53 protein-coding genes (1 of these 53 running past the window's edge) are annotated in these 57,671 nt (G+C 39.3%); 29 read left to right on the top strand and 24 right to left on the bottom strand.

Features of this window, described 5'->3' with window-relative positions:
* The 8 genes from H4J61_RS05760 to H4J61_RS05725 form a co-directional block, all read left to right on the top strand.
* Positions 1–494 carry the 3' end of an amidohydrolase family protein gene (locus H4J61_RS05760; protein WP_182184315.1) on the top strand. The gene continues 2,797 nt to the left of window position 1, outside the view, so only the last 494 of its 3,291 coding nucleotides appear in the window; the start codon falls outside the window, past its left edge; the stop codon is at positions 492–494.
* A gap of 423 nt (positions 495–917) precedes the next feature.
* Positions 918–1,862, top strand: a complete 945-nt coding sequence (locus H4J61_RS05755) for a DUF523 and DUF1722 domain-containing protein (protein ID WP_182184314.1) — start codon at positions 918–920, stop codon at positions 1,860–1,862.
* Positions 1,863–1,926: 64 nt separating this feature from the next.
* Positions 1,927–2,346 carry a GNAT family N-acetyltransferase gene (locus H4J61_RS05750; RefSeq protein WP_182135945.1) on the top strand — a complete coding sequence of 140 codons (420 nt, stop codon included), beginning with the start codon at positions 1,927–1,929 and terminating at the stop codon, positions 2,344–2,346.
* Positions 2,347–2,460: 114 nt separating this feature from the next.
* Positions 2,461–3,261 (top strand): formyl transferase, encoded by an 801-nt coding sequence (locus H4J61_RS05745; protein ID WP_182184313.1) that lies wholly within the window; start codon positions 2,461–2,463, stop codon positions 3,259–3,261.
* Between the two features lie 116 nt (positions 3,262–3,377).
* Positions 3,378–3,659, top strand: coding sequence for a putative quinol monooxygenase (locus H4J61_RS05740; protein WP_182184312.1), 282 nt, complete (start codon positions 3,378–3,380; stop codon positions 3,657–3,659).
* 58 nt (positions 3,660–3,717) lie between these two features.
* Entirely contained in the window at positions 3,718–4,428 is a 711-nt protein-coding gene (locus tag H4J61_RS05735) for a DUF6445 family protein (RefSeq protein WP_182135968.1), read from the top strand.
* Between the two features lie 65 nt (positions 4,429–4,493).
* A complete protein-coding gene (locus H4J61_RS05730) occupies positions 4,494–5,105 on the top strand; it encodes a DUF2238 domain-containing protein (protein WP_182184311.1) in 612 nt (203 codons plus the stop codon).
* Between the two features lie 10 nt (positions 5,106–5,115).
* A complete protein-coding gene (locus H4J61_RS05725; RefSeq protein ID WP_182184310.1) occupies positions 5,116–5,283 on the top strand; it encodes a hypothetical protein in 168 nt (55 codons plus the stop codon).
* Positions 5,284–5,318: 35 nt separating this feature from the next.
* On the opposite strand, the gene H4J61_RS05720 is transcribed toward H4J61_RS05725, so the two are convergent.
* Positions 5,319–5,858, bottom strand: coding sequence for an NADPH-dependent FMN reductase (locus tag H4J61_RS05720; protein WP_182184309.1), 540 nt, complete (start codon positions 5,856–5,858; stop codon positions 5,319–5,321).
* A 134-nt stretch (positions 5,859–5,992) separates the two neighbouring features.
* Between H4J61_RS05720 and rluF the strand changes: the two genes are divergently transcribed.
* The gene (gene rluF, locus H4J61_RS05715; protein ID WP_182184308.1) at positions 5,993–6,979 is read left to right on the top strand and encodes a 23S rRNA pseudouridine(2604) synthase RluF; all 987 of its coding nucleotides are present in this window, start codon (positions 5,993–5,995) and stop codon (positions 6,977–6,979) included.
* 154 nt (positions 6,980–7,133) lie between these two features.
* Here the strand turns inward: rluF and H4J61_RS05710 are convergent, their stop codons facing one another.
* From H4J61_RS05710 to uvrA, 3 genes are all read right to left on the bottom strand, one after another.
* Positions 7,134–8,054, bottom strand: coding sequence for a fused MFS/spermidine synthase (locus H4J61_RS05710; protein WP_182184307.1), 921 nt, complete (start codon positions 8,052–8,054; stop codon positions 7,134–7,136).
* Complete coding sequence (locus H4J61_RS05705; RefSeq protein ID WP_259363131.1) at positions 8,047–8,724, bottom strand: fused MFS/spermidine synthase; 678 nt, start codon at positions 8,722–8,724, stop codon at positions 8,047–8,049. Before H4J61_RS05705 ends, H4J61_RS05710 begins: the two co-directional genes overlap by 8 nt.
* Before the next feature lie 154 nt (positions 8,725–8,878).
* Complete coding sequence (gene uvrA, locus H4J61_RS05700; RefSeq protein WP_182184306.1) at positions 8,879–11,752, bottom strand: excinuclease ABC subunit UvrA; 2,874 nt, start codon at positions 11,750–11,752, stop codon at positions 8,879–8,881.
* 372 nt (positions 11,753–12,124) lie between these two features.
* Between uvrA and H4J61_RS05695 the strand changes: the two genes are divergently transcribed.
* Positions 12,125–13,489: an MFS transporter gene (locus H4J61_RS05695; RefSeq protein WP_182135937.1), complete on the top strand. Its 1,365-nt coding sequence runs from the start codon at positions 12,125–12,127 to the stop codon at positions 13,487–13,489.
* A gap of 56 nt (positions 13,490–13,545) precedes the next feature.
* Here H4J61_RS05695 and H4J61_RS05690 read toward each other — a convergent pair whose 3' ends face one another.
* On the bottom strand, positions 13,546–13,974 hold the full coding sequence (locus H4J61_RS05690; protein ID WP_310650036.1) for a hypothetical protein: 429 nt from the start codon (positions 13,972–13,974) through the stop codon (positions 13,546–13,548).
* A gap of 486 nt (positions 13,975–14,460) precedes the next feature.
* Here H4J61_RS05690 and H4J61_RS05685 point away from each other — a divergent pair, with 486 nt between their 5' ends.
* Together H4J61_RS05685 and pssA are read left to right on the top strand one after the other, a co-directional pair.
* On the top strand, positions 14,461–16,491 hold the full coding sequence (locus H4J61_RS05685; RefSeq protein ID WP_182184305.1) for an NADPH-dependent 2,4-dienoyl-CoA reductase: 2,031 nt from the start codon (positions 14,461–14,463) through the stop codon (positions 16,489–16,491).
* A 322-nt stretch (positions 16,492–16,813) separates the two neighbouring features.
* A complete protein-coding gene (gene pssA, locus H4J61_RS05680) occupies positions 16,814–18,145 on the top strand; it encodes a CDP-diacylglycerol--serine O-phosphatidyltransferase (RefSeq protein WP_182135935.1) in 1,332 nt (443 codons plus the stop codon).
* 264 nt (positions 18,146–18,409) lie between these two features.
* On the opposite strand, the gene H4J61_RS05675 is transcribed toward pssA, so the two are convergent.
* Entirely contained in the window at positions 18,410–19,108 is a 699-nt protein-coding gene (locus H4J61_RS05675) for a 2OG-Fe(II) oxygenase (protein ID WP_182135934.1), read from the bottom strand.
* A 244-nt stretch (positions 19,109–19,352) separates the two neighbouring features.
* Here H4J61_RS05675 and H4J61_RS05670 point away from each other — a divergent pair, with 244 nt between their 5' ends.
* Together H4J61_RS05670 and ssb are read left to right on the top strand one after the other, a co-directional pair.
* Positions 19,353–19,745, top strand: a complete 393-nt coding sequence (locus H4J61_RS05670) for a thioesterase family protein (RefSeq protein WP_182135933.1) — start codon at positions 19,353–19,355, stop codon at positions 19,743–19,745.
* Positions 19,746–20,132: 387 nt separating this feature from the next.
* The gene (ssb, locus tag H4J61_RS05665; RefSeq protein ID WP_310649790.1) at positions 20,133–20,810 is read left to right on the top strand and encodes a single-stranded DNA-binding protein; all 678 of its coding nucleotides are present in this window, start codon (positions 20,133–20,135) and stop codon (positions 20,808–20,810) included.
* Positions 20,811–21,032: 222 nt separating this feature from the next.
* Here ssb and H4J61_RS05660 read toward each other — a convergent pair whose 3' ends face one another.
* From H4J61_RS05660 to H4J61_RS05640, 5 genes are all read right to left on the bottom strand, one after another.
* Positions 21,033–21,470: a universal stress protein gene (locus H4J61_RS05660; protein ID WP_182184304.1), complete on the bottom strand. Its 438-nt coding sequence runs from the start codon at positions 21,468–21,470 to the stop codon at positions 21,033–21,035.
* 458 nt (positions 21,471–21,928) lie between these two features.
* Positions 21,929–22,870 carry a TIGR01777 family oxidoreductase gene (locus H4J61_RS05655; RefSeq protein ID WP_310650035.1) on the bottom strand — a complete coding sequence of 314 codons (942 nt, stop codon included), beginning with the start codon at positions 22,868–22,870 and terminating at the stop codon, positions 21,929–21,931.
* Between the two features lie 210 nt (positions 22,871–23,080).
* A complete protein-coding gene (locus tag H4J61_RS05650; RefSeq protein ID WP_182135929.1) occupies positions 23,081–23,272 on the bottom strand; it encodes a hypothetical protein in 192 nt (63 codons plus the stop codon).
* 180 nt (positions 23,273–23,452) lie between these two features.
* Positions 23,453–24,592, bottom strand: coding sequence for an anhydro-N-acetylmuramic acid kinase (locus tag H4J61_RS05645; RefSeq protein WP_182184303.1), 1,140 nt, complete (start codon positions 24,590–24,592; stop codon positions 23,453–23,455).
* A gap of 1 nt (position 24,593) precedes the next feature.
* The gene (locus H4J61_RS05640) at positions 24,594–25,991 is read right to left on the bottom strand and encodes an OapA family protein (RefSeq protein ID WP_220460906.1); all 1,398 of its coding nucleotides are present in this window, start codon (positions 25,989–25,991) and stop codon (positions 24,594–24,596) included.
* Between the two features lie 193 nt (positions 25,992–26,184).
* On the opposite strand from H4J61_RS05640, the gene tyrS reads away from it, so the two are divergent.
* From tyrS to H4J61_RS05615, 5 genes are all read left to right on the top strand, one after another.
* Positions 26,185–27,384: a tyrosine--tRNA ligase gene (gene tyrS, locus H4J61_RS05635; protein ID WP_182184302.1), complete on the top strand. Its 1,200-nt coding sequence runs from the start codon at positions 26,185–26,187 to the stop codon at positions 27,382–27,384.
* 320 nt (positions 27,385–27,704) lie between these two features.
* Positions 27,705–28,298 carry a DUF4136 domain-containing protein gene (locus H4J61_RS05630; RefSeq protein ID WP_182184301.1) on the top strand — a complete coding sequence of 198 codons (594 nt, stop codon included), beginning with the start codon at positions 27,705–27,707 and terminating at the stop codon, positions 28,296–28,298.
* Positions 28,295–28,747 carry a hypothetical protein gene (locus H4J61_RS05625; protein ID WP_182184300.1) on the top strand — a complete coding sequence of 151 codons (453 nt, stop codon included), beginning with the start codon at positions 28,295–28,297 and terminating at the stop codon, positions 28,745–28,747. The genes H4J61_RS05630 and H4J61_RS05625 overlap by 4 nt, the downstream gene beginning before the upstream one ends.
* A gap of 194 nt (positions 28,748–28,941) precedes the next feature.
* The gene (locus H4J61_RS05620) at positions 28,942–29,265 is read left to right on the top strand and encodes a ribonuclease E inhibitor RraB (RefSeq protein ID WP_182135924.1); all 324 of its coding nucleotides are present in this window, start codon (positions 28,942–28,944) and stop codon (positions 29,263–29,265) included.
* A 326-nt stretch (positions 29,266–29,591) separates the two neighbouring features.
* On the top strand, positions 29,592–29,873 hold the full coding sequence (locus H4J61_RS05615; RefSeq protein ID WP_182135923.1) for a hypothetical protein: 282 nt from the start codon (positions 29,592–29,594) through the stop codon (positions 29,871–29,873).
* Positions 29,874–30,624: 751 nt separating this feature from the next.
* Here H4J61_RS05615 and H4J61_RS05610 read toward each other — a convergent pair.
* The 3 genes from H4J61_RS05610 to H4J61_RS05600 all read right to left on the bottom strand — a co-directional run bounded on the left by H4J61_RS05610 (position 30,625) and on the right by H4J61_RS05600 (position 34,701).
* The gene (locus H4J61_RS05610; RefSeq protein ID WP_182135922.1) at positions 30,625–30,825 is read right to left on the bottom strand and encodes a hypothetical protein; all 201 of its coding nucleotides are present in this window, start codon (positions 30,823–30,825) and stop codon (positions 30,625–30,627) included.
* An 806-nt stretch (positions 30,826–31,631) separates the two neighbouring features.
* Positions 31,632–33,632 carry a CHASE domain-containing protein gene (locus tag H4J61_RS05605; RefSeq protein ID WP_182184299.1) on the bottom strand — a complete coding sequence of 667 codons (2,001 nt, stop codon included), beginning with the start codon at positions 33,630–33,632 and terminating at the stop codon, positions 31,632–31,634.
* Between the two features lie 397 nt (positions 33,633–34,029).
* On the bottom strand, positions 34,030–34,701 hold the full coding sequence (locus tag H4J61_RS05600) for a tRNA (adenine(22)-N(1))-methyltransferase TrmK (protein ID WP_182184298.1): 672 nt from the start codon (positions 34,699–34,701) through the stop codon (positions 34,030–34,032).
* Positions 34,702–35,234: 533 nt separating this feature from the next.
* Here H4J61_RS05600 and H4J61_RS05595 point away from each other — a divergent pair.
* The 6 genes from H4J61_RS05595 to H4J61_RS05570 all read left to right on the top strand — a co-directional run bounded on the left by H4J61_RS05595 (position 35,235) and on the right by H4J61_RS05570 (position 40,840).
* Complete coding sequence (locus tag H4J61_RS05595; RefSeq protein ID WP_182184297.1) at positions 35,235–35,753, top strand: flavodoxin family protein; 519 nt, start codon at positions 35,235–35,237, stop codon at positions 35,751–35,753.
* Positions 35,754–35,888: 135 nt separating this feature from the next.
* Positions 35,889–36,362 (top strand): Dps family protein, encoded by a 474-nt coding sequence (locus tag H4J61_RS05590; protein WP_182135917.1) that lies wholly within the window; start codon positions 35,889–35,891, stop codon positions 36,360–36,362.
* Between the two features lie 703 nt (positions 36,363–37,065).
* Positions 37,066–37,332, top strand: coding sequence for a hypothetical protein (locus H4J61_RS05585; protein WP_182135916.1), 267 nt, complete (start codon positions 37,066–37,068; stop codon positions 37,330–37,332).
* Positions 37,333–37,388: 56 nt separating this feature from the next.
* Complete coding sequence (gene mscL / locus H4J61_RS05580; RefSeq protein ID WP_182184296.1) at positions 37,389–37,844, top strand: large conductance mechanosensitive channel protein MscL; 456 nt, start codon at positions 37,389–37,391, stop codon at positions 37,842–37,844.
* A 753-nt stretch (positions 37,845–38,597) separates the two neighbouring features.
* On the top strand, positions 38,598–39,347 hold the full coding sequence (locus H4J61_RS05575) for a PRC-barrel domain containing protein (RefSeq protein WP_182184295.1): 750 nt from the start codon (positions 38,598–38,600) through the stop codon (positions 39,345–39,347).
* 122 nt (positions 39,348–39,469) lie between these two features.
* The gene (locus H4J61_RS05570) at positions 39,470–40,840 is read left to right on the top strand and encodes a lyase family protein (protein ID WP_182184294.1); all 1,371 of its coding nucleotides are present in this window, start codon (positions 39,470–39,472) and stop codon (positions 40,838–40,840) included.
* A gap of 231 nt (positions 40,841–41,071) precedes the next feature.
* Here the strand turns inward: H4J61_RS05570 and H4J61_RS05565 are convergent, their stop codons facing one another.
* The 6 genes from H4J61_RS05565 to H4J61_RS05540 all read right to left on the bottom strand — a co-directional run bounded on the left by H4J61_RS05565 (position 41,072) and on the right by H4J61_RS05540 (position 45,767).
* The gene (locus tag H4J61_RS05565) at positions 41,072–41,704 is read right to left on the bottom strand and encodes a trimeric intracellular cation channel family protein (RefSeq protein WP_182135912.1); all 633 of its coding nucleotides are present in this window, start codon (positions 41,702–41,704) and stop codon (positions 41,072–41,074) included.
* 20 nt (positions 41,705–41,724) lie between these two features.
* Positions 41,725–42,117, bottom strand: coding sequence for a rhodanese-like domain-containing protein (locus tag H4J61_RS05560; RefSeq protein ID WP_182184293.1), 393 nt, complete (start codon positions 42,115–42,117; stop codon positions 41,725–41,727).
* Positions 42,118–42,335: 218 nt separating this feature from the next.
* Positions 42,336–43,316: a cobalamin biosynthesis protein gene (locus H4J61_RS05555; RefSeq protein ID WP_182184292.1), complete on the bottom strand. Its 981-nt coding sequence runs from the start codon at positions 43,314–43,316 to the stop codon at positions 42,336–42,338.
* On the bottom strand, positions 43,316–44,026 hold the full coding sequence (gene mtnN, locus H4J61_RS05550; protein ID WP_182184291.1) for a 5'-methylthioadenosine/S-adenosylhomocysteine nucleosidase: 711 nt from the start codon (positions 44,024–44,026) through the stop codon (positions 43,316–43,318). The genes H4J61_RS05555 and mtnN overlap by 1 nt, the downstream gene beginning before the upstream one ends.
* 260 nt (positions 44,027–44,286) lie before the next feature.
* Positions 44,287–44,952, bottom strand: coding sequence for a DUF2726 domain-containing protein (locus tag H4J61_RS05545; RefSeq protein WP_182135908.1), 666 nt, complete (start codon positions 44,950–44,952; stop codon positions 44,287–44,289).
* Positions 44,953–45,134: 182 nt separating this feature from the next.
* Positions 45,135–45,767 carry a dUTP diphosphatase gene (locus tag H4J61_RS05540; protein ID WP_182184290.1) on the bottom strand — a complete coding sequence of 211 codons (633 nt, stop codon included), beginning with the start codon at positions 45,765–45,767 and terminating at the stop codon, positions 45,135–45,137.
* A gap of 165 nt (positions 45,768–45,932) precedes the next feature.
* Here H4J61_RS05540 and H4J61_RS05535 point away from each other — a divergent pair, with 165 nt between their 5' ends.
* Positions 45,933–46,262: a DUF2956 family protein gene (locus H4J61_RS05535; protein WP_182184385.1), complete on the top strand. Its 330-nt coding sequence runs from the start codon at positions 45,933–45,935 to the stop codon at positions 46,260–46,262.
* Positions 46,263–46,325: 63 nt separating this feature from the next.
* On the opposite strand, the gene H4J61_RS05530 is transcribed toward H4J61_RS05535, so the two are convergent.
* From H4J61_RS05530 to H4J61_RS05520, 3 genes are all read right to left on the bottom strand, one after another.
* Positions 46,326–47,621, bottom strand: coding sequence for a hypothetical protein (locus H4J61_RS05530; protein ID WP_182184289.1), 1,296 nt, complete (start codon positions 47,619–47,621; stop codon positions 46,326–46,328).
* A gap of 261 nt (positions 47,622–47,882) precedes the next feature.
* The gene (locus H4J61_RS05525) at positions 47,883–48,758 is read right to left on the bottom strand and encodes an outer membrane lipoprotein-sorting protein (RefSeq protein ID WP_182184288.1); all 876 of its coding nucleotides are present in this window, start codon (positions 48,756–48,758) and stop codon (positions 47,883–47,885) included.
* 10 nt (positions 48,759–48,768) lie between these two features.
* Positions 48,769–51,372 carry an RND family transporter gene (locus tag H4J61_RS05520; protein WP_259363125.1) on the bottom strand — a complete coding sequence of 868 codons (2,604 nt, stop codon included), beginning with the start codon at positions 51,370–51,372 and terminating at the stop codon, positions 48,769–48,771.
* A 159-nt stretch (positions 51,373–51,531) separates the two neighbouring features.
* On the opposite strand from H4J61_RS05520, the gene H4J61_RS05515 reads away from it, so the two are divergent.
* Complete coding sequence (locus H4J61_RS05515; RefSeq protein ID WP_220460996.1) at positions 51,532–51,843, top strand: metalloregulator ArsR/SmtB family transcription factor; 312 nt, start codon at positions 51,532–51,534, stop codon at positions 51,841–51,843.
* Positions 51,844–51,981: 138 nt separating this feature from the next.
* Here the strand turns inward: H4J61_RS05515 and H4J61_RS05510 are convergent, their stop codons facing one another.
* Complete coding sequence (locus tag H4J61_RS05510) at positions 51,982–53,001, bottom strand: GlxA family transcriptional regulator (RefSeq protein WP_182184287.1); 1,020 nt, start codon at positions 52,999–53,001, stop codon at positions 51,982–51,984.
* Positions 53,002–53,137: 136 nt separating this feature from the next.
* Here H4J61_RS05510 and H4J61_RS05505 point away from each other — a divergent pair, with 136 nt between their 5' ends.
* Together H4J61_RS05505 and H4J61_RS05500 are read left to right on the top strand one after the other, a co-directional pair.
* Positions 53,138–55,033, top strand: coding sequence for a beta-ketoacyl synthase (locus H4J61_RS05505; RefSeq protein WP_182184286.1), 1,896 nt, complete (start codon positions 53,138–53,140; stop codon positions 55,031–55,033).
* 245 nt (positions 55,034–55,278) lie between these two features.
* Entirely contained in the window at positions 55,279–57,501 is a 2,223-nt protein-coding gene (locus H4J61_RS05500; RefSeq protein WP_182184285.1) for a diguanylate cyclase, read from the top strand.
* The last annotated feature ends 170 nt before the right edge of the window (positions 57,502–57,671 follow it).

The raw sequence follows: 57,671 nt of genomic DNA, 5'->3' as shown, positions 1-57,671 counted from the left end.
GGTATGACACGACAAACGTATGGCAGCATCCACGTTTGAGCCAGTATGTACCGAGCGAGTTTTTAGACCCGCGTTCAATGCGTCGTACCAAAGCGCCGCTGCATCATTACAACCACATTAATGTTGCCAAAGTAGCAAAAGAGCTGCAAGACTTAGGCGTTGTGGTTAATGCTGGTGGTCATGGTCAGCGTGAAGGTTTAGCCATGCACTGGGAAATGTGGATGATGGCACAAGGTGGCATGTCGCCATTAAATGCTATTCGTACTGCAACCATCGCACCGGCCCATACCTTAGGTTTAGATAGTCAGTTAGGTTCACTTAAAGTTGGCAAACTTGCGGATATTTTAGTCATTGATGGCGATGTCAGTAAAGATATTCGTTTATCTGACAAAGTGATTTACACCATGATTAATGGCCGTTTGTATAATGCCGATACCATGAATGAAGTGGGTAATTACGATAATAAACGCGATAAATTCTATTTTGAAAAATAGCGTATTAGTTTTATTTTATTAGTAGCTGTTGATAAAACCTGGAAATTTCCGGGTTTTTTTATGTTCAGGATGAAGGGTATGTCACGACCATATGGCCGATCTTGGCCATCTCGGTCATTGCCTTTTTAGCGGTTGACGGACTAAAGTTCGACATGATCATCCGTAAGCTCTATCTAGGTTGGACTTCAGTCCATCAAGTTAAATGAAATTTAACTGCTGTAGATAAAAATGCCTAGCGAAAAAAATATCTGGCTACAGATGTTTGTTAACTTTTTAGGCATCAGGCTTCATCACCTAATCATAGTGTTGTCGAACAGAGCCGACTATATAGCTAAAATACTATTTAAATGATTATCTTAATTAGGCTTTTAGTTATACTGAAATTCAGCAAAAGCTAAAAACTTTCAGTCATAGGAAACAAGCATGGATAATAAACTATCAATCGGCATTAGTAGCTGTTTATTAGGTCATAAAGTGCGGTTTGACTCAGGTCATAAAAACAACGCATATATTAATAACACCTTAAGTGAGTACTTTGATTTTATCCCCTTCTGTCCAGAAGTGGATATTGGTTTAGGTATTCCGCGTGAAACCATTAGGTTGGTACTGATCGATGAAAAAGTGCATTGCGTTGGTTCAAGAACGCCAGATTTAGATGTCACTGAACGACTTAAAGATTGTGCTCAACAGCAGCAATCTTGGCAACAAAAGCTTAGCGGTTATATATTGAAAAAAGACTCACCCAGTTGTGGTATGGAGCGTGTGAGACTTTATAAAGGTGATATGCCAGATCGTATTGGCGTGGGTATTTACGCACAAAAATTGATGGAAAATTTTCCAGATTTACCCGTTGAAGAAGAAGGTAGGTTAGGTGATGCCATCTTGCGCGAAAACTTTATTCAACGGGTGTTTATTTATGCTCGTTGGCAAAAACTATCGGCAGAAGTGTTTTCATTGCACAGCCTGAATTGTTTTCATGCTCAACATAAATATATTTTTATGAGTCATAGCCAGGCGTTGGCAAAAGAGCTAGGCCATTTCTTGGCGCAGGCCCATGCTGAGGTACCTAGTGAGGTCATGTCGCAATACTTGAAAAAAATGATGGTGATACTAAAAATAAAAGCCACTCGAAAAGGTCACGTGAATACCTTACAACATCTGCAAGGTTATTTAAAAACCTCTATCAGCGTTGATGACAAAGCTGAACTAGTTGATATTATTGACCAATACCGTAATGGCTTACTGCCATTGATTGTGCCGATAACCTTATTACGCCATCATTTTCGACGCTTCCCACATGACTACATTACCGAGTCATATTATATGAAGCCGCACCCAAAAGAGTTGATGTTATTAAATAGTTTATAAACATTTCACTGACTTTTAGAAAAGTCAGTGAAAAAGCGATTAAGATCATTAATGGGAGTCAAGCGTGAAGATTGAAGTTATTGAAAACCCTGAAGCAGGGTTAATCGCTTTTTTAGATGAAAAAATTGCTGAATTTAACTGGGCGCATTGGGAAGTCAGTGAACGTAAAGCCATTGCGGTGAAGTTAAACGATGACAAAGGTGATGTTGTTGCCGGCGCCGCGGGACGAACCTTTGGTGATTGGTTAATGATCAACACCTTATGGGTATCAGATACACTGCGAGGCCAACAAGTCGGTAGCAAAATATTACATCAAATAGAGCAGGCGGCGCTAGCGAGAGGTTGTAATAAAGCCTTACTCGATACGTTGAATTTTCAAGCTATGCCATTTTATGAAAAACACGGTTATCAAGTGCAATGGACGCAGCAAGGTTATCCTAAAACTGGTTGTCGGTACTATATGATGAAACAGTTAAGCACATAAAATAATAGATTATTTTGGTTATTTTGGCTTTTATGGAAGTTTTAATGCAAGTTTATGGTGTTATCTAATTTTTTAGTTGAGCCACTTTAAATAATAGCTAGAGGAATGATTATCATGAACATTGTTTTATTGCTCAATAATGACATTGCCAGTAATTTGGCGTTAAATTTATTATTGCCAGCATTACAGGTGCATAATATTAAGGTGTTTTTATCCAGTAAAGTCGGTGGTAATAGTACACGCCCACAAGCCTTGCAGGAGTTAGCGCAATTTGAGCAACACGAGGTTTATCGCACGCTTGAGCAAGTGCAGGCAAAGACCGAACTATCGGTGAATTTTAAAACTTATGCAGACATTACTCAGCAATACGCTATTGAGATAGAAACCTTAAATCAAATAAATTCAGTTGATGGTTTGGCAAAAATTCAAGCATTTTCAGCTGATTTAATTATTTCTATTCGTTACGGGGTGATTTTAAAGCCGCCCGTTATTGCGCTGTCAAAACAGGGCGTGATTAATTTACATTCTGGGTTATTGCCAAATTATCGTGGCGTTATGGCAACGTTTTGGGCGCTGTTAAATGGCGATAAGCAGTTGGCGACAAGTTTGCACTTTATTGATGACAGCACGATAGATACGGGTGGTATTATTGCTAATTCAACATTGTCAGTGCAACAGGATAAGTCTTATCTGTGGCATGTGTTGTCTTTGTATATCGGGGGGTGTCAATTGATCGAGCAAGCGATTAAGACGCTTGAACAGGGGGATGAACTCACAACGCTTGTTCAAGCGGGGCAAGGTCATTATTTTACTTTTCCAAGCACTGAACAAATTACGGCCTTTACCCGATGTTTTGGCACCTTGTATGAGCCAAATGAAATAGTAGATTTACTCAGTGTTATCACTGAAAAATAGGGTGTTTAAAAAGTGACTACGGCATTTTAATGACAGTATCCTAGCGAAAAGTCAGACTTATAATAAACTAACCATAAACCCTTCATTATAATGAACAATCAGGTTTAGAGGTTATTATGAGTATAGTACGGGTTAATGAATTCACTGCTGCAGCAAAAAAGTCAGCTGAACTTTATACTTTTTTACAGGCACTTGTGCCCTATATTACAGGAGCTAAAGGGGGGATTTCCTGTGAGCTTTTAAAGCATCATGAGCATGGAGAGCAATTTATGATGATTGAGCGCTGGGATTGTATCGAAAGTCATCAGCTTGCCATTACCCATTATCCACAAGAAGACATGCAAGCGGCAATGAGTCTATTTGGTGTTGCGCCCAAAGGTAATTATTACAGGCTATGAGTTTAGGTTAATATTTTGATATTATTGAATTTAGTTAAGGATATAGAAAGTAATTAGTATGTATGAAAAATATGATGAAAATATGGTGTTACCTTCAATTCCATATAACTCGCCAACACTGCCTTATGAAAAACCAGAATTGGGGGTAAATTATTGGATTCAAGATGATCTTTTCCCAGTAAAGAAGGCCGTTGAGTTAGCGAATAAGTGCTATAACAAAAAGAAGTGGAAGTTAGGCTCACCCTACACTAAAGAACTTTGGCCAGGAATGCGTTCAAAAAACGCTTTAAGTAAAAGTGATTTACAATTTGTTGAAGATTGGGCGAAATCACAAGTTAATAAAGCTAATTTTTGGGTTGCTGAATCAGACAGTGTGGTGGTTGACAGTAATACGGCCATTTTGGTGGGAGCTGAAGAGGGTGAAGCAAGACCACATGTTGATAATCGAAAGTTATGTCGTTATGGCGCGGTATTGTATTTGAGCCAAAATCCGCCAGCGCATTCAGGCACTAGCTTTTATCGATTAAAATATGGCAATGGTGCTGCCGGTGGCAACTTGGTGCAAGCACCTTACTTAAATTTAGTTGATGCCCTTAAAGCCGATAGTTTACCAAAAGATGCTTGGTATGAAGATGTCGCCATAGAGAATAAATTTAATCGGCTAATTTTATTTAAAGGTAATATTGCTCATAGCGCCAGTGGTTATTTTGGCAATGAAAAAAGAACTAAGCGCTTGGCGATAACGTTTTTTTGGTTAGCAGAAGAGTAAGCTGAAATATGGCTACTAAGTTTATTTGGTCTATTAAATATGCCATTCATTAAAGAGTAAGTAAAATGTTAAAGGTTCTCTGGTTAGTGTGTTTTTTTGTTGTCTTGATTTGGTCTGGTATTGGGCCAAAAGATCAATTCACTTGGTTTTTAGAAGTATTGCCGGCGCTAATAGGTTTAGTATTGATAGTGATAAGTTTTCAGCGTTTTGAGTTAACGCGTTTGCTTTATAATTTGATATTACTGCATTGCATAGTGTTAATGGTCGGTGGTCATTATACCTACGCCGAAGTCCCCTTATTTGATACGATCGCACATTGGATGGGGTCTGAGCGAAATAACTACGATAAAGTCGGCCATTTTTTCCAAGGCTTTGTGCCCGCTTTACTTGCCCGTGAGATCCTTATTCGCAAAAGCATTGTTAATGGAAAAGCTTGGTTAAATGTCATTATTGTTGCTATTTGCTTGGCCTTTAGCGCCTTTTATGAATTGATAGAATGGTGGGTTGCTATCGCTTCAGGTGAAAATGCTGAAGCATTTTTGGGTACGCAAGGTTATATTTGGGATACCCAGTCAGATATGGCCTTAGCGTTATTAGGGGCGATTATTTCCATTATTGTCTTAGCTAAATATCATGACCGTCAACTGGCTAAAATTAGCGTAAGAGCAGCCAATTAATGAGTAACATATGACAGTAAATCAGGCGCTGCTATGGCTATCAATCATTATATTCACGGCCTCTGGCTGTAGTTCTTTTTCTGTTGGCAATAGAGGAGGAACAATCAAAGTGGAGACTAAGGCCAAACAACCGAGTGTTATTGTTAATACTCAAGTTAAAGACAGCGTAAAGACCTAAAAATCACAGTGTAATTTTTAGGTCTTTACTGAAAATTATGCCATTAAAAGTTTCACGGCGTTGAGCAATTGCTGATGTAATTCATCATTAGTGAGCTTAGTATTTTCTACGTCAAAGTTATCAAAAAAGTTTGGTACAGATAACGATGCTTTTACTTGGCCGTCGAAGTAAGGCGCTGAACCTGTCGCTAACGCTAACACACTGCCGGCACCACCTGGTCCAGGAGATGTGGCTAATAATAGCATGGCTTTATTTTGATAAACTTTTTTATCAATGCGCGAGGCCCAATCAAATAAGTTTTTATAGGCGGCACTGTAATTGCCGTTATGCTCAGCAAATGAAATAATAATGGCGTCACTTTCACCCAGTTTATTGAAGAAGGCTTTCGCGGCTTCAGGTTGACCTAATGCTATTTCCTTATCTTGGCTGAAAAGCGGTAGTTCAAAGTCGTTTAAATCGAGTATTTCAATGTCAACATTTGCCTGAACTTCAGCGGCTAGGTTAGCGGCATACGTGGCAAGTTTTTTGTTGATTGATTTACTGCTTGAACTTGCACCAAATGCGATTATTTTCATATTTATTCCTTGTTTATAACCTTGTTTATCGAGTTTTTTACAGCTTTTTGTAACATTGCTCTACAGTGTGACAAAATTTAGGTAAAATACCACCAATCAAATTTAGAATTTACTGATCTTATTTAGGATAGCCAGTGTCAAGTTACGAAAAACGTTTAAACAAATATATTAGTGACTCGGGCTATTGTTCGCGTCGATTTGCCGATAAATTGATCGAAAAAAATCGTGTGACCATTAATGGCAAAGTACCAGAGCTTGGCACTAAAGTTGTGTCCGGTGATAGGGTTTGTATTGACGGTAATGAGATTAAAGCCAGCGCGAGTAATCATACCGACCGAGTTTACATTGCTTATAATAAACCCATTGGTATTACCTGTACCACTGAGCGGCAAGTCAAAGGTAATATTATTGATGCTATTGGTCATACTAAGCGCATATTTCCTATCGGTAGATTAGATAAACCCTCAGAAGGGCTGATATTTTTGACCAGTGACGGTGATATTGTTAATAAAATATTACGGGCAGAAAATGCTCACGATAAAGAATATATTGTCAAAGTTGATAAGCCGATCAGTGAGCGCTTTGTTGAGCGTATGTCAAAAGGTGTCCCTATTTTAGGCACTATTACTAAACCCTGTATTGTCAAACATGAGAGTAAATATGTTTTTCGTATTATTCTTACCCAAGGTTTAAATCGACAAATTCGCCGTATGTGTGAATACCTTGATTATGAAGTGACTGAGTTACAACGCTCGCGCATTATGAATGTTGAACTGGGCAATTTACGTTCGGGAGAGTGGCGCGACTTAACTACAAGTGAAATGGCGGAGATAAACACCGCAGTGGCAGGCTCTCGTAAAACCGCACTGGGTGATGACTTTACTGCAGTAGAAATCACTGAAGCAGCAAGTACTGAAGCAGAAATTATTGACGATGACCATGCTGCAGTAGAGGTTAATGCTGAAGTTGAAAAAGTGGCTATAACAGATAGTAAACATGCCAGTAAAACCATAGCGTCGAAATCACCGGCTGCTTCACGGACCTTAACCCGCATCGATGTGAAAAAACCCACAGCAACATCTTCAGGTAAAAAGCGTTTAAGTTTAAAAAAGAAAAGTTAATTCAGGCAGAAAAATTAAGCTGAGTTATTAATTTCAGTGCCTAAAATTGGCTTAGGCTGAAGCTGGATCTGAAGCGAATTTTCTCACGTTTGATTTTGCTGACGCTACTGCCGTATTATTTTAATATGCTGATGATCATCCTAGCGTTTTAGATTTAGTTTTTTAAATTTAATAAGTTTGCCGGCGAATACTGATCGGTCAATAGTGGCGATGCTGGTGGCCAATCTTGCGTTGTTGCTGTTGAGATCATTTTACGGCTAATTTTGGTGATATCGACATTAAATGGCGATAACTTTTCTTTTAACGCTTTAGCGCGCTGGGCGATAATATCAGCTTTAGGTAAAGCCTTAGCACTGGCTAATATAATGCGATTACTGTTGTTGTTATTTTTAACATTGAAAAAGTCGCCAAAAACGGCTTTATAAGTCGCTGATTCATAATTGTATAACTTACTCACCGAGAAGGTATTGGCCGCTACCACACCGTTATCGCTCAGTAAGCTTTTAACTTCTTGTAAGAATTCTTGGGTCATTAAATGTTCGGGTATGTAGTCACCGTTAAAGGCGTCGAGAATTATCCAATCGTATTGCTGTTTTTTTATCGCCGCACGTTTAACAAAAATGCGCCCGTCTTGTGCTACCGCGGTAACGTTTTTATTTTCAAAAAAGCCAAAATAGTTTCGTGCCACTTTAATGACTGCCGGATCTATTTCCACGTTAGTGATGCTCGCCTTCGGATAAATTTGGTGTAAGACATTTGACATGGTGCCGCCGCCTAAACCAATAATTAAAATACGCTCAGGGTTAGGGTTAATTAATAAACTCGAAAATAACATTTTTGTATAGTTAAAAACTAAGCGTTGCGGATCGTCAACTAACATACAACTTTGTTGAGTTTTAGCACTTTTAACATTGAATTTTAAGCAGCGTAACCCGCTATCTTCTTCGACTAATATGTTGCGATATAACGAACGCTCACTGTGAATAGTTTTGCCCATTGCTTGTGTACTTAAGGCTGAACTAATCAGAGCGTTGCTGATGATGGCGATTAGGAGGCTAGTGACTAATTTATTCATCTGCAGATCCTTGCTGATTACTAGTATGGTTATTAAGGCTATTTTTAGACTGATTGATACGATGAAAGATCATGGCGGTAATACCCAACACAATAAGTGCGCTGCTAAACACCATAATAATATCGTTAACCTCAAACAGTAACACCAAGTAAAACGAGGTGATAATGGTGCCCAAAGCACTGCCGAGTGTTGAAACAAAGTAGAGAAAGCCAGCGACTTGGCCGCTTTTGTTTTTATCAGTCACTAACAAGCGCACCGAGTAAGGTGAAATCATACCCAATATCACGGTTGGCACAAAGAACAAGGCCATTGATGCTAATAATGAACCATAACGGGTATCTTCAATGGTAAGAAATATAGCTTCCATTATCCCTTGTGAAGAAAAGGCTACCGGTAAAATAGCGATCCCCGCACAGATGAAAATTAATCCGTAACGGTGTAAAGAAGCCGCTTTGGTCGATAACTTACCACCGGCTAAATAGCCAAAAGATAAACTCAGCATAAATACTGTGATTATGCTGCCCCAAATATGGACACTACTGCCGAAAAATGGCGCTAAAATTCTGCCACCTAATAGTTCAATACCCATAATGCAAAAGCCACTAGAGAAGGCCAGTAAATAAATCATCGGGTTTTGCCAGGCTATAGTATGGTTATTTTCATTTGTCATTTAGCTTACTACTTCAGTTATTAGCGCTGTTTTTGTCAGCATACTCATTTATCTTAAACATAACGGCGTTGAGATACTAGGCACAAAAAAGGCTTGTGATAAAAAACAAGCCTTTAAGAAAAACATCACTATGGATTGATGTTGATGTGATGTTTTATTTAGCGCGTGCTTTTTTAGCTGCTTTCTCTTTAGCTGCTCTTTCTTTAGCAAGTAAAGGTTTTAAGAATCTCGCAGTATGAGAGCCTTTATGTTCAGCCACTTGCTCTGGCGTGCCTGTGACTAATATTTCGCCACCACCTGAACCTCCTTCTGGGCCTAAATCTATCACCCAATCTGCAGTTTTTATGACATCTAAATTATGCTCAATCACTACAATGGTATTGCCATGGTCACGTAAACGATGAATGACCTGCAATAACTGTTTAATATCGTGAAAATGCAAGCCAGTGGTGGGCTCATCTAAAATGTAAAGCGTTTTACCGGTATCGCGTTTTGATAACTCTTTCGACAATTTTACCCGTTGTGCTTCACCGCCCGAAAGTGTGGTGGCTGACTGACCCAGTTTTATATAAGTGAGGCCAACATCCATCAAGGTTTGTAACTTACGTTTTATGGCGGGAATGGGTGAGAAAAACTCACAAGCATCTTCAACGGTCATATCAAGCACTTCATGAATGCTTTTGCCTTTGTATTTTACTTCTAAGGTTTCACGGTTATAACGTTTACATTTACACAGGTCACAGGGCACATAAACATCGGGTAAAAAATGCATTTCAACTTTAATTAAGCCGTCACCCTGACAAGCTTCACAGCGTCCACCTTTAACATTAAAGCTAAAGCGACCGGCTTTATAACCCCGTGATCGCGACTCTTGCGTGGCGGCAAAAATATCACGAATAGCGGTAAACATACCGGTGTAAGTGGCGGCATTAGAACGTGGGGTTCTGCCAATGGGGCTTTGGTCAATATCGATGACTTTATCGAGTAAATGTAAACCCATAATTTCTTTATGGGGTGCGGGTTCTTGTGTGGTTGCACCATTTAATTCAATATGAGCAAGTTTGTACAAGGTATCGTTAATCAGCGTTGATTTTCCTGAGCCTGAAACGCCAGTAACGCAAGTCATTAAGCCATTAGGAATAACTAAATCAACATTTTTTAAGTTATTACCTGTGGCGCCTTTAAGTTCAACAACATTATTTTTGTCAAAAGGCACTCTAACCTTAGGTGTTTCAATGCGCTCCTTACCTGATAAGTATCTACCAGTAAGTGAGTCTTCACATGCTAGAATATCATCCACATTGCCTTCAGCAATAATATGACCGCCATGAACACCAGCGCCAGGACCAATATCAATAACGTAGTCAGCGGCGCGAATCGCATCTTCATCATGCTCTACCACGATAACGGTATTGCCTAAATCACGTAAATGGATCAGGGTTTCTAATAAACGTTCATTATCACGTTGATGCAAACCAATCGATGGCTCATCTAAAACGTACATCACCCCGACTAAACCGGCACCTATTTGGCTCGCTAAACGAATGCGTTGCGCCTCACCACCAGATAAAGTGCCTGCGGCGCGTGACAAGTTAAGGTAATTTAAACCGACATTGACCAAAAAGCCTAAGCGGTCACAGACTTCTTTCAGAATTTTTTCAGCAATTTGTCCTTTTTGCCCCGTTAACTCCAGATTCTGGAAAAACGCCAAGGCATCGGCAATGGCATATTCAGCCACCTCAGTTAATGGGGTATTACCCACAAAAACATTACGCGCTTCTAAGCGTAGTCGACTACCGTTACAGTCTGGGCAACTTTGGCTATTAAGATATTTAGCTAACTCTTCACGTACCGCGTTAGATTCTGTTTCGCGGTAGCGGCGATCCATATTATTTAAAATACCTTCAAACGGATGTTTGCGAATCACAATGTCACCACGGTCATTCATGTATTTAAATTCAATTTTTTGTTTGCCGCTGCCGGTTAAAATCACTTGTTGAGTTTTTTCATCCAACTCATTAAACGCTAAGTCTAAAGGAAATTGATAATGATCAGCTAATGCTTGCAACATTTGATAATAATAGAAATTACGCTTATCCCAACCACGAATAGCGCCACCGGCTAAGCTTAACGCGGGATTGGCAATAACACGACTTTGGTCAAAAAATTGCTGATTACCTAAGCCATCACAGGTTTGACATGCGCCTGCGGGGTTGTTGAAAGAGAACAAACGTGGTTCTAATTCTTGCATGCTATAGCCACATTTTGCGCAGGCAAAATTAGCTGAAAACACTAACTCCTCTCTTTTGGGGTCATCCATAAAGCCAATTTTCACCGTACCTGAGGTCAGTGTAAGCGCGGTTTCAAAAGATTCAGCAAGGCGTAATTGAATATCTTCACGCACTTTAAGACGGTCAACGACCACCTCAATAGTATGTTTTTTCTGTAGCTCTAAGGCCGGTGGATCGGATAAATCACAAATTTCGCCATCTATTCGAGCACGAATATAGCCTTGTGCGGCCAGATTATCGAGTAACTTAACATGCTCACCTTTACGGTCTTGTAGCACAGGTGCTAAGACCATTACCTTAGTGCCTTCTTCAAGCGCTAATACCCGATCAACCATTTGTGAAATGGTTTGTGCCGCTAGCGGTTGGTGATGTGTTGGGCAACGGGGTTCACCAACACGAGCATAAAGCAGGCGTAAATAATCATATATTTCGGTGATAGTGCCGACCGTTGAACGCGGATTGTGCGAAGTCGACTTTTGCTCAATTGAAATGGCCGGAGATAAACCTTCAATGTGATCGACATCAGGCTTTTCCATTAAGGATAAAAATTGGCGCGCATAAGCAGAAAGTGATTCTACATAACGTCTTTGTCCTTCAGCGTACAAGGTATCAAAGGCTAAGGAAGACTTGCCTGAGCCTGAAAGACCGGTGATAACAATTAATTTGTCGCGAGGAATATCTACATTAATATTTTTCAAGTTATGAGTGCGAGCACCCCTGACTTCAATTTTTTTCATAATGATATGGTGACCAGTTTAACGCCCGAGGCTTGTTGTACGAAATACCTGTATGCAAAGATCAGACTGATTGTAAATTACCTTAGGTTCTAGCAAGATTTAAATAATTATTAACAACAAAATACGACCCGAGTAAGGCTGTTTTTACAGTAAATTATCCTAAACCTTGTTTTACCTGAACATAAAGTTAGAATCGCATATTATTGCACAGTTTTTTAATCCAAATTCAGCTAAAATCTCTGTTTTTGTTCATTCAAAACCCGTGTTAAGATGTGTGCGTTTATATATACCCGTTGCACTTCAAGATGCAGATTCGAGCAAGTCGAGAAAGGGTATAGCTATAGCCCCTATAAATTAAGAGTTAACACCTTCATGAGTGCATCTGGTTTAAATAGTATTGAGAAGAAGGCCGCCATATCGTTAGCATCGGTATTCGGCTTACGAATGCTTGGCTTGTTTATGATCTTGCCTGTGTTTGCCATTTATGGTGAAGAACTTATTGGCTATAGCCCTATTTGGCTTGGCTTAGCGATTGGTGCCTATGGATTAACGCAGGCATTGTTACAAATTCCTATGGGGATTTTATCGGATAAATTTGGTCGAAAACCCGTTATTTTAGTAGGATTGTTGATATTTCTTCTCGGTAGTATTGTCGCGGCGATGTCAGAAACTATTTATGGTGTGGTACTAGGTCGTGCATTGCAAGGTATGGGGGCGATAGCCAGTGCGATATTGGCCTTAGCGGCAGACTTAAGTCGTGAAGAACAACGGCCAAAAGTCATGGCGACCATAGGTATGTTTATTGGACTTTCATTTACTATTGCTATGATTATTGGCCCAATAGTCGCGCAAGCGTTTGGTTTGAGTGGCTTGTTCTGGTTTATTGCGATATTAACCCTATTTGCCATGCTAACGATTCAATTTATTGTCCCTAATTCAATTAATACCGCCCCTAAAGGTGACAATGTTGCACTGCCCTCAAAACTTGGCCGCTTGATTCGTGACGGGCAATTGTCACGTTTAAATTGGGGGGTATTCATTTTACATATGGCCTTAACCGCTTGTTTTGTGACCCTACCCAAGCAATTTGTTGAGAATGGTTTGGCGCTTGAACAACATTGGCAGCTTTATTTACCGACCTTAATTGGCTCGTTTTTTCTGATGGTGCCCTTTATGATCATCGGATTGAAAAAACAAAAAGAGACGCAAATGTTTAGCGCCGCAGTGGCCTTGCTAGCGATAGCCTTATTATTACTCTGGTATCTGCCCACTAGTTTGACGACATTAATTGTCTTGGTCATGATGTTTTTTACCGCCTTTAATTACTTAGAAGCGACCATGCCATCAATATTGTCGCGCATTGCACCTGCCGGCGTAAAAGGCAGTGTGATGGGCATTTACTCTAGTAGCCAGTTTTTAGGCGCTTTTGCTGGTGGTATTCTTGGCGGCTTTATTGCTGGCGAATTTGGTGAGCAAACGATATTTTTAGTCACAGGTTTATTTGCGCTGGTTTGGTTGCTATTAAGTTTGGGCATGAAGCCGTTGAAAAAATCTAAGGCTTATAGCTTTGCAACCAATATTATTAGTGATGAAAAAGCGCGTGACATAGCACAACAACTCAGTGAAATGCCGGGCGTAATTGAAATTACTATCATGCATGACGAGGCGGTGGCTTATTTGAAAGTGGATGATAAAACCGCTGATCTTGCTGGTATCAAAGCACTGCTCAATCCATAGTGAGTGTGTACTTTTATCATTAATCTCCAAGGTTATTAAGCCAAACTCAAAGGCTTTTAATTTACCATGGTGATGAAGTCAGCGATATTTTTTCCGGCTATTTGTATACTGATTTCATCATCAAGCACTTTTCCCATCATGGCAGCGCCTATAGGCGACTGTGGCGTAATAACCACGATATTAATGGTATTACTCTGCACAGCTAACTTGCAGCGATAACCACCAGCCGCGGGCGCAAGAAAAAACCACTGTTGTTTATCAATATCTTTTTCCAACTGCACCACTGAGCCAATGTTTATTTCTGGTTTTTTCTGTAATGCGGTCAGAGGAATACTTTGTAAGCGTTTAATGGCATAGCGAATCTCGTCCACACGTCTTGACTGGCCTTCGGCTAGGTAACTTTGCTCTATTGCCAAGGTGTCATATTGTGTTTCTGCGACTGACTGATCGTCGGTCGCCGCCTTATGGGCATTATTTGCTGCCACTAATGCCAAGACTAATTCCTGTTGCAGTTGCTCAGTGATTTGACCAATGATGCTATTTTTGTCGATGTTAATAATACCCCTCCTTATGAGCTACAGCCCAGCATAGCAATGTTTACGGCACAGCATACTCAGTTTATATCGAAAGTAAACGGGCACTTTTTACGACCGTGAATTCAGCCAGTAACAATCCCTATCTGACAGGTGTCAAAATAAAGCTTGAGTTTTGCCTTAGTAGCAGATATTTTAGACACTGGCTGGTTCGAGTAAAAAACATGAACTAGCTTTAAATATAATACCCATCGAAATAAGTCAGTGACAATAGCTAACGTGTGTGATTAAAAGCAGATGTTTATTGTTGCAGACTAAACATAAGTACCTGCATCCATGTAGACAAAGCAGGTATGGATTATTCAGGCCACCTCAGAATGATCGATACTTTATTTCAATGGCTATAAATTAACATGACAACCACAAAAGTGACTTACTATGAATAATAATGCTGCCTTTCCACACTTATTAGCGCCATTAGATTTAGGCTTTACCTCCTTAGCTAACCGAACATTAATGGGCTCAATGCATACTGGCCTTGAAGAAGAAAAGGGCGGTTTTGATAAACTCGCAGCATTTTATCAAGCACGCGCAAAAGGCGGTGTTGGCTTGATTGTTACCGGTGGTATTAGTCCTAACACTCGAGGTCGCTTAACACCTTTTGGTTGTGAGTTAAGTAGATTTTGGCACGTGGGTAAACACAAAAAAATTACCACAGCTGTGCATCAATACCCAACAAAAATTTGTTTGCAGTTATTACATGCCGGCAGATATTCATATCACCCGTTTAGTGTTTCAGCCAGTAAAGTAAAGTCGCCGATTAACCCCTTCACCCCAAAAGCTATGTCAGTACGCCAAATCAAAGGCACGATTAAAGACTTCGCTTATTCGGCAAAACTCGCAAAAAGAGCGGGCTATGACGGTGTTGAAATTATGGGTTCTGAAGGCTACCTGATTAATCAATTTAGCTGTGTAAAAGTCAATAAACGCACCGATGAATGGGGTGGCAGCATTGAAAACAGAATGCGTTTAGCGATTGAAACTATTCGTGCGGTGCGAGCAAGCGCTGGCGATGATTTCATTATTATATTTCGTTTATCTATGCTCGACTTAGTTGATGGCGGCAATAGTTGGCAAGATGTTGTTACTATGGCTAAAGCGGTTGAGGCAGCAGGCGCGACTTTAATTAATACGGGTATTGGTTGGCACGAAGCACGTGTTCCTACTATTACAACCTCAGTGCCACGCGCCGCATTTACTTGGATCACCGAGCGAATGAAAAAAGAGATCAAGGTGCCTTTAATTACCACAAATCGTATTAATACCCCTGAAGTGGCAGAAAAAATATTGTCGACAGGCCAAGCTGATATGGTGTCAATGGCACGACCATTTTTAGCCGACGAAAATTTTGTTGCTAAAGCCGCGGCCAATAAAAGTGATGAAATTAATACCTGCATTGGTTGTAACCAAGCGTGTTTAGACCACGTGTTTAATCAGCAACGTGCGTCATGTCTGGTCAACCCAACAGCCTGTTATGAAACTGAATTGACCTTTGAAAAAACTACCGCCAAGAAAAAAATTGCCGTGGTTGGCTCAGGGCCTGCAGGTTTAGCATTTAGTGTTTATGCCGCTCAACGTGGTCACAGTGTAGAGATATTTGATCGGGGCAGTGAAATTGGTGGCCAGTTTAACTACGCCAAGCAAATACCAGGTAAAGAAGAGTTTTTTGAAACCTTACGTTATTTTAACAAGCAAATTGAGCTGTTAGGCATTGGCTTAAATCTAAATCAAGAACAAAGCGCAGAACAGTTAATTGCGGCCGGCTTTGACGAAATAGTGCTAGCAACAGGCATTGTACCCAGAGCGCTTGACATTAAAGGCATTGAACATGAGAAAGTTAAATCTTATATTCAAGTATTACGCGATAAAGAACCGATAGGTAAGCGTGTTGCCATTATTGGCGCCGGGGGTATTGGGTTTGATGTCGCTGAATTTTTAGTCGAAGAAGAATCGTTGACGACAAACCCTGACAAATGGTTAAAAAGCTGGGGTATCGATAAAGAGTATCAAGAAAATGGTGGCTTATCCGGCAAACCTGTTCAAGAAACCCCTGCTCGTGAAGTTTATTTACTTCAACGTAAAACCAGTAAAGTGGGCGGCGGTTTAGGTAAAACTTCCGGTTGGATCCATCGCTCTACTTTGAAAAAAAATGGCGTGAAAATGTTAGCGGGCGTTACTTATCAAGAGATCAATGATGAAGGTTTAGTTATTTCTGTTGATGGTGAACAGCAAACGCTAACAGTAGACCATATCATTATTTGTGCAGGGCAAGAATCTGAACGTGGTCTTTACCAAGAGTTGCAAGCACAAGGCGTGACGGCACATTTAATTGGTGGTGCTAAGATTGCGGCTGAACTTGATGCAAAACAGGCCATTAGACAAGCAGCAGAATTGGCCGCTAAAATCTAATCAAACGGTTTTTAAAACGGCTGATGACTCTGCTACACAGGCTATCGCTCAGTTTATAAAATAAAATATAGCCTGGCTCTATGTTCACAACCCACTTCTTGTTAGTGTGGTTGTGAACATTAAACCTGCTCGATATTGCTGTAAATATCGACAATTTATCACCATCAAGTCAACGTGTTGCACATACAGGCATTAATATGTTTCAACTCGTAGAGGATCTTGCGGTACAATCAGGCTAGTTTACTTTGAAAATAATACTTAGATTGAATGAATCATAATAAAACACTTAATTTAGCTACTACTCAAGCGGGCAACCGCTAATATGGTTATCGTTAATTCTAACGTTGGGATCGCTAATACCGATATAGATATTGCCCATTGCGCTGCTGATTTTAAGCAAATGCTCTTGGCTGAAATTGTTCAAGCAAAGTCACGTATTTATATTTCTGCGCTTTATATTCAAGACGATGCAGCAGGCAGAGAAGTGCTGGCCGCTTTATATCAAGCAAAACAGCAGACCCCCACATTAGATATTTGTTTGTTTGTTGATTTTCATCGCGCACAACGTGGTTTGATCGGTGAAAAAGAGTCTGGTGGTAATCGTGATCTCTATTTAGCACTTGAACAGCAACATCAAGTATCGATTAATATTTACGGTGTACCGGTTAAACGTAAGGAATTACTTGGCGTTTTACATTTAAAAGGCATGGTGATCGATAACGTGCTGCTTTACACCGGAGCGAGTATTAATGATGTGTACTTACAACAAGCGGGGCGTTATCGTCTCGACCGCTATTATCGCTTAGACAGCCAAGCGCTAGCGGATAATTTTTGCCAGTACCTGCAAGATTACTTTATTGACTCAAGTTTGGCACCACGATTAAACCACGGCGAGTTGCCAGACAGCAAAATAGTAAAACGCAATATTCTTCGTTTAACTCGATTATTAAAGTCATCAACATATCGTCCATTTAGTGCCGATCAACGCGACTATAAAGCTGATGATATTCAAACGTCTATGTTTGTTGGTTGCGGTCGCAGAGGCAATCAACTTAATCGTGTTATTAGAGACTTAGTACGCAGCAGTCGCGATACTTTAGTTATTTTCACCCCTTATTTTAATTTACCTAAACCTTTATTAAGAGATTTAGATGCCGCACTAAAGCGTGGTGTTAAAATCAGCTTTATTGTGGGTGATAAAAAAGCCAATGATTTTTATAATGCCGATGAAGCCACCTTCTCCACGGTTGAGGTTGTGCCTTATATTTATGAACGTTTATTAGCGACTTTCTTGTCACGACGTCAAAAATATTTGGATAATGGCACGTTATCGCTAAGGTTATGGCAGCATGACAATAACAGTTTTCATTTGAAGGGCTTAGTGGTTGATGAACGCTATCACTTGTTAACCGGCAGTAACCTAAACCCAAGAGCCTGGGCGTTAGATTTAGAAAATGCTATTTTGCTTGATGATGAAAAAGGTCAATTATTAGATAAATTTACTGCAGAATTTCAACGTATTAGCCAACACACAAAAAAAATAGATAAACCAAGCGACATCGAGAGTGTACAAAGTTATCCAGATAAACCGCGTAAGCTGCTGAAAAAATTACGTATGACACAAATAGATCGCTTACTCAAACGCTTTCTTTAGTGGTGAATGTTGAGTTTTGTTAACAATTTCACTCAGTAACTAAAAAGCATAATGACCACATTATGCTTTTTTATTATGTGAAGCTAAGTGGCATTGATAATGTTGACTTTAGCGCAAGTGACTAATAAAGGCTGAAATTGAGCAAGCTGATATCATTTATCGTTAAGGGCGTAGAGCTTTAATTGCTGACTTACACTAAGTCCCGCAATGACTTTTTTCTGACAAAGCCGTTAAGATACAAGCCTAATGGCGGGTATTTTTTTGCTAACTTGGGGTATAAATCTGTTTGGCTGGATTAAAACTCACCCAAGAGGTTAAGACGTATTTATTCGATGAAATAGGAATGTTGCCTCGATGAGTATGAGTAAAACCGCATGGCGCAATAACCATACTACCGGCTTTAGGCTTAATGCTTTTATTTTGGTAATAAAAGTCAGTTTCACCACCTTCTTCAACATCATTTAAATAGATTAAAAACAGTAATACCCGATGCAGCGCTTTGTTCTCACCGGGTTGTGGAAATATTTCTGAGTGCCAATAGCCATAATTACCCTTACCTTGTTCATAACGTTGGGCGTTAACCGGGGCTAAGTGAAACAAATACTTTATCAAGTTAAATAAGTTAGGTTTGCCCACTTCTTCAAAGTTATCAACAGTCAATACTACGGCCTGCTTGGTTTTAGGATGCTGTACTGTTAGCGATATACCGCCAATTAAACTAAAAAAATATTTGCCAATATAATCGGTAATTTGTTCGCTACAGGCCTGTAAAATTGTTTGCAATGCCGGTTGAAACTCTGCATGTTGGCCGAGATAAATATCGTGGCTGAGCTTTTTAGTGGTATCAACGCCGTTACCCGTTCTGCCGGGCACTTGGTGTGGGCTATTGTCAAAATCGAGGATGAATTTTTTACAAAACTCGGGACTGAGTGCGTTAGGGTATACTTCAATAAAGTCTGTCATGGCTATTTTCTTATTACTCATCTGGCTTTAGCATACAACAAACTAGCGCTAATTTAATTACCTTGCTGAAAAATCTCTGTAGTATGTGTCGCAATGTTCATTTACTAAGCCTTGTTTTTTCAATTGGTATTAGGCTTAATGAAATGACAATCACCCAATACCGAGCTATCGATCTACTCAAGTGTTGATAGCAGCAATTAAAATAGTTAATTATTTATATAATAAAGCGATGTAGAGAGTCATTATGATTAAAGAATGTATAAGACCAAGATTTTGTGAAACGGATGGGCTAGGTCACATTAATAATACCGTGGTTGCACAATGGTTTGAGGGGGCACGCGATCCAGTTTTTAAATGGTTCTCACCTGATTTAAACCTAACAGATTGGAAATTAATTTTAGCTAAAACGACGGTTGAATTTCATGCTGAGCTGCAATATGGCACTGATGTCGAATTAAAAACCTATATTAGCCGCATTGGCAATAGCTCGTTTGACGTCTATCAAGAAGCTTGGCAGCAAGATAAAAAATGTGCATCAGGTACTGCTGTAATGGTGCATTTTGACCATAAAACTAAAAAATCCCAAAAGATATTAGCACCAACAATTAGTATTATGAATGAGCATTTCATTGAATAATTAGCGTTATCAATTACTTTTATATCGGTCTTTATTTTAATTAACCTCAGTTAGATTTTCATAAAAACACCCTGAGTTAAGAGCAAGCAAAGTAAAATTGCACTCAGTGAGTGCGGTTACATGAATTTTTACGATGAAAATCAAAGTGCTTTAAAAACTTTATCTGAGACCAGTTTACTAGCGAAAAACCGTTATATTCTGGTGGGTCGTTATTAGGGTATTAGCAATAAAGTATTTCACAAAAATAGTGCAAACCTAGCGTAATTTTTTACTCGTAGTGTTAGAATCTAGGTATTGTTATTAAAAATAAATATTCTGAGCGAGTTGACGTTTGGAAAGTACTAAATTAGTAAAGTAATACTTTACTGCAAATATAGGATTTTGTTCATGGCTGGTGTCAATAAAGTAATAATTTTAGGTAACTTAGGGAAAGACCCTGAAGTGCGTCATATGCCTAATGGTGGAGGGGTTGCTAACCTTACTATTGCAACTTCTGAAACTTGGAAAGACAAGCAAACGGGTGAACAAAAAGAAAAAACTGAATGGCACCGTGTGGTGATGTTTGGCAAACTAGCTGAAATTGCCGGTGAATATTTAAAGAAAGGTTCTAAAGTTTATATTGAAGGCGCTTTGCAAACACGTAAGTGGCAAAACCAACAAGGCCAAGACCAATACACGACTGAAATTGTTGTTCAAGGCTTTAACGGTACGCTGCAAATGTTAGATTCTCGTGGCGGTAGCGGAGCCAGTGCAGGCGGTTTTAACCAGCAAGCTCCTCAACAATCAGGTGGTTTTCAACAGCAACAACCACAACAACAAAGTGGTGGTTTTAACCAGCAAGCTGCACCTCAGCAAGCCTATAATAAACCTGCACAGCAAAGTGGTGGCTTTCAACAGCAACCAGCTCAGCAATCATCTTCACAACAGTCCGGTGGCTTCCAACAACAGTCTGCGCCGCAACATTCTGGTGGTTTTCAGCAGCAACAAGGTGGCTCTCAACAGAATGCACCTAAAGTGAATCCACAAGAACCAACTATTGATTTTGATGATGACATCCCGTTTTAGATCATATAGTTAATTAATAACTAGCTTCTGAGAAAACAGTTGTTATAGGGTAAATAATATAAAAAAGGTGAGCATCTGCTCACCTTTTTCCGTTTTAAAACCAAAGTGTTATATAAAAATTACTGTTTAACACCCATTTGACTAATTAAGTGTGCTGCTTTTTTATTTTAAGCATTAAAAATGAGCAGATAATTAATCAACTTGGTATAACTCACTCATTGACTATGGCACTAGCACAATGGGTATGCCGACATGATGAGCTAATTTATTAGCCACACTGCCAAGTAATATGTCAACAATCTGAGATCGTCCTTGGCGGCCGACAAAGAGCATATTCGCGTGTAATGCTTTAATTTGCTCTTTTATCACGGTGGCAGGATCACCCCAAATAAGATCTGTGGTGATCTCTACGTTTACATTGTGGTATTTTTCAACTAATGGCGCTAACACTTTAGCTCTGGTATCGTTTTCTTCAGCTGTTTGATCTACTATGATTGGCGAGGTACCTTCAAGTAGTACAGGTTGTAAATATGACCAATCTTTTACCATTAATAACATTACCTTAGCACCAGTTTTACTGGCTAAATCAATGGCTCGCTCAACGGCTCGTAAACTCCACTGACTGCCATCGACGGCAACAAGGTATAAAGGTTTTTTCATTTTATTCTCCTGAAAGTAATCCCCGCTTATGCCACCACTTTTGATATTTCTGTTTTATACCAAAGGCTATGGGTTAAGCCCGGTTCGATTAAGTTATTGGTTATCACGATAGTAAAAATGTGCTGTTCGTTCAAGTTGAACTCGCAAGCTTTTTGATACAAATCAATATATTGATCAATTAAATAATCTGTTTGGTTGTTAGTGAGTGTCGTTTAAAATCAGGTTAGAAAAGTAGCAAGCATCAGCATAAATAACGCCATACTCAATAGTGACTAAGTACTTGTAGCTATGGTATTACCGTCAACACATTCGCGAGTAAAAATCTCACAAGCGAAAGTGTTTTTAGGGGAAATATTACCAGCGACAATTTTTTCAGGAAAAATTTCACTGGCGACAATATCAAGGCACTTACTGTGTGGAAAAATTTTCTTTTGAGCTACAACCCAGTTTAGGTCGCTTTATGGCTTAACTAAGAGTTGTTTTAGTGCTACCTCTAATGAAGGGTATTGAAACTTAAAGTTATTATTGAGTAGCTTGCTCGGTAAAACGTTTTGGCCATATAGGACTAAATCTGCTGACTCGCCCATTAATGCACGTAATACAAAAGCTGGAACTCTGAACAGACACGGGCGTTTGAGTACGGCACTTAAGGTTTCTGAAAATTCTTGATTACTGACTGGCATAGGCGCTGTAGCATTGATAATACCCGTGAGTGAAGTTTGGTAGACTGCCGCTAACAAAACAGCAACCATGTCATCAATATGTATCCATGACATAAATTGCTCACCGCTAGCAATAGGTCCACCAAGGCCAAATTTGAATGGCAGTAACATTTTTTGCAACGCACCACCGTTTTCAGCCAAGACAATACCGGTTCTTATAATGCAAACGCGGGTTTTATCTGACGCGGCAGTTTGGGCTATTGCTTCCCACTTTTGGCAAACCTTGTGACTAAACTCATCGTGTATCTCTTGGTAGCTCTCATCTATCGCTAATGCGCCTTGGCGGCCATAAAAGCCGATAGCACTGCCGGAAATTAAACTATGTGGCGGATTAGTCGCTGCTTGTATTTTTTCAACTAGCTTTTGGGTTATTTTCCAGCGACTTTGGCAAATAGTATTTTTTTGTGCATTTGACCATCTTTTGTCAACAATGGCTTCACCGGCTAAATTAATAACCACATCAAGTTCATTAAAGTCAATTTCGTCAAGTGTACTAATAAATTCAATATTATCAGGCATTATGTTGGCTGTTTTTTCAGGATTACGGGTTAAAACAATAATGCGTTCGGCATTCAGGTGCTGGATCAGTGCTCGACCTATTAGGCCGCTACCTCCGGTAATAAGAATATTCATCATTGTTCCTTGAGTTAACGCTTGTCTAAATAAGTTATTTTCCATTTAGACATATTAGTTTTATATAATAATTTTATATAATAGTTATACCGCAAAATTTAGTTTATGGATCACTGTATAAGGATATAAGGTAGCAATAAACTATAGCAGCACAGTGTGTTAGCAATGTAACACAGGTAATAAAAAAAGCTCCACAGGAGCTAATTTTTCATTAGGTTTTTCATCAGGTTTTTCATCAGGCAAGTAAAGAAAAATTTAGTAGTAGAGGTCTTCTTTGTTGTGCGCTTGAGGATCTTCAATAATCTCTTCAAAGCCAACGGCAAAACTGTCGTTGTGATCGGTATTTGCCATATAAATAGTACGGGTTGAACCATCAATCCAAGTCACCGTGCCACTACCTTTTTTACTACCGCATTTCATACCAATATGTATGTCTGTAAATTCCACTGTCTTTTCTCCTCGTTTGTTGTCGAACATCGAATCGAACTGTGCATTCGATTAAGCAAACGCTACAATTTAATTAGAACATACATCGCTAAAATAGTTCAAATATTCCGCGATTAACGTGCTTTTTTTCGACAGTATGGAGTTATTATAAAGGGAAAAATATGCATATCTAGTTAATTTTTAAGGCTTAACACTGATACCTAAAACAGCCGGCTTGTTAGCCCCTGTTACCGCGGGAATGTTACCAAAAATATTTTTATCAAATGCTAAGGCTAGCCAAGCAAATGCCATGGCCTCTAATGAATCACTATTGATATTTTTGGTTTGAGTATTTACGACTGAATGGTTATTAAGCTTTTGATTTAATAATGAAACTAAGTAATTATTTTCAATGCCGCCACCACAAATGTATACGTCAGACTTGGTACTTAGTTGGTTGATTTCTTGTGCGATTGTTTCGGCGGTTAAGGCGGTTAATGTTGCTTGAATATCGGCAGGTTTTAATTGGCTTTGGTCGGTAAATTTTGCTAACCATTGGGCGTTAAAATACTCTCGTCCAGTACTTTTAGGGGCAGCTTGTGAGAAGTAGGGTTCACTTAACATCGCTTGCAGTAATTTATCGCAGACTTGACCTGAATTGGCCCACTGGCCTTTAGCGTCATAGCGCCCTGACTGGTGCAGTTCAAACCAATAATCCATTAAGGCATTACCTGGACCGGTATCAAAACCCGTGGTTTTATGGGGGGCATTTTTTGGTAGAAAGGTAATATTAGCAATACCACCAATATTGACCACAAAAACGTCTTTTTCAGTTGAGCCAAAAATAGCTTGGTGAAAAGCAGGTACTAATGGCGCTCCCTGGCCACCTAGAGCAATATCTTTGGTTCTAAAATCACCAACCACACGAATGCCGGTCAATAACGCTAAGGTTTGTAAACAGCCTATTTGCAGGGTAAAAGGCGTTGTTATCTGTGAGTTTTTCACCGGGCGGTGTCGAATGGTTTGCCCATGACAACCGATAGCGGTGATATCTGCTAAAGAGAGTTTTTCTTGCTGTAAAAATTTTATAATGGCTTGAGAAAATTGCTGAGCTAACTCGATATTCAGGCTACCAGCGCGATCAATTTCATTAGCGCTAGCGTTATATAAACTCATTATTTTTTGTTGAGTGTTGTTATCGTAAGCCTGATAATAGCTTGCAACTAAACTTGCGCCATTGGCTTGTTGTGGTTGATCACCATCAAATTCGACTAGCGCGAGATCAATGCCATCGGCGCTAGTGCCTGACATTAGGCCAATATATCGCATTTTGTTGCTCATATTATTCCGCGCTTGACTGCATACTGAGCATTATACGTCGTGAACCCATCAGCTCTGCTAGTCGCTGTTTTGCTATCACGTCAAATGCTTGTCGATATTTACTGCTAATAGGTTCAGCGTCTGGCAGTTTCACCGTTCTAGGATTGCGATGTACACCATTCAGTAAAAATTCATAATGTAAATGTGGCCCTGCTGCTAAGCCGGTAGAGCCGACATAACCAATGACCTGTCCTTGTTTGACGCGTTCGCCTTTTTTAACGGCCCGTTTTGAAAAGTGAATATATTTGGTTTCAATGCCGTTGCCATGCTGTAGAAATACGTGGTGGCCATTATACTTGTCGTAACCCGCTTGTACGACTTTACCATCACCTGCGGCAACAACGGGTGTGCCTGTTTTAGCCGCATAGTCAGTTCCACGGTGAGCTTTCCAACGTTTTTGTACTGGATGGAAACGTTTGAGTTTAAAATTAGAGCTAATATATTTAAAGCTGACCGGCGCCCGCAAAAAGGCTTGGCGCATACTTCTGCCTTCTGCAGAGTAATACTCGCCGTTAGTGTAGCGAATGGCTTGAAAAGTCTCACCTTGATTAATAAATTCTGCTGCGACTATGTTGCCAGTGCCAATAAACTCACCTTCAACATATTGGTTTTCATAAACCACATTAAAGCTATCGCCTGCACGAATATCCAAAGCAAAATCAATATCCCAGCCGAAAACATTTGCTAAGTTGATAATCTGCCCATCATTTAGACCCGCAGAGGCAGCAGCAAGCCAAAAATTTGCTTTAATTACGCCATGGGCAATAGCTTCACGGATCTCAACACTTTTGCTCTCTTTATAAGCGTGATATTGCTGATTTTGTAAATTAACGAATAAGGTCTCATTTTTTGATAACGGATACTCAAGTGAGACTAAGTTACCTTCACCGTCTTTACCTATGCGCATGATGTCGTCAACACTGAGTTTTTTCAGCAATTTACTACCTTCACCTTCGGCGGTGATCACTTTGTAAGTAGTGGTAGCATCTAAGCTATTGCGTTTAAATATTTTTGCTAGCGAGTCGCCATTTTTTACCTTAACCGATTGCCACTGCAATTGTGCCGCGTCTTCTTCAATATTACTCGGCAGATCCCTGATAGGCTCTTGTGTAATTTGTAACGCGTCGATGGGTTGAACGGGTAATTGAATACTAACGGGCGGATCAACATAACCTGTCTGCTCGGGTATAGCGACTTGATAGCGCTGGCCCACTTTAAATTCGACATCGTTACTCAACGTTGCTTGATCACTGCTCTTTAACGGCATGATTAATAAAAATAACACTACAACAGCACATGCAGTAATAATTATTTGATGCTGTTTTGGCAGGGCAAAATATAAATTTTTTATATTTTTCAAAAAGATAAGGCCTATAAATTGAGTTTTAATGCGACAACTGTTTTTTATTATAACAAAATAATATCGTGCTAAACAATGATAGGGTTTTCACCACAGTTAAAATTACAGTAGAATTCGACAATTAATTAATTTATTTGTTATATACCCGCACCTTGAAGTGGAAAGTGTATATACACCCCTGTGGAGCCTAGTCATGTCAGATGTAAGCCAAGCGTTTGCAGAAATAAAACGCGGTGCAGAAGAAATTCTGCTAGAAGATGAATTGTTGGCCAAGTTAAAACTAGGAAAACCGTTAAAAATTAAGGCTGGTTTTGATCCAACAGCACCAGATTTGCATTTGGGTCATACCGTATTGATAAATAAGTTACGGCAGTTTCAACAGTTAGGTCATGAGGTTATTTTCTTAATTGGTGACTTTACTGGCATGATTGGTGATCCCACTGGTAAAAATGTTACGCGCAAGGCCTTAACGAAAGAAGATGTTTTAGCAAACGCTGAAACGTATAAAGAACAAGTATTTAAAATTCTAGACCCAGCGAAAACCACGGTTGCCTTTAACTCAACGTGGATGGAAAAACTTGGCGCCGCAGGTATGTTAAAGCTAGCTTCACGCCAAACTGTTGCGCGTATGATGGAACGCGACGATTTTAAAAAACGTTATAATGGCGGCCAAGCCATTGCGATTCATGAGTTTATGTATCCGTTAGTGCAAGGTTGGGACTCAGTGGCTTTAGAGGCTGATGTTGAATTAGGTGGTACCGACCAGAAATTTAATTTATTAATGGGCCGTGAACTGCAAAAGGCAGAAGGGCAACGTCCACAAACTGTGCTTATGATGCCATTACTTGAAGGCTTAGACGGCGTGCAAAAAATGTCTAAGTCGTTAAATAATTATATTGGTATTACTGACGCACCGAATGATATGTTTGGTAAAATCATGTCGATTTCTGATGATTTAATGTGGCGCTACTATGAGCTACTTAGCTTTAAACCGATTGATGTGATTAATGGTTATAAAGAAAATATTGCCGCAGGCTCTAATCCTCGTGATGTGAAAATTGACTTAGCTAAAGAGCTAATTGAGCGTTTTCATGATAAGGCAGCAGCTGAAGCGGCTCATCAAGAATTTATTAATCGCTTTCAAAAAGGTGCTGTACCTGACGACATATCAGACATAGACGTGATGGCCCAAAATGGTGAAATTGCCATTACTAACTTGTTAAAAGAAGCCGGTTTAGTCGCCAGTACTTCTGAAGCTATGCGGATGATAAAGCAAGGTGCGGCGAAAATTGAAGGCGAGAAAGTTGTCGACAATAAGCTGATGATCAGTGTTGGCTCAACGGCCATATACCAAGTCGGTAAACGTAAATTTGCTAAGGTTACGGTTAAGTAAACCCTATCAAATTAACCTGTTGTTAAGAAGCCAGTAGTTGTTACTGGTTTTTTTATCGACAGTAAGTACCGTCAGTTTTATTTCCAGAAAAAATAAGTACCGACATCTATGTAGGCAATGTTAAGTTCACATGGTTGTTTCTAGCCATCTCGATCATTGCTCTTGCATTGCCCTGACGACTTTATTCTTTTTAAGAACAAGACTTTGCGAGATTAACACCTTGATATATGTCGATGTTAAAGGTGAGCGATATCATAGGAAAAGTTGTAATTTACAACTAGCTTGGTAATCTAGGGGATTATTTATTGTTTGAAGCTAACATGACAAATATTAGATTACTTAGCTGCTTGGCGTTAATAATCAACCTTGTTGCTTGTTCATCTATGAACAGTGCTACCACGTCATTTCGTGATGGCTTTGATTTTTCGGCCGTTGAAAGCTATAGCACTTATGGTCGTAACTCCGCCTTTGGTGATTTACAAAACCTCAACGACACTATCCGAAACACCATTGAACTGGCTATTGAGCAAGGCTTTAACGAAAATGGCTTTCGTTATAAAACTTTTATCAAGGCCGATATACTTATTGCTTATCACGTGCTTGATAACAATTTTGCCGAACTTAAAAAATATGATCAGCAGGTGAAATATTGTGGTTATTGTTTAAGAGCAGGCAAAAACACGCGCCTAGAGTTAGAAAAAAAGCTAGACCCCGGTAGTTTGATTATCGATATTATCGACCCAGAAAATCAACGTTCAGTCTGGCGCAGTATCTATCCGTTAGGTTTTAAACCTCAAGATAATAGCCGCGAAATGCAGGAAAAAATTAGTAAAGCGGTTGATAGCATGTTGCGCGATTATCCTCGTGGCAAAAATATAAGCCAAATTGTTAACTTAAAGGAGCAGCTTACATGACGATTAAGTGGCTAGTTATTACATTATTTACCCTGACCTGTTCCATGGTCATTCTACTCGGCTTGGGCTATTTTCTGTCGGAAAATGAAAAAGCGACCATGCCACCTAAGTACCCATTGGCGCAACAGACTCAGCTACAGCAAAAAAAACCGCTTTTACGTCAAAGTATGACCGATGTTGCTAAACCAGAAACTGACGCTAACATTATGAATAACTTTGAAAACACATTGATCAACAACTTAACTTGCATCACGTTAGCACAGTGCCAAGTCGTTACCGTTAAATTCAAAAATATCGACTGTAAGTTAGCCAGTAATCTTATAGGAGCATCGCAACTTAAAAAAATAGCCACGCAGCGTATTACCATGAACACTTGCCCAACGGTAAATCCGCAAAGCCAACTCGCTTGTCAGCAAAATATTTGCACGCTAGTGAATACGCTCAATTAGTGTTAATGATCATCTCACCCGTCGCTTAAAAGGCTATTTAAGCGGCGTTAATTATTTTTGCTAGCGCAACGTTTATACAACCAGCGCTAAAAATAATTGTCTTGCCTAAATAGCTTTTAATTATCAGCCAAACGAGCATCTTGAATGGCTTTGGGTATATAATAAGGCATTGTTTTTAATAAATTGTATCTGATATGACCTTCCCCGACGATGAAACAGGCCAAGTATTAACTGAAATGCAAGCGGCTGGCATTAACTTAAATGAAATGCACCCAGTAGTATTTTTCCACTTATTTGAAAAAGAAATACAAGCGCAAGCTATGATCGAGCATTTAGCTGAAAAAGCGCCAGACATGGTGGTAACGCTAGAACCCGACGAGTTACCCAATGTGTGGGATTTAAACTGCACAGTAACCATGACACCAAGTTATGATGCTATTGTCGCGCAAGAAGCTGAGTTTGAGCTGCTAGCAACAAAATTTGAAGGCTTCAACGATGGCTGGGGTATTGAGGCTTAATAACTTGATTTGACTTGAGTTAACCTAAGTTGAGTTAATATAGCTTGAGTTAACTTACTTGAGTGAATATAGCTTAGCTCGAGTTAACTTAGTCTGAGTTGAAAATAACGGTTCGCCCAAAGATTTCGTTGATATATCATTGTTGCTAAAAATGTGTCTATTAACGTTTTCTAAATAACTGATACTATGAGATATTAACATTAGCTAAATAAGAAATATTGTGCTGAGTTTACTAAAATTTATCCATAATAGAGTGCTTTAAGCACAAAGAAATATAGTGCCATAGGCACAAGGATACAGCGCTATTTGCGCAGGGAGTTTCAACAATGTTCAATAAATTAATACCATTATCGCTGCTCGTTTTCTTAACAGCATGCGGCACAACTCAACCACCCCCGTACCAAAAAGATAGAAACCCTGAAGACAGAGATCAATACAGCGGCGCTGAAGGGCTAACCCAGCAACAAAAAGATCAAACTTATCTAATGAATAAAGCACTATCTGAGCAATGCACTACAGCTAAAATAGATTTGGCGATCGCAGTAACCGACAACAACGCTAGTGAAATTAAGCAACAAAATGCACTCATTAGCCGTACCTGTATATAAGTAAATTAATAGGCCTGATAAGTGTGTGCTGTGTTAACTGGGTGGCGTAAAATCAACCAAGCTATTGCTGTTATTACAAAATGTTGTAGTGTTTTTTTAAGTTTGGAAGAGGGAGTTTTCATTATTTTTTTAAAACGAAAGCTGCAGTTTAGCTGTAAGTTAGCAATGGTCATCGCTGCAAAGGTTGGGTGTAAATATATAGAATAAATAAGAGGGCTCTTTTTTAGAATAAAAGGGACATCTCCTCTTATTCAGTTGTTAGTCATTTAATTAATGTTGGAAATGTCATGGATGAATGATCAGTAATTGAACTATGAACACAACAGAGAGAAAGTATTCTTGGAATATGGCGTAATTTGCTCATAGTAGCAGCTGATCAAATGTAATCCAGATAGTCTCTTTATTCAATCATTGGTTCCTAGACAAGATACGCAAGATCTCAATTTTGGTTTTCATATAGCGATTGATATTACTGTAGTTATTTCCATATTAGTTTTATCAGGGGTATTAAAAAGCGCTAACAAGAAAATTAGCTAGGTCGCTCAATAGTTAGCTGTTTTATACAGTTCCTAATTATTATCATCTAGCTTACTTATTAATCAGTTTTTTCTACCTAAGTCAAAAAAACAGGCTATTCACCTGTTTTAAAATTTCTCATTCAGTTATCCCATCGCAGATTATTATGCCAGTTCCTTTGCTCTGTATCTGCTGTAATCGCTATACTGCGTGACAGCTTTAACCTGTTAATCGCCTAGTGAACTTCAGTAGGTCCATGACGATTTAGAATATCCATTATTTCCTGTTTTGCACTCTCTGGCATCATTACCTTGATCTGTGAAATTTTTTCATCGATAAAAAAATTCTCCCTGGGGATATCTTTATTCACCAGTTCATCAGCGACATTTGTAAGGGCATCTTTATCTTTATATTTTGCTGTAATAGTTTTGTACATGACAGTTTTCTCCTGTTTGGCCAATATCTTCTATAAGCTAAAGTCGATCTTGTGAGACGTTAAAACTGTTTTGAGATACGTTTTATGCAAGACCCTACAAAAGGAACTGCCTTGATATAAACACCGACTCACACGACCTGAGTAAAAATATCATTCTCCTTTCTCACTTATACTTTAGAACAGAGCATTGAATACTGCCAGTTTGTCGAACATTTCCTGCCAAAATTTATGAGAGAAAATAACTAGCAGATAGATGCCCTAATTATTCCCCACAACTCCTGAAAACAGCGCCTGAAAAGCCGGCGCAACGAGTCGAAAGTACTAGATGTGTTTGACGCCTACTTCATCCATGTAGATGTTCAGATGAGTATCATCCATATTGCTGAACTGTGAGTCCATCTCGGTATAAACAGTGACTTAGATATCGGCCTTGTTGTTAATAACCAAGGTAAAGATCAACAGTAATAATAGAGTAAGCAGGTGAGGATATTGAGTTATTTACGACTAAAAAATAAACTTGAATATCACAAGTTTATTGAAAGTTATTAGCCGCTCTATTAGCATTATTGTACTGGTGACAGCAAATAATTTCTTGATGCTTATAGCCAGAAAACAACTCATCCGTTTAATAGATACGCTTAATAAATACTGTATTTCAGGCGGCGTTCGCCGCACCTTTTTATACAGTGAAGATGAACTCAGTGATAAAATCTTTGAACGCAGGCATACTGGGGTGTGTTCATTATTTTGTCGCGCAGCAAAGAAAAATTTGTTGTTTGGTTTTCAATTGTTTGATTTTTCAAGCTTTAAAAATCTCCAAAAATCATTACTTTATTCCGTCCTCTTTTCTTTGCCTCATACATTGCCTTATCGGCGCACTCCATCAACAGAGCTTGCTCTGTTGCATGCTGAGGATAAATTGCTACACCAATACTTGAGGAAATAGTCAGCAGCTCATCATTATCCATGACAAAATCATTTTCCAAAGTTATTCGTATTTTATTGGCTACGTCCTCGGCGTGCTGATAAATAGTAGGGAGAATCACTACAAACTCATCCCCACCTAAACGTCCAACGGTGTCGGTAGTGCGCAAACAAGCTTGAATACGGTTAGATACTTCGATTAATAACCAATCACCAACATGATGGCCATAGCTATCATTTATTTGTTTAAAGTCGTCTAAATCAATAAAAAGAATAGCCATGTTTTTTTCATTGCGATCAGTAAAAGCTATCGCTTGTTTTAATCTGTCATTGATCAAACGACGATTAGGAAGCTGGGTTAACTGATCATACGAGGCTTGCTTATTAAGACGTATTTGCAGATTTTTTTGCTCAGTAATGTCATAATTTACGCCAACAATTCGAATCGCTCTACCAGCATGGTCAAAAGAGGTTTTTGAGACCGCTTTAATATAATGCACTGAGTTATCTGGCCACAAAACACGAAATTCGAGGCTATATTCTCGCTCATTTCTAAGCGCCGCCTGTATTTCACCGTCAACATACGCTTGGTCGTCTATATGTATTCTGGAAAACCATGCCTGTTGTAAATTTTCAACGTTTGACTTGTCTATATCATATAATCTGTACATGACAGAGTCCCAATTCAAAATGTTATTTTTAACATCCCAATCATAAATCCCGACAATCCCAGCTGAAGCGCCTGCTTTTAATCGGTCGATCAATACTTTTGATTCCGCGCTTGCCTCGCGGGCTTTTGTACTGCTACGGGCAATATTTAGCAGTACAAACAGTAAAAGTACCGATAAAGTTGTGCCAGTAAAACCGATTAATGTAGCTAAGTTGTTTTTAAGAATACTTTCAAAAACGTAGGTGCTGCGAAAGTGTAGAGTCCAATTTCGGCCTGGAAACTCAATGGTTTTAACAACAGAAAAACGCGGTGTAAATGCTTTTATATCAGGATTAGAGACAGAGTCTGGCTTAATTTTGGGGCTGTAAAGGAGATCTTCTATCGCTTGTGAATCTCCGTCATATATTGAAAAATTTATTTGGTAATTTTTAGCACTTAAGAGAATGCCTTCAATCAGATCATCCATGCGAAATGGGCTGTATACATAGCCGATGAGTTCTTTTTGGCGCTGGGCTATGTTTTCAATGGCTGCTCCGTTTTGATATAAAGGGAGATACATGAGAAATCCATTCTGCAAATCATGGTCACTTTCCTGAACCAGCTTAACCTTAGCGGAAAGTGCGACATTACCATTATCACGAGCAATATCCATGGCGATATGACGAGACTTTTCTGAGTACATATCGTATCCAAAGGCGCGCTGATTTCTAGCTGTGAATGGCTCAAGATAGAGAATGCTACTGTATTGTTCACGCAGACCTGCTGGAAAAACATTAAATTCATTAAAGCCCTCTAGCCTCAGTGCATTGACAAATATGTCTTTTTCTTTTGGCTTCAACATAACAGCATAACCAATACCTTGAATGCCAGGCCAACGTTTATCAACTTCCAACTTGCTGACATAATCATGAAATTCTTGACGACTGACATGAGTACTGGCTTTAAATAATCCTATACCGCCGCGCAGGACTTGCTCATATCCTCGCATACGTTGTTCGATCGCTTGAAGGGTTTGGACGACCTCAAAGGTAAATAAATCTTGAGTATGACGTTGATGAGATTTGTTAGTGAGCGACCAAGCAATAAAGGTTACAGACAAACTTAATAAAAATATCAGCCAAGGGGAGTAAGTACCTCGAAAAAAGGCCAACAAATTTTTTCTATTTGGCGGCCTGTCGGCATTATTTTCTGTGTCGGTAAATTTACTTGCCATTAAAGTCTCCCACTAAAAAGTCCTCCACTAATTTTTTCAAAAATGTGTACGATTAACTCTGAACAATCAGTGCATTATAAATTGAAATTGACAGTATTAAAAGACCAAAGCACATATCTGAACTATTCGAGAGCTTTGATTTTGCGGGGTTTAACCTTAAATACCTGACTGTTGGAACAGGTCTTTGACCAAGAAAGGGTGGTTTTTAAAGTGTTAGGTATGAGTTTTATTCTGTATTTATAGACGCTATATCTATAGGGTCTAGCTTTAGGGTAAAAGTGAATGGCTTTTATATAAACAAGCTTATTTCAATGACCATGCCAGTGACGATGCACAGGAGAAATAACCATTCGATTTTCTACTGGGCCCAAGCTGTTAAAGCACTAAAATAGGGGTGTTAGGTTTTGCTATTATAAGCACTAATGATATGAGCAATATCTACTGTGCTTCCTTGTTGAACTCGCTTGTAATGCTTGAGTGTTTTATCTAAATACTGTTTAACGACACTTGCTTGTTCAGCGCTAACTGATTGCCAAATGTCATGACCTACAGGGCTAATTTCTTTATGAGTATCGCTTGTTGATGAAACCAATATCACTTCATAGTAGCGGCGATTATCTTTAACTAACACTTCATTTTTCAAACTGAACTTTAGCGCGATTAATTTTTCACGTAGTGCAAATTGTTGGTTGACCGGACAGAGCAAAAAATCAATCTTCATGTCGGGATGTTTTTGCTGAATAGCATCAATGAATTGGATCATTAAGTCACCGCCAATACCCGCAATGATGACTAAGTGTTTGCCTTGGTATTGTTGCAAGGGTAACTTGGCGACATCAAGACAATGTGTTTTCCACGCTGAAATCGAATATGGGAAAAACTCTTGTAGCTTACTTTCTATTGCTGTTATTAGCTCAGGCACTATATCAACAAAATGTATATTTTGGCCCGCTTGTCGAGACAATAAACTTGCCCCTAAAAAGCCGTGATCACAGCAGCAATCCCAAATGTGGGTATAATCCGCGGTTACCATTTGCTCAATATGCTGTAATCTTTTACTGAGTTTCAATTAAATAGCCTGTATTACGATTGTAAATGATCGCATTGTAATGGTTTTATTGCTTTTTGCGAAGTTGAAAAAACAACTAAACTTAACTCAGGCATCGATAATTAATTGAGCAATATCCAACCCTCTACTGGCTTGAATCAACCAGTAAGATTAGGCGTTTTTTTGATAACTACCGCCAGTAAACAGGTAGTAGATTAATCTTTAGCGCGGACTATTACGGTATTGATTCTGCGCTTGCCAGACCTTTATTTGTAGTGAAAATAAACTCAGTAGCACAATTTTCAACAGCGTTATTATGGGAATAAAAATAAGTGCTAAGCCTTGAAATAACCTGTCGTTATTGATGTCTGCGTTTAATACAAAGGATTGATGCGGTATCTAAAGCAATAAAAACTATGTTATCGTTATTGTCGCTAACATAGTTCTTTAGGTGTTTAATCGACTAATTACCGCGCTAGTTTTTAACTAACCCACAAGGTTGTAAGTTAGCTTTATGAGGGGTTTTTCTGTCAATATTGTCAGCAGGTTTGAGCATGAATAAAACTATTGCGCTAATAGGTAGTTCGAGACGGGATGGCAATACAGGGAAATTAATTGATCTAATTGCGGGTCAATTACGTATTGAGGTTGTAGATTTAGCATTAAAGAATATTTCACCTTTTGATTATAATCATAAAAATTGTGGGGATGATTTTTTACCCCTTATGGATAGGTTATTGAAATATGAAAATATAGTTTTTGCCTCACCGGTATATTGGTTTGCTATGAGCGCTCAAATGAAAATATTCATTGATAGAATGTCTGATTTGTTGTCTGTACAAGCCTTAAAAGATCAAAGGCGTGCATTAAAAAGTAAAGTAGGTTATATCGTGTCGACTTCAAGCAGTGAAGTGATAGACCATTCTTTTATGAATTCTTTTACAGATACATTTGAATATTTAGGTATACACTATGGTGGTTTTGTCCACTTGGACTGTAAAAATGGCTTTGATGTATTAGTGGCTGAAAAGGCTGTTAAACATTTTGTTAATAAGCTAAACCAAACCGTATGAATGGCACAATGTAATTTACTCAAGCGGGCGCTAAACAGTTGGCTAGTGGCCGTTTTTCGCAATTATAGCCAGCTATCTTTCGCCGTTTAGTCGGCGTAGGTATGATTTTCACTATGTTCAACATGAGGAAATAAAATGACAGATATAAATATTGGTATAAATAAAGAAAATAGAACAGAAATTTCAGATGGTTTAAAGCAGCTTTTAGCAGACTCTTACACGCTATATTTACAAACACATAACTTTCATTGGAATGTAACTGGCCTACAATTTCGTGAATTACATTTAATGTTTGAAGAGCATTACACAGAATTGGCCATTGCTGTCGATGATATTGCTGAACGTATTAGAACACTTGATGTGCCAGCACCTGGTACTTATAAAGAGTTTGCAAAACTTAGCTCGGTTAAAGAAGTAGACGGAGTGCCAAGCTCAGCTGAGATGGTTGAATTGCTCACTAAAGGTCACGAACAAGTGATTAAAACTTGCCGTAAAGTCTTAAAAATTGCCCAAAGTGCTGATGATGAATCAACGGCATCGCTAGTTTCTGACCGTATGCGTATACATGAAAAAACAGCTTGGATGCTAAGAGCGACTACAAAAGCATAACCCATAAGACATAAGCCATAATAATAGGTGTCGCACAGTCGACACCTATTCGACGGCTTACCAACCCAATACTCTTCTTTGTTTAGTTAATAATGTCATGTTAGCCCTAGGCTAAAAGCATTAGCATGAGTCATCAAATTAAACACTATTATACCAATCTCATTAATTATCTGATCATTTTTACTGGTTAAAATAACCCACTACTGCGTTATTTATTTAATAATTAGAACAACTAGTGATTAAAATAAATGCCTTATATTTGGCCATTTTTCCTGCGTATAAAGTAGACCAGCTAATTAATGAAATTGCTATTAGTGTATTCATTGTTTAGCTCCGCTCTTAGATTCAAATAGTCAGTGACTCTCTTAAATCCTGATGAATGTTAGGAGCACAATAAATACCTCACTTCACTAACCTCAAATCACTAACCTTATAGCCAACAATTTATCAGCGATTGCCGGTGGGTGTAATTTACGCCTATAAGTGCTTTAAAAGGATAAAAAAAGTCGAGTTTCTCTCATGCTTGGTTTATATTTAAGCCACTATATTTCACTCGTTAATAGCAGTATTTTGCTAGCAAGCATCAGATGAGTATTGTGTGGTGATATCAATAAGGTCACTGCTCATGATTCTTTCGCGTGAACTTAATTGATTTATACTATTAAAGCCTCGCATTTGCGGGTGTTAACCTAAGGAGTTGGTAATGCCGACAAATAAACATAAACGAAAAACAGCTGCTCATGCTAAACCTAAAGCAGCAAAATATGCACTATCATCTCGGTTGATAACGCTACACCCAAAAGCTTTTATTTCCGTAGGTTTGTGCTTTGTTGCATTAGGCTTATATCTTTTGGCTTTTGAAGCTAAAAATAATGCCATGTTTGGTGTCGCTATGTTGTCTCTTATTGCGGGCACAGCAACCACAATTTACGCGAACTTTGCTATGCCGAAGAAAAAGCAGACAAAGTGAATGTTTAACGGTTATCTATTGATATAACCACAGTTAAGCATTACAACTGAGACAATATGAAGAAAATATTTGCGGAATATAAAGCCTTTGCTTTGAAAGGCAATGTGCTAGATATAGCTATTGGTATTGTCGTAGGCGGCGCTTTTGCTACCATTACCAGTAGTTTAGTGGCTAATGTTATTGCGCCAACCATAGGTTTATTTACCAGCGGCGTTGATCTGGCCGATTTGTTCTTGGTGCTAAAAAATGGTGTACAGGGTGGCCCATATCCCACCTTAGTACTTGCCAATAAAGACGGTGCGGTAACGCTCAGTTATGGTTTGTTTATTAATAGTGTCTTCAGTTTTATGATAGTGTCTTGGTTTGCCTTTATCTTAGTTAAGGGCATTAATCGTATAAAGGACGCAGAGTCAAAGCAAGTAGACAAGGCAACTAAAAATTGCCAATTTTGTTATTCAGTTATCAATATTAAAGCGTCTAAGTGCCCACAATGCACCGCAAACTTAGGGTAAATTTACAATTTAAAGCTAGTTAACTATCCCCTCGATTTTTTGCCCTGGTTGAATTACGTGTAAATCGAATACGGTTTCGCGTCAATGCCTAGTGGCTAAACGCCACGCCATATATCAACAATAATCAGGCGAGTCACTGAACAAGGTAAATAAAGCTATTCCCGTTATAGCCTGATTATTCATCACTAATACCACTTTCATTAAATTTGTGATCTTGTTGTGCGCAGAGAAAATGCATCAGGGCAAGACGCTTAATTGAGCAATAGCTGGCTATTGTGATTGAGAGCACCGTAGCCTTGGTGTATTTTAACCAGCACAAGTGGGCAATAACTTAATGAAATTGGTATAACACACTGGCGTGTTAAGTTTAATAAAATGACGCTGCTACTGAACATATTAGTTACTGCCGCTATGACTTTTAACCCATAGCTTTGTCAAATAAAACCAATCCGAAGCTGTTAAATGTTTGTTTTGACCATTGACTTTTAGTTAGTATACTAACTATTTATTTTGGTGTGTTTAAATTTATCTCTAAGTTTTTATAAGTTATTTTGTTTTTATATTCAAATAAATAAAATTTGAACTATAATTATAGTATGTACTCGAAGCGATATAGCAAGCAATTTTGTTATATATAACGTAAGGAACTTGTACGCAAATCATCGTAAATTATTATTGGCGTATGAGAGCGAAAATTCTGACGTTTTGATGAAAATTAATTGTTAAATATAACGAACAAAGATGGAGAAAGTGATGTTAGTCAATTTGGAAGCGCTAAATGGCAGTACTATTCATGCAGTAGATGGTGAAGTTGGGCAGGTAACCGATGTGTATTTTGATGATAGACACTGGACCATAAGATTTATGGTCGTTGATATTCAACCTTGGGTACCCTTAAGTGAAAAAACCTTAATAAGCCCTATATCATTGCTTGAATACGACATTGAAGCGCAGCAACTTAACGTGTCTATAACAAAAGATAAGGTTAAGAACAGTCCACAAATCGATGAACACGAAACAGTTTCCCGTGAGTTTGAAAAGAGCTATTTTGATTATTATTCTTATGGTTACTATTGGGTGGGGCCTGGAGCATGGGGTGAATACGCGTATCCAATGGCTTTGGTTAATCCCAATACATTGTCAAAAGATAGCAGCGAAAGTGAAGATAGTAAAACTAGCAATCATCTTCGTTCAACCAATGAGATTACGCATTACGGTATAGATGCTTTAGATGGCAAAAAAGGCTATATCAAAGACTTCATTTGTGACACCGATAGTTGGTCTCTGCTTTACATTGTGGTTGATACCCGTGATTGGCTACCTGGCGGCAAAAAAGTACTGATCTCTCCAAAGCATTTAGATAAGTTAAATTGGCAAGAAAAATCGGTTACCTGTCATCTTAGTTTTGAGCAGATACAAGCATGTCCAGAATACAACGAAGACAAATTGAATGATGTTGAGTATCTAGCAGAAGTTAAAAATAAACTCATGTTCAATAAGTAGTCAGATTAACTATATTCTCACAGTAATATGCCTATTATTACATAGGCATATAGTCAGTCGACGAAAAATTTTCAAGCTACTATTCTCAAGCTACTATTCTCAAGTAATTAAAGGATAACTAAATGCAAAAAAATGACGACAATAAAACCTCTAAGAGTGGCGAGATAACCGATATATTATATGGCAGTGAAACGGCCAAAGCCCTGACTAATTTTACCATTAGCGAGCTAAAAATGCCGCGGGCCTTTCTTTGGGCACTAGCGACAATAAAAAGCGCCTGTGCACAAGCTAATGAAGAGTTAGGGCTGCTTGATGCCGATAAATCTGCTGCTATTCAAGTGGCTGCCAAAGAAGTGGCTGACGGCTTTCACCTTAATCAGTTTCCCATTGATGTATTTCAAACCGGCTCGGGCACCAGCACTAACATGAACGTGAATGAAGTTATTGCCTCGTTAGTCAAGCGACATAGTCAGCAAAAAATTACTCTTCACCCAAACGATGACGTGAACATGGGGCAAAGCTCTAATGACGTTATCCCGTCATGTATCCACTTAAGTGCAGCAAAGCTTATCTCTGATGAATTGTTACCCTCACTACAACATTTGAGCGATACCTTGGATGTAAAAGCAAGTGAACATCACAACACGATTAAAACCGGCAGAACGCATTTAATGGACGCTATGCCATTGAGTTTCGCTCAGGAAATAAGTGGCTGGAGCAGCCAAATTAGTTATGCACATGACCAGCTTAAAAATAGCTTACCTAGCTTGTGCAAACTGGCTATTGGAGGCACGGCTATCGGTACAGGTGTTAACACACATCCTGAGTTTGCTACGATTGTAACGCGGGTATTAAGCGAAAGAACTGGGTTAACACTGAGCCCAGCGGATAATTATTTTCGAGCCATCAGTGCTCAAGATACAGCAGTGCAGATCAGTGGTCTGCTCAAAACTACAGCGGTTAGTTTGAGTAAAGTCAGTAATGACATTCGTTGGCTGAGCAGTGGGCCGTTAAATGGCTTAAATGAATTACAGCTACCTGAACTACAAAAAGGCAGCAGTATTATGCCTGGCAAAGTTAACCCTGTGATCCCTGAAGCGGTACTCATGGCTTGCACTCAGGTGATTGGTAATGACACCACCATTACCTTGGCAGGACAATCGGGCAATTTTCAACTCAACACCATGTTACCGTTAATTGGCCATACTTTACTGCAAAGCATTCAGCTATTGAGTTCAAGCAGCTCGGCACTTGCTGATAAAGTGATCAAAGACATGCAAGTTAACCATATAATGATCAATGAAAACTTGGTCAGAAACCCGATACTGGCAACTGCACTAACAAATTTGATTGGTTATGACAAAAGCGCTGAAATAGCCAAAAAAGCGCATCAAGAAAAAAGAACCGTATTAGATGTTGCGCTAGAGCTAACCGATATTAGTGAAACCGAGCTTATTGCATTACTTGATCCTAAACGGCTAACAGGCGGATAAAATTGAATATAAGGGTTAGGCGAAACAATTAGGCGACAAGGTTTATTTCCCATAGCCGATTAATAGCATGCTACAGGCTGATTTTTAACTTAGGTCTTAGGATTTAACTTAGGTCTTAGGATTTAACTTAGGTTGATATGGTTTAACTTAGGTCTAGAGGTTAATGCTGAGTGTAAATTTTTTAGGTGAACTAAGCTAGCTGTTAACTTAGTTCACTAGCGATAATTAGCGCTATTTCTTACTGTCTTCTTGCTCAATTATATCAAAAGCCGGTAAGGTCACGCGCCAATAAATTGCCGCTAAACGTAACGACAATGCGCCCATTATTGAGCCAATAATAGCGATATGCTGGGGTAAGTCAACATATAGCAATAAGGTATATAATGTACCCCCTAAGATAGCGGCGGTAGCATAAATTTCTTTTCTTAAAATCATCGGAATTACATTACACAAGACATCGCGTATCATGCCGCCAGCGACGGCTGACATTGTGCCCATCACAATGGCGACAGGAACTGCTGCACCTAGGCTGAGTGCTTTTTCGGTGCCTAATACAGCAAATAAGGCTAAACCAAAGGCGTCTGAAACCAATAAAAGTCGTTTGGGAATGCGTTTTGGGCAACGAATAAAAATAATAGTCAGTAGCGCAGTAGCCAAAATCACATAAAGATAAACCGGATTTTCGACCCAAAATACGGGTGTTTGTAAAATCACATCGCGAATGGTGCCACCGCCAATCGCGGTCACCGCAGACAGCACCACCACACCAAAGGGGTCAAGTTTATAGCGCCCGGCCATTAATGCCCCTGAAAAGGCAAAAACAATAATGCCGAATAGATCAAGCCGATAGAGTAATTCTGACATTTGTTAAAGTACTTATTTGGTTATTTTATTAGAGGTAAATCTGCAGCTTGCCAAGCATTCATATCGCCATCGAGATGGCGAAGATCACTAAAACCGGCAGCACGTAAATCATTTTCAGCACTTAGTGCACGACGGCCTGATTTACAATGCACCACGACAGTTTGATCTTTTAAGGCGATAATTTTATTAAGATTGGCATTAATTTGCTTATGGCTGATATTGATCGCGCCTTCAATATGGCCTTCGGCAAACTCTTCAGCCGTACGCACATCTAATATCACGGTTTTATTCGCAGGCGTTGCCATTAAGGTTAACAATGCTTGCTGTGAAATAGTGGCGGTTTGCTCAGCAAAAGTAAAAAGCGAGAATGCGCTCAATAAAACAGCTAATGTTGTGGTGATAAGTTTCATCATAAATTCCTATAATGTAGTAAAAATATAGCCTCTACTTAAAGTGACGTATTTTAAGCTGACTTGTGTTTTAGGCTTGATAGTTTAGCAAAATTGCGGTGATAGCAAATGCTTTTAATTGCCATTTAATCGCCATTTAACATGGTGAAAAGTTGTTATAGCCATTGGTATTATGTCATCTGAGCTTGAATGACTCGGTATTAGACTTGAAATTGAAACACTTACTTACCCTGACCAGCAACAGAATAAGAAATAATGGCTAATAGCATCAGCAATAAAATAAACAGGTATAATGCGTAATTTATCCGTTTGCTGGCATGAATAATGTCAGTGGCTTGCGGTTGTCTTGCGTGGTCATTAAAACTGGCTTTACGGACTTTATCACCATTATACATAGCGACACCGCTCAATTTTATTTCTAAACTTAAAGCCAGTACATGCAATAATATGGCGTTGTTGGTTTGGAAAAACTTGCCCCGGATTAAACGCCAATACAGCAAGGTGTTTTGGCCAACTGTGCCAAGTAAAAGCAGCAAGGAAAATAAGCGTGACGGTAACCATTGCAGTAGTGTAACGATATAATTTACTGCCGCGCCAAAATGGGAAAAACGCACAAGTTTTATATTCCAAGCATAATGCATTTCAAGTAATAAACGAAAAGTTAATGCCGCCAATGGACCAAACAGCAGATAATAAAAGCCAACGCAAACCAGTAATTGTGAGCTACGTAGCACTTGCATTTCAATACAGGCTTTACTCACGCCTAACGGCGATAGTTGCTGGGTATCACGTAATAAATAGGGCGCTATTTTTTGTTTTGCTTGGTAATGGTTATTGGCAACTAACTCTCGTGCCACCCCTTTGCAGGTTTTAGTTAACCCGAAGCTGCCTAATGCAAAGTAAAGTAATAACGCCTGCCAAAGCCAAGGCACTTCAATAAACATTTCAAATAGCGATAAAATCGTCATTAATGGCACTAAAGTTACTAAAATAGCGATTAAGCCTGAAATTTTTTGTTGGCGTGGAGTACTACTTTGTTGATTCACTTTGTCGGCAAGGCGCTGACAGTAAAAATTGAAAAAAGCTAACGGTTGCTGAGTAACAAACTGACTGATCAATGCTTTTAACGCTATGAGCAATAATAGCGTTATAGCGGCAGAATACAGCTCTGAGCTGGTTAGTATATTACTCAGGTTTGCCATTAGTTTAGTGTTGTACCTTTTAACGCATCTAACATGCTAATGACTAACTTAGAAGAATTAATCGATGCGGTTTCTAGGTAAGCTTCAAACGAGCTTGGCGACTCTTTGCCGGCAATATCAGACATTGAGCGAATCACCACAAAAGGAATATTAAACTGATGGCAGGTATGTGCAATAGCAGCTCCTTCCATTTCCACTGCCGCCATAGTGGGGAAATTAGCTCTAGCTTTGGCAATGTCTTCATCTTTAGTCATAAAGGTATCACCTGTGGTGATTAAGCCAACCAAAGTTTGCACATTATCAAGTGAGCTTATACCCACTTTTGCCGCGGCAACAAGTTCAGGGTGGGGAATATAGGCCGGTGGGTTAGCCGGTAATTGACCTATTTCATAACCGAAAGCGGTCACGTCAACATCGTGGTAACGCAGTTCTGAGCTGATGACAATATCGCCCACTTTAAGTGCATGGTCAAAACCACCAGCAGAGCCGGTATTAACCACGTAATCGGGCTGAAATTTATCAATAAGTATCGCGGTTGCTAAGGCGGCCGCTACTTTGCCAATACCTGATTGCACAATAACCACGTCAGAGCCATTTAACTGCCCTTGATAAAAGGTGTATCCAGCATGCGTGGATGTTTGGCCATTGACTAACTTTGCTTTTAAAATTGCAACTTCTGGCTCCATTGCGCCTATAATGCCTGCTTTCATTAACTTTTATCCTGTAAAAATTTTAGCGAATAGATTTCGCCAAGGTTTATGGGCGGATTATAGCGCGACTTGCGTATAAAATCTTTTAACAATATTTGAAAATAGCATAGCGCTTATCAAGTCTTGCGCCTTCAGCTGATTGCTTCGCTTAACGCTGAAATCAGCGCTTTCAGTGGAGCGGGTATTTATCAACAAAAAAGCAGACAACAATGTCTGCTTTAGCTTTTATTTGGCACCTGATACCCAGGCAATAAATAAACTTAGTGAGGTAATGCTGCTACTTGAGCAGAAGAAACCTGTCTAGCCATAGCGGGCGTATCTTTTGCCAACATTGCTTGCGCGGCTGAAGAGGTGAATACACCGGATGGTTTTGGACGAGCTTTCACTAAAGGCGCAGGAATAATTCGACCTTTGACTTTTGGTGCCTGTGTAGGTGCATTATTACCTAATATCCGGCTATTAATACAGCTGCGAATTTCATCGATAGTGTAATTGGCTTTCACTTTTATACGAATATGTGGAATGGCTGCTGCTTCAAGTGTACCGCTAACAAACCAGTCTTTTTTAATCTTGTAGCCTTTACCTTGGGTGTCAACTAAATCAATGACGCCGAGTAATTTCATGCTATCGCGTTCACAAATAACAAAATCTAAATATTTGCTATTAGCATTATTTGTTGCTGTTTGGCCTGCTCGATTTGATACGCCATTGCGAATGCTAACAATATCGGCAAGTTTAACGCGATTAATAATGCGATACCTTGAGCCCATTGCTTGCTCAACCAGGTTTTGAAAGTTTTTTTCTGCGGGCGTAAACAGGGCAGTTTTACGATCGAAAGGAAAGGGAAAACTATTATCGTTTAAGCGGCTAACAAGCACACCAACAATAACAATTAGGCTGATCATGGCAAATAGAATGAGTTCCATATACATCTCCGGCAGTTCAATTTTTTGACGTTTATCTTAGTTAGCTAGATAAAGCAAAAAATGAGCCAGAGATGGTGTTATCTGCTGAGTAGTGCATTAATAAAATTAACTACAGTTAAAGTGGCAAGCAACTCACTGATTTACAGTGTTTTATTTTAATTTCTTCACTTATGTTACTTGTACTACTTTGGGTACTTAGCTTCTAATGCGACATAAAGTTGTTGCTGGAAATCAACCGCGCTGGCGTCTAGGGTATTAACTAAGTTTGCTAACACTTCGTTATCTTCACCACCAGGCCAAATTTTAATATAGCTACCTTCTTTATAACCGTGATCTTGACGGAAGAAATTCAAGGTGTTTTTACCCACATATTGGCGAAACAGCTCGTTTAAATCCATCGACATTAAGCGCATGCAGTCCGCCAATGCTAAGGCATCAAAGGCTTTATCACTAAGGGCTTTCGATGCCAAGGCTTCTAAAGCAACTTTGAAATCTTGCTCGCCACTGTTTTGGCCTAATTCAGTGGCTAAGGTCTGGCTAATGTCTTCAATTGAGTCGCCAGTCATTAAGCGTAAACTTAAGCCAAAATGAAAAATATCAACCAGTTCTAATTGTACTTGTGCAATGTCAATTTCTTGGTGTTTCCACCACTTCCAACCATGGTGATCTAGCATTTCTGCACATTCAACCCAAATGGCACGATACCATTCATAATTGTTATCTCGCCAGGTTTCGCTAACCCGTGAATTCATCGCATCTTGCATTGATAACATTTGTGTAATTTGGTTTTTTGCGGTGCTAAGTGAATCGCTCATGCTTGTCTCTATATTATAGGTATTAATCAAATTAGTTGCCGATAGTTTACCGCAGCAACCATAAACTAATACGCTTTGTGGTTAAAGTATTGTGTTAATAATGGCATTATACAATCATTAGATAATGATTAAAAATAATTAAGGAGTCTAACTTTGACAGCTCAAGTGACAACAAAAGTGTCCAACGAAGTACAAAATGAAGCCTTACGTGTTGCTAAAGGCACGCAAAAAAAAGCACAAACCAAAGAGCAAACAAAATTGATTGCTCAGGGCATTGAAAAAGGCATCAGTGAATATAAGAAGCAACAAAAAGTTAAGGGCCGCGAGCGCGACAAGCAACGTAAAAAAACAGTCGCAGCGAAAGCGAATGAATCAACAGAGACAATAGCTACCGAAAGCATTAAACCAGAAAGCTCAGCTAACAGCGCTAGAGCACTATCGGCTTTACCTTGGTTACTGTTATTGGTGAGCTGGGCTTACTTTCTTTTGCTGTAAACCAGTGATCAGCAGATGAGTATTTTAGTCATATCATCTGCTTACATTGACGGCTTTGCTAGGTTAATACTGATAACGCACGCGTAACCAAGCATTGCTATTATCTTGATGTTGGCCAAAAAAAGAATACTCATGTCGGCCAAAAAATACATTAGCGCCAGCACTGAATAACCATTGGTCATTATATTGATAATTAACGGCAGGTTTAACATAACCGTCTTTATCGCTAGGCGAATAAAAAGTAAAGAGTGAATAAAGCAGTGTTTGTCGTTGCGCGCGATAGCTTAAACGTAGGGTTAATAAGTGGCGATTTTCAGCCACTAATTGCTCAGGCACTAGGCTATTATCAACTAAAGCTTGATAATGCTTAGTGCGCTCTAGGTAATATTGCAGGCCGGCGGTGAAATTTTTCGCTAGCTCGCGTTCATAACCTATTAACAATCTGTGTTGGCCATTGGCGATCAGATCCTTATCTCCGTGCTGATCTTCAATGCTATTATACGTAGCGTATTCAAAGTTGACGATGCCGCCTTTAAACGGCGCTAAAGCACTAACGCCCCATGAATTTAGCCTTGGAAAATAAGCTTGGTTTTGGCTTTGGCTTGAAGAGGGATTCCCTCCTAGGTTTTCTACTAAGGTTTTACTGCCCACAGGTGTTGGCCAAAAGCCTTGATAACCATAAAGTGAAAACTCAACATCATTAATACGGGTTTTTAAGCGAGCAGACCATTGTGCTTTATGGGTTCTATCGACGGAAAAACCTTGTTCTGGCGCGACTATTTGCTGTGCTTGTGGCGAATAAAATGAGAAACGTTCGCCAGTAATATAGTTATCAGGGGTGAATTCTGGTGTCCATACTAAGCTGAAATTAACTTGGTTAAAAAACCAGTTACTTCTAACACTGTTCGATGGCGCTTTTAAGTATTCATCGGCTCGGCCAGAAAAAAAAGACTGCCAATCTTTAGCAAATAAATCATTGAGAAACAGATAGTCGCCAGTGCCCCAAGTCAGTACTTGCCTACCCGCTTTTATATCAACAAAACTAAACGGGCTAGCGCTAATGCTCAGTTCTCGGGTGTGAAAAATGGTTTTGGCCAATACAGCATCATAGTAGCTGTCAAGTTTACCACTGGCCTCGAAAAGTTCATGGCTATAATCGAGATTGACTCTAGCGTTAATCTCATTCAGTGACGCGCTATTTTCGACCATATTATTTTGTAAAAACTGCCCGTAGCCAGCCTCAACAAAACCGGTTAACTGCCATGGTGACGGAGGTGGCGCTTCGACCCAGGACTCTGCCCATTCATCACTAGAGTCAGTTGTCTGCTGCGCCTTGGTGATATTTTCATTATTAGCCATAGCGGAAGTATTAACTAAAATTAGCAGACAAGGTAGCAGCGTATGGCATAAAAACCTTTTGCTTAATAAAATATTATTAATGGTCATCACCTTTTTTAAATTAATCGTTTTGTCTTTAGCGCCTTATTATTGGCATCTAAGGAGACAATGAATAGCGGCCGTTCATCTTTATGCCGTTAACTTTCCGGGCTAAAACCTGACTAACCATATTACCTGTGCGAATGGCATAGGCATGATGGTGTTAGGTAAATAGTTTAGCGATTATTCTAACCAAGCTTTAGGTGGCGTGCGCATGCTACGCTCACTAAAAATATTGTCAGGTAAGCCCAGGTTATATTTAACGTGTCGAAATTGCATTTCGGTATAGCTATTATTGCTTAGGTTGGTAATGCGTGATTTCATCACGGTGGCGATACCGTCAATGTCTTTGACTTGCAGTACCGTCATTTTGCGTGCTGCTTGATTGCTTTGGTCGAAATAGATAGTCTCAATCGGTAAAAAATTAGCTTTATCAATTTTCACTGTATAGCGACTAAATTCGACACTTTGTCGATCTTTTGCGACTGCGTTAATCAGGTAGTTGTCTTTATCTTCGCTGACTAAGGTAAAGTTGTCTTCTTTAGGATTGCGGCCAGAAACATCTTCATAATAAAAATGTGAACCAACAAAAGACGTGCGTTTATCGCCAGCAGAAATACGTTTTACTAGATCGAGTGCCGGTAAAAATAACCAGCGATTGTCATCAGATTCAAGTTGTTTTTCCACGCGAAATACTGTGTCTTTGACATTGCTTGGCTGGGAAAAAAACACCAACATATTTTGATCACCCAGATCTTTTTCATCTTTGCGTAAAATGGTGAATTGGCGCATTTGGCGGTTACCGTTTTCATCAACAATAATCATCCGTGCTTCAGCGCTGCCATCGTCACCGGCATAATATGAAGCAAGGTTGGCTTGATCGATAATATCGCGCACTGGTTTTGTTGTGACCTTTGTCGTAGCATTTTCATTGGCTAGCGTCTTAGGTTCTGCGGCCTGTAAGGTAAAGTGAGTTGCTAACAATAAGCTAAACGACAAGGCGACTTGGCCACTAACTTTTGCTGCTTTTATTAGATGATTACTTAGGTTAATGCTCATCAGGGTGTCCTTATGATTGTGCTAAATTTTTTGTAGTTGTAGTCTTAGCCTTATTACGCCGAGCTAATAGTGTCAGTATCGCCGGTAGTAATACTAAGGTGACTAAGGCGGATAAAATCATGATGCTGGCTAAGAAAAAGCCCACCGTGATATAGGGCATCAGTGGTGATAACAAGAGTGGCGTAAAACCAATAGCAATAACAATGGCATTGCGGGCGATAGCGCGGCTAGGTTCTTGAAACATAGCTTGTAATGCCAAACTTAGGCTTTGCTTTTCAATTTCAAGTTCGCGCACACGCTGAAGAAAATGAATGGCGAAATCAATAGATAAGCCCAGTGTTAATGCTGAAAGCACCGCGATAGGCATATCATAAGCTTTGCCAAACCAGCCCACTAATCCGTAGATCATGGTGATGGTAAAGGTTAGGGGTAGCATGGCTAATATGCCATATTTTATCGATCTAAAGAGTAGCACCATAATAAAAAATACCACAACAAATGATGACAGCAGGCTATCGATCATGCCGCTAACCATGGCGTCTTGCCAAACAACATTGAGGTATGACTTACCGGCCCATTGATGCTGAACGTCGATAGGCGGTGGATTGGTAACTATGTAGTCGTCTAACCAACTCACCACGCTAGCCATATGCTGATTGTCGCCACTGCTCATTTGCAGCCATAAAAGTGTCCGTTGATAATCTTGGCTAACAAAGTGTGATAGATCTTGTGGGCGATGAGACGATTGAAATTGCAATAAGGTTTGTGCGACACCATTGCTGCTACTAGGAATAGCAAAGTCTTTATCGTCACCTGAGTTTAATTCACGGTTAACGGTACTAATGATATCGGTCAAACTATTAACCTTGCCAACATCGCCTGCATTGACAATAGCGCTTTGTAATGTGGCGAGCCAATTAAGCATCTCAGGGTCGGTAAATATTTTTTGGGCATTGTTCGCTTGCGCGCTGATCTTATAAAGTTGTTCAAGCCAAGGTTGCTCTAGCGCGCTTGCGCTAAAGCGAAAGTCATCAAGCTGTATTAATAAATCTTGCGTGAAAAAACTGACTTTCTCACGGCTATTATGCTTTACCCACTGTTTATAGCTTTCTGCAATAGTGGTTTTTGCTTCGCTCTCATTGGCACCGTCAAGTATTGCCCTAAAGCTATTAAGGGCGGTTTGTGGTGGTGGCTGGTTATTACTAAACACTATCCATGCATCATAGGTTCCGGCAAAGTGTTGATTAAGGACTTTATCAGCGATACGAATTTCATGATCCGCTTTAAACCAATTCACTGGATTGTCGTTAATGATAATGCGGTTCACACCGACTAGGCTGACCGCAAATAAAGCGATAAAAGCGATCAAAATAAGTTTGCCACGTTTAACTGAAAAAGTGCCTAATTTCTCTAGACTGGTGGCTAACTTACCTTTTTGTTCCATCAGTGCAATAGCGCGCTGTAATTTGGCTAAGGTTTCAGGCTTCATGCGGGCGATATAAGCAGGGATATAAGTAATGGTTAAAACAAAGGCTAATAAAATGCCGGTACCGATAAAGGCGCCAAAAACTTTTACCGGTGGAATAGGGGTTAACATCAAGGAATAAAAGCCGACGGCAGAGGTAATTGAGGTAAATAGCATAGGTTTATATAAATGGCCCATCACTTTTTTAATGGTTTTTGACCCGTCATCACCAGCTTTAAAACGATCGGCAAATTCTGATAAAATGTGCACAGAATCAACCACGGCTATCGGCATCAAAAATATTGCGATCATCGAAGACATAATATGAACGGTAAAACCTAAGCCAATCAAGCTGCCCATGATAATTAATACTGTTGCCATAGCCACCACCATAGGGGCAATGATCAAGGCAAAATTGCGAAAGAAAAACCACAGTAATAAAAATATCGCTAAACCCGCTAATGGCGCCGCGACCCCCATCTGAACAAACATTTCGTAGCCAAATTGGTCTTCAGCCACGGGTAAACCTGTGATGTGAATGGCTAAATCATCTTGCTCAATGGTGCTGATATTGGCAGCTAAGTGACGAATTTGTTCAGCAATAATGTAGCTTTGATCTTTGGCGATAATGGGCACATAAATGGCGACCGCTTTGTTGTCGCCAGAGACTAAGGTGTTGTTCAGCATGGGTAAACGTTTCACTGCTTGCTGAATGTCTTGGCTTGCTTTAAGTGTAGTTGGCGCTTGTTTCATCAGGTATTCAAATAAAATACCTTGGTTAACACCTTGCTCATTAGTTAACTGGCGAATATTGTCGACCACATTGAGCGACAGTAGGTCTTGTTTAATTACGCCATCAAGTTGCAAAATTTGGTTAGTTAATTGCTCAACAACGCTTAAGATTTCAGGCGTAAAGACAGTATTTTTACTGACTAAACCAACGACAATCATATCGCGCATCAGAAAGTCAGTTTTTATTTGATTGTGAAATACCCGCGCCGGTGCATCTTGGCTGAGCATATTTTCAGGATCGGTATCAATAGCTATTTGGGGTAGCATAGCCACACTCAATAGTGTGATCAGCAATAGTAAGCTATAGATAACTTTTGGCTTTGCAATGGCAAAGTTTAATACGCGTTGGTAGTTCAAAATGCTTCCTCGTCTACGTTATAACATTCATTATAACGTTAAGGTATATTAGAAAAATGTAATGTACTTTTATATTAGCAGTATCTAATGTAATATCCAACTATAAATAACTTTACGCGATAAAATGATTTTTTTGCGATAATGAATAGCGAGTAATAAATGGCCGAGTTAGCCGCAATTGATATAAAAGAAATGCGTAATAATGCTTCGCAAGCGGCGGACTTATTGAAAGCAATGAGTAATGAACATCGGCTGTTGATTTTATGTCATTTGGGCGAAAAGGAAATGTCGGTGAATGAACTGAATAATTTTGTCGATTTGAGCCAATCAAGCTTATCGCAACATTTAGCTAGATTACGTCAAGATAATTTAGTTAAAACGCGACGCGAATCACAAACCATCTTTTACAGTATCGCCAACCTTTCAGTGGTGAAACTAATTAACTTGTTACATAGTGAATTTTGCGCATAAATTTTAATAAGCTCAGTATTTAAGCTCAGTATTTAAGCCCAGTATTTAAACTCAGTACTAAAAATCTCACGCGAAAGCTTAAGCCCTCAAGCCCTAAAAATCAGGCCCTAAGATAGAACAATAAAAAATGTCCTTATCTTAGCCGTTACTAAATAATTTTCTTCTCACCATCGCCCGGTAAGCTTTTGGCGTTATATTGAGCCTTTGCTTAAACAGGCGAGTAAAGTTTGCTTGGTCTTGATAACCGACTTGAAAAGCCACTTCTTGAATAGATAAATTACTCGCGGCTAATAATTCCTTCGCGCTTTGTATTTTTAATTGTTGCCAATATTGTGTCGCATTAATGCCGGTGGCGTATTTAAATCGGCGAGTAAATGAACGCTGACTGATGCCGAACTGCTGCGCGATGTCATTTAAGCTTAACTCAGTATTTAAGTTGGTTTTTAACCAAAATTGAATTTGGCTGATTAACTCATCAGGGTGGCGATCTACCGCACCTTCTAAATAACGCTGTTCTTCGTAAGGCTTTCTAATTTCATGGGAAAAGTTTCGCTCTACTTGTTGTGCGGCATTTTGGCCGTAAATCTGAAAAATAATATGCACAACAATATCAGCTAAGGCATTGACACTGGCCGCACAATAAGTGCGTTCCGATTGGGTGATAAAAAAATCTGGCTTCAAATCTACTTTTGGATAATCACGTTTAAATTGCTCCACATAGTGCCAATGGGTTGTTGCTGGGTGATAATCTAAAATACCGGCCTCAGCCATTAAGCAAACTCCGGTACCACCGCCAATTAAGGTTGAGCCTTTGCCCCAGATCTCAGTTAACCACTGCAACATTTTTGGTTGTTGAGCAATGGTCGGTCTGGGGTTGCGCCACAAACTAGGAATAAAGGCAAAATCAGGCCGTTGAGCATGATCTATGTCAATATCAGGCAGTAGTTTAATTAAAGCGCGAGTTGATATCGGTTTAATGCTTTCAGCAACCATTTGAATAGACAAACGCGGTGCATGGCGGTTTGCTTGCAAAGCCACCGCTTCTCCCGCACGTAACATTTCAACCGGCAGGCTGACACTGGTTGCTAGCATTTGATCATAAAGCAACAAGGCAATCTTGATGGTATTGTCTTTACGGCGTTTAAATTTTGTCTTCATTAACCTCATCACTCTTTATTCTACTTGTTTGGCTATTTTGACATATTTTATGGCTATAAATGAATGTTATTTATTTTCGCTAACTCTTACACTGATCAACATAAATACTAATATTTGAATTTAAAGAGATTTTTTCATGACTGCGTTACCTATTATAGTCGGCATGGGCGGTATTAATGCCGCAGGTAGAACATCGTTTCATCAGGGCTTTCGCCGCATTGTTATTGATAAATTAAATGCTGAAGCTCGCCAAGAAACTTTTGTTGGTTTAGCAACATTAATGAATTTACTGACCAGTCAAGACGGACACTTGCTTGATGCCGAAGGTAAGGTAGTTGACAAATCTGAGGTTGAAAAACGTTTCGGTGAAGAAATTTTAGCGGGTACATTAATTCGCAAAATTGAAAATGAACATTTTGACCCTGATGCGACGCCATGGCAGCAAAAATTGACGATGGACACTGGCGAAAAGGGTATTAGCTTTGAAACCCGTGCCCGTGATTTACCTAAGCCATTACCGCGCACATGGCAAATTACTGAACTAGCAGATAAACGTGTTCGTGTTGATATTGCCGGTGAAATTGAAGTCAAACATGACTCAACTCGGGATAACCCCATTAAAGCGGCAGGGCAATTTCCAACAGGTTTTAAACCCGCCAGTTTATATAACAGCCGTTACCAGCCACGTGGTTTACAAGCGACTATTTTTGGCGCTGCTGATGCTATTCATTCTACCGGTTATAGTTGGAGTGAAATTGTTGATAAAATTTGCCCAGATGAAATTGGTACCTATTCAGCCTCGGTATTTGGTCAAACTCAAGCTGAAGGCTTGGGTGGCATGATGCAAAATCGCCAAAAAGGTGAGCGTGTTTCAACAAAAAATTTAGCCCTTGGTTTAAACACCATGTCGACTGACTTTATCAACGCTTATGTTACTGGCAGTGTCGGAACAACCTTTACCTCTACCGGCGCATGTGCCACTTTTTTATATAACTTAAAAGCGGCAGTACAAGATATTCAAGCAGGGCGTATTCGCTTGGCCATTGTGGGTAGTAATGACTGTGCTATTACGCCTGAAGTTGTTGAAGGTTTTGGCAACATGAGTGCACTGGCCAATGAAGAAGGTTTGAAAAAAATTGATGGTAATGGCGTTGCCGATCATCGTCGCACTAGCCGCCCGTTTGGTGATAACTGTGGTTTTACCATTGGTGAAGCCGCGCAGTTTATTGTTTTAGTGGATGATGCCTTAGCGCTAGAGCTTGGTATGCATGTTTTGGGTTCAGTAGCGGATGTTTTTACTAACGCCGACGGTATTAAAAAATCGATTACAGCACCAGGACCCGGTAATTATATCACTATGGCAAAGTCAGTTTCCTTGGCTAAGTCGATTATTGGCGCAGAGTCAGTTCAACAACGTAGCTTTATTTTAGCGCATGGCTCTAGTACCCCACAAAACCGTGTTACTGAATCGTTAATTTATGATCGTATTGCCAAAAGTTTTGATATTAATAATTGGCCGATAGCAGCACCTAAAGCCTTTGTTGGTCATACTATTGGCCCAGCCAGTGGCGATCAGGTAGCTATGGCGCTAGGCATATTTGCTCACAATATTATGCCGGGTATTACCACTATTGATAAAGTGGCCGATGATGTTTATAACGAGCGTTTAAATATTGCTACTGAGCATTGGCATTGTCAAGATATGGACGTCGCCTTTATTAACTCGAAAGGTTTTGGTGGCAACAACGCCACAGCGACTTTGTTTTCTCCAACGGTAACCTTGGGGATGATGGAAAAACGCCACGGCGCTGCTGCGATGCAAATTTACCGTGATAAAGCCACTGTGGTAGAACAAGCAAGAGTTAAATATCAAGCGCAAGCCGATAGTGGCGATTTTCAAATTATTTACCGTTTTGGCGATGGTACGTTAATGGATGATGATCTTACTATTACGGATGAAGATATTAGTGTTAGCGGTTTTACTAATAAAATAGTGTTACCCGCAAAGAACCCGTTTGCCGATATGGTTTAATCTTCATAAAAAGCTAGAAACTTTGCCAAAAGCCCTGCAATGATATTGACAGGGCTTTTGTATTTAATGCACTATCAATAATTGTTATATTTATATTGGTATGAAGTGGCTAATATTTTATGGTTGATAAAAAATATTTTGCTTTGAGGAGATGTTTTTAGTAACTTTTAATCACTATCGCAGCTTTCGTCACTATAGAGTTCACATCATAGTAATTTAATCACCATTGGAATGGTACATTATATATGGCTATAGCGCCTATTGAAATTGCTCTAAAGCTTGACAATGACCATGACATTGTTGAACCTAAACCTAGTCAAATCGGCCCGATCTTATTCGCCTTAGTTTTAGGTTTAACTGGCGCTTTACTCAATAGTTACCCAATAGAGCTCGCCTATAGTATTTTTTTAGTGCTTGGTAACCTTGCATTTATTATTGCCGCCGCCTATCTTCGCCCCGCATTGACCCTATTATGTGCTTTGATTTGTGTCGCGCCGTTGTTAATTATTTGGGGTCATCCCTTTGGTTTTTTAACTTTTGGCTGCGAAGCGCTTTTTGTCTCTTATTTGCGTAGTCGTGGTTGGTATTTACCAACAGCAGATTTTTTGTATTGGTTGGTTATTGGTATGCCACTGACCGCATTGTTAATTGAATTCACTACGACTAATGCGCCAGAATATTTAATATTTTCTTTGTTTAAACAAAGTATCAACGGAATTTTTTATACTGCTTTAGCTGTTATCTTGATTTTTGTATTTGGTGATAAACTGAGAGGTTGGATAAAGTCACAACAACCACCGCTAGTGAAAAATCTCAAACAATACTTGCAGTATATTTTATGGGTTATGTCGGCTTTTTTTGTGGTCGGCGTTTGTTTATTTTTAAGTCGAAGTTTAACCAATATTCAAGATCAACAATTTCAAGATAAGCTTGATATTAGCAGTCAGTACGTGGTGCGTATTATTGAAAGTTATGTTGATGATCATAAGAAAGCAATAGCCCAAGTAGCGAATAGCTTATCGGTTATTGAGCCCAATAATTATGATGATGCCTTGACTAAAGTACATGAAATTTATCCTGGTTTTTTGACCATGCTGATTGCCAATCAAGATGGCAATTTAGTGACTTCTTCACCGCGTGCTTTAATGGAAAACCTGCCCCAAAGTGGCTTTAGTGTTGCTGACCGCTCGTATTTTTCCCAAGCCTTTTTTCAGCAATCGCTTTATGTTTCTTCGGTTTTTTTGGGTCGAGGTTTTGGTGCCGACCCTATTATTGCTATTAGTGCGCCAATTTATGCTAACGATAATACTAACAAGAAAAATAAACCTGTTGGTATTGTTGAAGGTTCGCTAAATCTTAATTTATTTAAGCAGGTTAATCGTTATGCTGCCAATGATCGAGAAATTGATCTGGTATTAACGGATGAAAATGACAATGTTATTTATGCTGATGCGGATTTAGCACTGGCGACATTGTCGAAATTTAATTTTTCTTTGGATCAAGCGAATGCCAAACATCAACTACTGACGATTGACACTTATGGTGCCAATAAACAGCGTTATTTGCACCGTCAATCGGTACTTAATAATGGCTGGAAAATATTTATTTTAATTGAGCATAGGCAAATTTTAGCTTTAGTAGAGCAACAATATTTGACTATTTTTATCTCGTTATTCGTTATTTTTATTTTGGTGATTGTCTTAGCAAACCAATTTGCTCGCACTTTGAGTAGACCATTAGCCTTCGCTTTAAAAGAGCTTGCCCGCGGTGGAGGTAAAAGCGGTTACAAAACTATGCCTTATGTCGCGCCTACTGATTTTTTAATCTTATACGAGGAATTACAGCAGTCGAAAGAGCGTTTACTTAAGCAGCAATTTATTTTAGAAGATATAGTAGAAAAACGCACCCAAGCATTAAATGAAGCGAATACGGCCCTAAAAAAATTAGCCAATAAAGATAGTTTAACTGGTTTATATAATCGTCGTTATCTGAACAATAAATTTAGTGAGTTACAAGCGATACTGGCGCGAAATAATGCCACTATGTTAGTGGCTATGCTAGATCTTGATCACTTTAAAAAGCTTAACGATGAATATGGTCATTTAATGGGTGATCGCTGTTTAAAATATGTTGCTGAAGTCATGAGTAATAAGTTTCCTCGCCGCAGTGATATTGTGGCACGCTTTGGCGGTGAAGAATTTATTATTGTTGCGCAACATGATGAGCAAGGCATTATGCTAGAAAAGCTTGAAGAATTACGTCAAGAAATAGCCCAGCATCAATTTGAACATGACACTGGGGAGTTGATAAGTGTCACAATATCTATTGGCGTGGTGACGGCTAATGCGACATATTCTGAAAAAATTACAGATTGGATCACGCTTGCTGATGAACAACTCTATCAAGCAAAAGACAATGGTCGTAATCAATTATCGATAAATCAGTTAGCTCATATTAGTCATAACTAAGCTTAGTTATGACTAATATGAGCATAAATCATGTCAATAACAATAATACCAATCTCACTAATTATCTGATCATTTTTACTGGTTAAAATAACCCACTACTGCGTTATTTATTTAATAATTAGAACAACTAGTTATTAAAATAAATGCCTTATATTTGGCCATTTTTCCTG

Origin of the sequence: Colwellia sp. MB3u-4, assembly GCF_014077065.1 — a bacterium.
Taxonomy (GTDB): domain Bacteria; phylum Pseudomonadota; class Gammaproteobacteria; order Enterobacterales; family Alteromonadaceae; genus Cognaticolwellia.
Note: the sequence above shows the minus strand (reverse complement) of the source record. Positions and strands in the feature narration are given on the sequence as shown.

Excerpts from the sequence above, each read along its gene's own strand:
- H4J61_RS05755 (WP_182184314.1), top strand. The coding sequence starts at position 918 with ATGGATAATAAACTATCAATCGGCATTAGTAGCTGTTTATTAGGTCAT.
- H4J61_RS05745 (WP_182184313.1), top strand. The coding sequence starts at position 2,461 with ATGAACATTGTTTTATTGCTCAATAATGACATTGCCAGTAATTTGGCG.
- H4J61_RS05740 (WP_182184312.1), top strand. The coding sequence starts at position 3,378 with ATGAGTATAGTACGGGTTAATGAATTCACTGCTGCAGCAAAAAAGTCA.
- H4J61_RS05735 (WP_182135968.1), top strand. The coding sequence starts at position 3,718 with ATGTATGAAAAATATGATGAAAATATGGTGTTACCTTCAATTCCATAT.
- H4J61_RS05730 (WP_182184311.1), top strand. The coding sequence starts at position 4,494 with ATGTTAAAGGTTCTCTGGTTAGTGTGTTTTTTTGTTGTCTTGATTTGG.
- H4J61_RS05725 (WP_182184310.1), top strand. The coding sequence starts at position 5,116 with ATGACAGTAAATCAGGCGCTGCTATGGCTATCAATCATTATATTCACG.
- H4J61_RS05720 (WP_182184309.1), bottom strand. The coding sequence starts at position 5,858 with ATGAAAATAATCGCATTTGGTGCAAGTTCAAGCAGTAAATCAATCAAC.
- H4J61_RS05710 (WP_182184307.1), bottom strand. The coding sequence starts at position 8,054 with ATGAATAAATTAGTCACTAGCCTCCTAATCGCCATCATCAGCAACGCT.
- H4J61_RS05705 (WP_259363131.1), bottom strand. The coding sequence starts at position 8,724 with ATGACAAATGAAAATAACCATACTATAGCCTGGCAAAACCCGATGATT.
- uvrA (WP_182184306.1), bottom strand. The coding sequence starts at position 11,752 with ATGAAAAAAATTGAAGTCAGGGGTGCTCGCACTCATAACTTGAAAAAT.
- H4J61_RS05695 (WP_182135937.1), top strand. The coding sequence starts at position 12,125 with ATGAGTGCATCTGGTTTAAATAGTATTGAGAAGAAGGCCGCCATATCG.
- H4J61_RS05685 (WP_182184305.1), top strand. The coding sequence starts at position 14,461 with ATGAATAATAATGCTGCCTTTCCACACTTATTAGCGCCATTAGATTTA.
- pssA (WP_182135935.1), top strand. The coding sequence starts at position 16,814 with ATGGTTATCGTTAATTCTAACGTTGGGATCGCTAATACCGATATAGAT.
- H4J61_RS05675 (WP_182135934.1), bottom strand. The coding sequence starts at position 19,108 with ATGACAGACTTTATTGAAGTATACCCTAACGCACTCAGTCCCGAGTTT.
- H4J61_RS05670 (WP_182135933.1), top strand. The coding sequence starts at position 19,353 with ATGATTAAAGAATGTATAAGACCAAGATTTTGTGAAACGGATGGGCTA.
- ssb (WP_310649790.1), top strand. The coding sequence starts at position 20,133 with ATGGCTGGTGTCAATAAAGTAATAATTTTAGGTAACTTAGGGAAAGAC.
- H4J61_RS05660 (WP_182184304.1), bottom strand. The coding sequence starts at position 21,470 with ATGAAAAAACCTTTATACCTTGTTGCCGTCGATGGCAGTCAGTGGAGT.
- H4J61_RS05655 (WP_310650035.1), bottom strand. The coding sequence starts at position 22,870 with ATGGAAAATAACTTATTTAGACAAGCGTTAACTCAAGGAACAATGATG.
- H4J61_RS05645 (WP_182184303.1), bottom strand. The coding sequence starts at position 24,592 with ATGAGCAACAAAATGCGATATATTGGCCTAATGTCAGGCACTAGCGCC.
- tyrS (WP_182184302.1), top strand. The coding sequence starts at position 26,185 with ATGTCAGATGTAAGCCAAGCGTTTGCAGAAATAAAACGCGGTGCAGAA.
- H4J61_RS05630 (WP_182184301.1), top strand. The coding sequence starts at position 27,705 with ATGACAAATATTAGATTACTTAGCTGCTTGGCGTTAATAATCAACCTT.
- H4J61_RS05625 (WP_182184300.1), top strand. The coding sequence starts at position 28,295 with ATGACGATTAAGTGGCTAGTTATTACATTATTTACCCTGACCTGTTCC.
- H4J61_RS05620 (WP_182135924.1), top strand. The coding sequence starts at position 28,942 with ATGACCTTCCCCGACGATGAAACAGGCCAAGTATTAACTGAAATGCAA.
- H4J61_RS05615 (WP_182135923.1), top strand. The coding sequence starts at position 29,592 with ATGTTCAATAAATTAATACCATTATCGCTGCTCGTTTTCTTAACAGCA.
- H4J61_RS05610 (WP_182135922.1), bottom strand. The coding sequence starts at position 30,825 with ATGTACAAAACTATTACAGCAAAATATAAAGATAAAGATGCCCTTACA.
- H4J61_RS05605 (WP_182184299.1), bottom strand. The coding sequence starts at position 33,632 with ATGGCAAGTAAATTTACCGACACAGAAAATAATGCCGACAGGCCGCCA.
- H4J61_RS05595 (WP_182184297.1), top strand. The coding sequence starts at position 35,235 with ATGAATAAAACTATTGCGCTAATAGGTAGTTCGAGACGGGATGGCAAT.
- H4J61_RS05590 (WP_182135917.1), top strand. The coding sequence starts at position 35,889 with ATGACAGATATAAATATTGGTATAAATAAAGAAAATAGAACAGAAATT.
- H4J61_RS05585 (WP_182135916.1), top strand. The coding sequence starts at position 37,066 with ATGCCGACAAATAAACATAAACGAAAAACAGCTGCTCATGCTAAACCT.
- mscL (WP_182184296.1), top strand. The coding sequence starts at position 37,389 with ATGAAGAAAATATTTGCGGAATATAAAGCCTTTGCTTTGAAAGGCAAT.
- H4J61_RS05575 (WP_182184295.1), top strand. The coding sequence starts at position 38,598 with ATGTTAGTCAATTTGGAAGCGCTAAATGGCAGTACTATTCATGCAGTA.
- H4J61_RS05570 (WP_182184294.1), top strand. The coding sequence starts at position 39,470 with ATGCAAAAAAATGACGACAATAAAACCTCTAAGAGTGGCGAGATAACC.
- H4J61_RS05565 (WP_182135912.1), bottom strand. The coding sequence starts at position 41,704 with ATGTCAGAATTACTCTATCGGCTTGATCTATTCGGCATTATTGTTTTT.
- H4J61_RS05560 (WP_182184293.1), bottom strand. The coding sequence starts at position 42,117 with ATGATGAAACTTATCACCACAACATTAGCTGTTTTATTGAGCGCATTC.
- H4J61_RS05555 (WP_182184292.1), bottom strand. The coding sequence starts at position 43,316 with ATGGCAAACCTGAGTAATATACTAACCAGCTCAGAGCTGTATTCTGCC.
- mtnN (WP_182184291.1), bottom strand. The coding sequence starts at position 44,026 with ATGAAAGCAGGCATTATAGGCGCAATGGAGCCAGAAGTTGCAATTTTA.
- H4J61_RS05545 (WP_182135908.1), bottom strand. The coding sequence starts at position 44,952 with ATGGAACTCATTCTATTTGCCATGATCAGCCTAATTGTTATTGTTGGT.
- H4J61_RS05540 (WP_182184290.1), bottom strand. The coding sequence starts at position 45,767 with ATGAGCGATTCACTTAGCACCGCAAAAAACCAAATTACACAAATGTTA.
- H4J61_RS05530 (WP_182184289.1), bottom strand. The coding sequence starts at position 47,621 with ATGGCTAATAATGAAAATATCACCAAGGCGCAGCAGACAACTGACTCT.
- H4J61_RS05525 (WP_182184288.1), bottom strand. The coding sequence starts at position 48,758 with ATGAGCATTAACCTAAGTAATCATCTAATAAAAGCAGCAAAAGTTAGT.
- H4J61_RS05515 (WP_220460996.1), top strand. The coding sequence starts at position 51,532 with ATGGCCGAGTTAGCCGCAATTGATATAAAAGAAATGCGTAATAATGCT.
- H4J61_RS05510 (WP_182184287.1), bottom strand. The coding sequence starts at position 53,001 with ATGAAGACAAAATTTAAACGCCGTAAAGACAATACCATCAAGATTGCC.
- H4J61_RS05505 (WP_182184286.1), top strand. The coding sequence starts at position 53,138 with ATGACTGCGTTACCTATTATAGTCGGCATGGGCGGTATTAATGCCGCA.
- H4J61_RS05500 (WP_182184285.1), top strand. The coding sequence starts at position 55,279 with ATGGCTATAGCGCCTATTGAAATTGCTCTAAAGCTTGACAATGACCAT.